Source organism: Pseudoalteromonas sp. MMG006 (genome assembly GCF_018101025.1).
Classification (GTDB): domain Bacteria; phylum Pseudomonadota; class Gammaproteobacteria; order Enterobacterales; family Alteromonadaceae; genus Pseudoalteromonas.
In genome coordinates, this window is record NZ_JAGJEJ010000011.1 from 57,672 (window position 1) to 115,342 (window position 57,671).

Sequence of the window (57,671 nt, forward strand, 5' to 3'; positions counted from 1 at the left end):
TAAACTACCCTTCATAACTATCATTTATTCAACCACCTATTTTTGCTTAAAGTCGTAAACCCTAAATTTTAAAATTGAAGCGATTAATTAAACTCTTTCAAAATGCGGTGTTCTAGTTGTATTTAAATCATATGACCCACTCATGTCCACATCATTAATCCACTTGGTTTTTTACTTACCACGTTGACCAAAACAAGAAGCTATCATTAAAGGTTTGAATTAAACCTTTTTAGAGTATTTTTGCCGAAAAGTGTATCCGTGGAGCAATGAATTGCCCCTCCGACTTCCTATTTATTGGATAACGTCTTACAAAGACTGTAATTAAGTAGATAAAAATTCACAAAAAGCATAAAAAATTGACATAAATAGTAATAACTATACTAATGAAACTACAAAAATAGAGATCTTAATCTGCAAAATTCAACTTAACTAATAAAACTATCTAAATGTTAACTGAATCAACTGTTCGGTAGTGAATATTTATTCAATCCGATATCACCTTACGTTTACGTAATGTGTAAGTGTTTCAGTCCTTGGTTTTTACAAAATATTAAACTTGACACCAGTGTCATGAAAAAATAGCGGTCAAATAAGCGCTAATTGTTAAAACTTATAAGTACAAAAGAAATCTTGCCTTGAAGTGAGAAATATTCAAGAATGTGAATATGTATTCAAAATAATATTGACTCTATTTACTATAGAGGCTAGTTTTGTGCGTCTGTTAGCAAATCGTCGAGCAGTTCATTCACGTTAACAGTGCAGCAAGGGGAGGGGTCTATGTTATACGACTCAAAATTAGAAAAAGATAATTGTGGCTTTGGCTTAATAGCCCAAGTTAATGGTCAGGCTAGTCATAGGCTTATACGTACAGCCATAACTGGGCTTGATCGCATGCAGCATCGTGGTGGTATTTCTGCCGATGGTAAAACTGGTGACGGCTGTGGTTTATTACTGCAAAAGCCTGACAGTTTTTTCCGTGCTATTGCCAGTGAACATAATTGGCACTTAGGTAAAAATTACGCCGTAGGCATGGTTTTCTTAAATTCAGATCCCGTTTTAGCACAAGCTGCAAAACAGGTTTTATGTGAAGAATTAGAACAAGAAACACTTAAAATATTAGGCTGGCGTGAAGTGCCAACCGACCCTTCAATGCTAGGTCCTATTGCTACTCAGCAGTTGCCAGGGTTTGAGCAAATTTTTGTTAGTGCGCCTGAAGGCTGGCGCTCTAAAGATTTAGAACGCCGATTATATGTAGCACGTCGTCGTGCAGAAAAGCGTTTAGCGCAAGATGAGTCATTTTATATTGCAAGTTTATCTGGGTTAGTCACTATCTATAAAGGCCTTATGATGCCTGCAGATTTGCCTAACTTTTATTTAGATTTAGCCGACATTCGCATGACCAGCGCTATTTGTGTTTTTCATCAGCGTTTTTCTACTAATACTCAGCCGCGTTGGCCTTTAGCGCAACCGTTTAGGTATTTAGCGCACAATGGTGAAATAAATACGATTGAGGGTAACCGTCAATGGGCACGAGCTCGCTCGTATAAGTTTTCATCGCCGCTTATTCCTGATTTACAAAGCGCAGCGCCGTTTGTAAACGAAACTGGCTCTGACTCATCAAGCCTAGATAACATGCTTGAGCTATTTTTAGCCGGTGGTATGGATTTATTCCGTGCTATGCGCATGCTAGTGCCGCCTGCATGGCAAAAAAACCGTGCAATGGATGATGATTTACGCGCATTTTATGACTTTAACTCTATGCACATGGAACCATGGGACGGCCCTGCGGGTATTGTTATGTCCGATGGTCGCTTTGCAGCATGTAACCTTGACCGTAATGGCCTTCGCCCAGCACGCTATGTTATTACACAAGATGGTTTTATTACGCTTGCATCAGAAGTGGGCATTTGGGATTACACCGCCGATGAAGTAGTCGAAAAAGGCCGTGTTGGTCCAGGCGAATTATTAGTAATTGATACTAAACTTGGTAAAATCTGGCATTCAGATGAAATCGACCAAGATTTAAAATCACGTCATCCTTACAAGTCATGGCTTGAAGAAAACGTTAAACGTTTAACACCATTTGAAGAACTTACTGAGCAAGATGCGGGTAATCGCTCATTTGATGATGAAACGCTTGCTAAGTACCAAAAAATGTTTGGCTACACGAATGAAGAGCTTGATAGTGTTATTCGTGTAATGGGTGAAAACGGCCAAGAAGCGACAGGCTCAATGGGTGACGACACGCCATTTGCTGTTTTAAGCGAAGGGCATCGTTCACTTTACGATTACTTCCGTCAAAAGTTTGCGCAAGTAACTAACCCGCCTATCGATCCGTTACGTGAAAACCACGTAATGTCACTTGCTACTTGTATTGGTAGTGAGCAAAATGTATTCAACGAAACAACAGGCCACGCTAAGCGTTTACAGTTCGATACGCCTATTTTAATGTACGCAGACATGCAGCAGTTACTTAATGCTGATGACGAGCACTACAGCTACTGCAAAATCGATATTACATACACAGCCGAAGAGGGCTTAGAAAAGGCAGTAGCGCGAATTTGTGATTCGGCACAAGAAAAAGCCGCAGCGGGTTGTGTCATGCTTATTTTGTCAGACCGCAACTTTAGCGAGAGCCAACTACCTATTCCTGCTGCTATGGCGGTAGGTGCAGTACAAAAGCGTCTTGTGGATACAAATCTTCGCTGCGAATCTAACATTATCATTGAAACAGGTAGCGTTCGCGATGCACACCAATTTGCCGTACTACTTGGCTTTGGCGCAACAGCGATTTACCCATACCTTGCGTACGAGTCACTTGTTGCGATGAGCGACAGTAAAGTGATTGAAAAATCGTACTGCGAAGTAACACTTTCATACCGTAAAGCCATTAATAAAGGCTTATACAAAATAATGTCTAAAATGGGCATAAGTACAGTTGCATCGTATCGTTGTTCAATGCTTTTTGAAGCGGTTGGTCTATCTGATGCAATGGTAGAGATGTGCTTTAAAGGTGTTGCAAGTCGTATTAAGGGTGCGTGTTTTAGTGATTTTGATAGTGACCAGCAAAAGCTACATAAACTGGCGTTTAGTAAGCGTAAGCTACTAAGTCATGGTGGCTTATTAAAATACGTGCACGGTGGTGAGTATCATGCTTATAACCCAGATGTAATTCAAACGCTGCAAAAAGCAGTACGCTCTGGAGATTATAAAGACTACGGTGCTTACGCAAATTTAGTTAATAATCGTCCAATAGCTACTTTGCGCGATATGTTGGCGCTTAAATTACCTGAAAAGGGCATCAACGTTGATGATGTAGAGCCAGCTGAAAACCTATATAAACGTTTTGATTCAGCAGCAATGAGTATTGGTGCACTCTCACCAGAAGCGCATGAAGCGTTAGCTATTGCGATGAACCGCTTAGGTGGTTGTTCAAACTCTGGTGAAGGCGGTGAAGATAAATTACGTTTTGGCACTGAGAAAAACTCACGAATTAAGCAAGTTGCTTCTGGACGATTTGGTGTAACGCCGCATTACCTTCGTAATGCCGACGTAATTCAAATCAAAGTGGCGCAGGGTGCTAAGCCTGGTGAAGGTGGACAACTGCCGGGTGAAAAAGTAACGCCTTATATTGCTAAACTTCGTTATTCAGTTCCGGGCGTAACACTAATATCACCACCACCGCATCACGACATTTACTCGATTGAGGATTTAGCTCAGCTAATATTCGATTTAAAACAAGTAAATCCTGAAGCGATGATTTCGGTTAAGTTAGTGTCGGAGCCTGGCGTGGGCACAATTGCTACGGGTGTAGCTAAAGCATACGCTGATTTAATTACTATTTCGGGTTACGACGGTGGCACAGGCGCAAGCCCGCTTACGTCTGTAAAATATGCAGGTAGCCCATGGGAGCTTGGCCTTGCTGAAACTCAACAAGCACTTGTTGAAAATGGCCTTCGTCATCGTATTCGTCTGCAAACAGATGGCGGCTTAAAAACAGGCTTAGACATTATTAAAGCGGCTATTTTAGGTGCAGAAAGCTTTGGTTTTGGTACCGGCCCAATGGTGGCGTTAGGGTGTAAATACCTTAGAATTTGCCACTTAAATAACTGTGCAACCGGCGTAGCAACGCAAGACGAAACGCTTCGTCAAAAGCACTACCATGGCTTACCAGAAATGGCGATGAACTACTTTAAGTTTATAGCGCAAGAAGCACGCGAAATCATGGCAAGCTTAGGTGTTGCAAACTTAACTGATTTAATTGGCCGTTTAGATTTACTTGAAGCGATTGAAGGCAAAACAGCTAAGCAAAAGAAAATAGATTTATCATCTGTGATTGCTCAGCCTAATAACCCAGCGGGCGAAACGTTATTTTGTAGCGCACCAAATAGCTCTCATTATTTAGGTGAGTTAAATGAAACGTTATTAGGTAAAGCACAGCAGGCGATTGATACTTCATCAGGTATCTCGCTCGTGAGCCGTATATGTAATACAGACCGCTCAGTTGGGGCAATGCTATCTGGCTATATTGCTTCTAAACACGGTAACCAAGGTATGGCCGCAGATCCTATTGCAATTGAGCTACATGGTACTGCAGGGCAATCATTTGGTGTTTGGAATGCGGGTGGCCTAGAAATGACGTTAATAGGCGATGCAAACGACTATGTTGGTAAAGGCATGGCTGGCGGTAAGCTTGTTATTCGCCCACCACTTGGCTCATCGTTTGAAAGTCATAAAGCGACTATTGCAGGCAATACATGTTTGTACGGCGCTACGGGCGGAAAATTATTTGCTGCAGGCTGCGCAGGTGAGCGTTTTGCTGTTCGTAACTCAGGTGTACAAGCGGTTGTAGAAGGTGTAGGCGACAATGGCTGTGAATACATGACCGGCGGCGTTGTGTGTGTACTTGGTAATATTGGCGTTAACTTTGGCGCAGGTATGACAGGTGGTTTTGCTTATATTTTAGATGAGCGAAATGACTTTGAAAAACGCATCAACCCGGAGCTTGTTGAAGTTGTAACACTTGATGATTTAAGTTCGCACCAAGAGCATTTACGCGGCTTAATTGCCGAGCATTTAGAGCTGACAGGCTCGTGCCGTGCAGAAACCATTTTAGCTAACTTTGAATTGTATTTACCTATGTTCAAGCTAGTTAAACCAAAATCAAGTGATGTAAAAAGTTTACTCGGGCATCGCGCTCGCAGTAGCGCAGAACTTCGTGTTCAAGCGCAATAAGGGGGCAGTATGAGCGAAAATGTATATCAATTTATAGACGTGCAGCGTGTAGATCCGCGCAAAAAACCAATCTCGTCGCGTAAAAAATCTTTCGTGGAAATTTACGAACCCTTTTCAGAGAACCAGGTGAACTCGCAAGCTGACCGTTGTTTAGATTGTGGTAACCCTTACTGTGAATGGAAATGCCCAGTGCATAACTACATTCCTCAGTGGTTAAAGTTAATTAGGACAGGCCGTATTTTAGAAGCCGCTGAGCTTTCTCACCGTACAAACAGTTTGCCAGAGGTATGTGGACGTGTTTGCCCACAGGACAGACTGTGCGAAGGGTCATGTACGCTTGATGAAGAGTTTGGCGCAGTAACCATTGGTAATATTGAAAAGTATATTACTGATACTGCATTTAAAATGGGCTGGAAACCAGACATGTCATACGTGACGTGGACGGATAAAAAAGTGGCTATTATTGGCGCGGGTCCGGCTGGTTTGGGCTGTGCTGACATTTTAGTGCGTAACGGTGTAAAACCAGTGGTTTTTGACCGTCACCCTGAAATTGGCGGCTTACTTACTTTTGGTATTCCTTCTTTCAAACTTGAAAAAGAAGTAATGCAAAAACGTCGTGAAATTTTCACCGAAATGGGTGTTGAATTTAAGCTAAACGTTGAAGTGGGTGTCGATATTACCATGGATGAAATTTTAGCTGACTACGACGCGGTATTTTTAGGTGTAGGTACGTATCAAAGTATGCGTGCTGGCCTTGAAAATGAAGATGCACCGGGCGTGCACGATGCACTCCCATTTTTAATCGGCAATACTAACCGTGTAATGGGTTATGACGAAAAAAATCAAGCCTGCATTGATATGGTCAATCAAAAGGTTGTAGTACTTGGTGGTGGTGACACCGCAATGGATTGCGTACGTACATCAATTCGCCAAAATGCAGCTAAAGTAACGTGTGCGTACCGTCGTGATGAAGAGAATATGCCAGGTTCTAAGCGTGAAGTTAAAAACGCTAAAGAAGAGGGCGTAAACTTTACGTTTAATGTACAGCCAACGGGTATAGTGCTTGACGATAATGGCCACGTTGCGGGTGTCAAAATGGTCAAAACACAATTAGGTGAGCCTGATGAAAATGGTCGAAGCCGTGCAGAAGTAGTACAAGGCTCAGAGCATGTACTTGAAGCTGACCAAGTGATTATGGCGTTTGGTTTTAAACCACATAAGATGGATTGGTTAGAGAAGTACGATGTAGAAATTAACCATTGGGGCGGTATTAACGCACCAGAACAAGGTGAATTTACACACCAAACAACTAACCCTAAAATATTTGCGGGTGGCGATATAGTGCGCGGTTCAGATTTAGTCGTAACGGCTATTTTTGAAGGTCGAAACGCAGCTGAAGGCATCATGGATTATTTAGAAGTTTAGTCATTCATTTTATGAGTATTAAAAGCAAGCCATCTGGCTTGCTTTTTTGTTTGTGCGATTTAGATGCAATAGACCTAGCTCGTATTGAATAATAGTGTGTCAGTGCACCTGTTACTTAGTTCAGCCTATGCCTTTAGGCTTTTACCTTCATGTAGTAGTTTTTATAACAATGCCTTTCCCGCAGTTCTTTCTTTTTTGCGAAATAGCACATCATTGAGCCCGCTTTTAACGGTCATATACATCATTTTTCACTCTTTGTAGTAACTTGAGCACATTTAGCAGAGCTTTCATAAAAAAGCCAATGATGACTTTGGATATAATTTCGTAGACTAAATACTTATGACCTAGCTAAGATATATTAAAAGTGTTCCTAAAAATGCGACAGCTTCACGCTGGGGCGGTGAAGAATTTTTAATTATTCTTCCAGATTCAAACCTTGAAAAAGGAAGAATAATCGTTGAAAAAATTCATAGCTCAGTTAAAAGCTCAAAGGTAAACATTTAAATAACAGTATGAGTTTAATGCTCAGAATTGGTGTTATTTCATCGCCCGGTGGGCGCTCAATAGACTCGGACATTAAGCATGATGATAAACTACACTACAAGGTGAAAGAGCAACGGAGGAACAGAACATGCTCTTTCATAAATCTAAGGTGTGCCTAGTCCATCGAAAATGAGTCTAATGACGGCCTGGTTTTAGCTTTTCGACGTTTTACACTCATAAAGCATATTACGTTTAAGATAATTTGCAATCCAATTAGTACCCATAAACTAGAAACGAAAGTGGTTAAACTATCAGCTTTACTGTTGGTAAAGTAAAAAGTTGTAGTTACTGTTTGAAATAATAAAACAGCATTTAAAAATTTTAATAATCGCTGCTTAAAATGAGTATGCTTATATTTGCTAAATAGCACTAAGCCTGTGCTGAATACAAACAAAACCCAGCTAATAATAATACAAAAATCAATTAAGGGATTTTGCATATTGAATCCTATAGTATGTTAATACGCTAACTCAGTAAGTAATCTTCTTAAAATAAACGCTATATTTACAACATTTTAAAGTAGGCTAGATCTTATGCAGTCGTAAAATAGAGTCTCTTAACAAAAAATAAATACCAAATTTAATTATTGTACGAGTAGAACAATGTTAAAAACCCGTACTTATCATATCCAAGCTAGCCGTGAGCCATTATTAGTTCTTTAGCATTCGCTTTAGCTGTTTTACTTATGTTGTCACCACCAAGAAGGCGTGCTATCTCATTAATACGGCCATCTTTATTTAATGGCAGCATGTGCGTAAAGGTCTCTCCTTGTGCAATTTCTTTTGCGACAAAAAACTGCTGATGCGCACTGCTTGCTACTTGAGGTAAATGGGTAACACATATAACCTGCGTTGACTTACCTAATTGGCGTAATAATTTGCCCACTGCCGATGCTGTAGGTCCCGAAATACCTACATCTACCTCATCAAAAATTAAGGTTGGAGTTGTAACCTTTTGTGCAATGATAACTTGTATAGCAAGACTTATACGAGAAAGCTCACCACCTGATGCTACTTTAGCAAGAGGTTGTAAAGGTTGGCCTGGATTGGTTGATACTAAAAACGATACATTATCAAAGCCTAAGCTATTTGGTGTGCGGTCGCTTTGCTGTGTTAGCGCTATTTCAAATACACCATTTTCCATTGATAAATTAGCCATGCTTTCACTTATTAATACATTAAGTGTGCTGGCATATTTATAACGGCTTTCGCTTAGCTGCTCTGCAGAATGTTTGTAATCAATTAAGGCACTGTCTATTTCAGATTCTAGTTGTTCTAAACGGTTTGAATTATTACTAATTGACTCTAGCTCTTGTGAAATAGATTGATGAAAATCAACGAGTTGTTGCGGTTTTATATGGTGCTTACGTGCTAAGTCCATTGCGCCACTTAAGCGTGTTTCTACTTCGATTAAACGAGCGGGATCTAAATCAGCTTGCTCGGTGTAGTTTCTTGCTTCACGACTTGCTTCTTCAACTTGTACCGCTGCTTCATCGAGTAATGCAGCGACGCTTGCTAAACTTTCATCATACTGAGCAAGTTGAGCAAACTGTTGAGCACTGTGTTGTAGCATAGAGCATGCATTTTGTTCATCACTTTCATATAAATGTTGTAGCTCACGTTGGCAAGATTCTAAGATTGTTTGGCTATTACTGAGCTTATAATGCTCAGCTTCTATTTGCTCAAACTCGCCTTCTTGCAAAGCAAATTCATCGAGTTCAGCAACTTGGTACTCTAAAAGTTGCTTTTGCGCAGCTTGTTGTTGTTGCTGTTGCTCTAGGTGTTTAAATTCTTTTTGTAGGTTAGCAAATTGCTTATAATTTAAATTTACTGCCTCAACTAAATTGTGGTGGCCAGCGTAGGCATCAAGAAGCTGTAATTGGTGCTCAGCTTTTAATAAATGCTGGTGAGCATGTTGCCCATGAATAGAAATTAAGTATTGGCCAAGCTCTTTTAATTGGGACGCAGTCACTGCGCTGCCATTTATATAGCTTTTACTGCGACCATTTTTACAAACTACACGGCGTAATAAGCATTCATTATCATCAGTACTTAATAAATGTTGCTCTAAAAATGATTGAGCAAGAGGCAATGCTGATAAATCAAACTGCGCACATACCTCTGCTTTATCAGTACCTGGGCGAACAGCAGAGGCTTCTGCGCGCTCACCTAGGCATAGTGATAAAGCATCAATAGCAATAGATTTACCAGCCCCGGTTTCGCCTGTTATGGCTGTCATACCGCTGCGCCACTCGGTGCTTAAATTACTTACAATTGCGAAATTTTTAACTTCTAAACCAATTAACATACTGTTTATCCATCCAGTCAATTAACTGTTAATTTATACAGTGTTTTGGTTTTTTGCAAATTAATTTTATTTTATTTAAGCAACACTCGCTTCTTGGACGAATCGAGGATCGGGCGTTAATGGGATTGTATTGGCCGTTTCATTTTCTATATCAGTAGGTTGTGAGAAATCTTCGGTTTTAATATTACTAATAAGTGTAGGTAACTTATTTGTATAAAATTGCTTATTATACAAGATACCTTGTTGGGGTAACTCAGACACAAAGTGCTGCACGTTATCTATTAAAGATTGAATAAAGTTTGTTTGATTTATCTTTATTAGCTCGTTAGTAAGCGTACTAATAAGTAAATCGGCTATATCCTCTAATTGTTGTAAGTTTTCGTCTGTATGGGGTTGTACTACAAAAAAGTTGCTTAAAATAGCTTGAATACGAGGGATGTACTTAGGACGAATTACTTTAGCATCGAGTAGTTCGTTTAATTTAGTTTTAAGACGTGCGTTCACTTGCGAAACACGTTCATTAAATAGCTTTTTTTTAGCTTCTATTGCTTTTTTACGGTTACTTTCAATTTTTAAGTAACTTGCTAAAAGCGTAATTAGTAGCAGTAGAGCAAAGAATACTACATAAGTCATTGCTTTATGTTTCCAAAATCGTTGATTATTATTAGACGCCGTATTTTGCTCTATAGTACTAAATTTGGCAATAAGATTAGTATAAACGACTGCCCCAATTTAATTTAGTACGTAAAACGTTGTAGTAAGAGTAGTTTTTTGGATGAATTAAGCGCAGCTGTTTATCTGCTTTTTTAATTACTACTTCGTCGCCCGGTAAAACGGCAAGCACAACATGGCTGTCGCAACTTACTTGCAGGCTATCGGTGTTTTCTAGGCTTAACTTTAAGCGCACTTCATTATCGGCATCAACTACTAAAGGCCTGCTTGATAAAGTATGTGGAAACATTGGCACTAATGAAATTGCATTTAGCTCGGGTGTTAATATGGGGCCACCACCTGAGAGAGAATAAGCTGTAGAACCTGTAGGTGTTGATACAATTAAACCGTCAGATCGCTGCGAAAATACAAAATCGTTATTAATAAATGCCTCAAACTCTATCATGTGAGCCACTTTGTCGGCATGAAGTACGGCTTCGTTTACCGCTGAATTTGCACTTTTTAATTCGTTATGACGGTAAACTTCAACTTCTAATAAAAAACGATTCTCTTCAAGGTATTCGCCACTTAGTACTTGCTCAAGGCTTGCTTCAAATCCTTCTGGATTTAAGTCAGTCAAAAAACCTAAGTTCCCTCTGTTTACGCCAATCACTGCGATATTAAAGCGAGCAAGTACGCGCGCGGCACCTAACATATTACCGTCACCCCCAACCACGATGGCTAGGTCGGCTTGTTCGCCTAAGTCGACTAATTTAACAAGATTATCGTGAGGGATATCCTCTAACTGACTCCCTGTGCGCTTTTCTACAATTACCTCAAAACCTAATGCGAGTAAAAAAGTATGTAATCGCTGTAGAGTCGCCGCTGCGCCTGGGTGATTAGGTTTGCCTATAAGGCCAATAGTTTTAAAAGGAGAGTCCATAATGTACGCACATAAAGAGTTTATATTTGTAGGGTAACCCAAAAGAGAAGTGTTTGAAAATACTGATTATAGCAATATTATAAACCTTCAATATTATTGCGATTGAGTTAATTAAGTGACTTGAATTACAACTAAACGCCCCGATATCTCTTTCATGCAACAAGATGTAGATAACATGAAACTAAACCCTAGAGATCAACAAATTTTTTCAGCTGTTATGAACATGTACTGTAATGGTGAGGGCCTTCCAGTCCCATCAACGAAGATTGCTAAACTTAAAGGTATGGCAGTGTGTTCGGCAACGGTACGTAACGCGATGGCGCGATTAGAAAAAATTGGCTTGCTTTATTCGCCGCATACTTCTGCGGGCAGAGTCCCGACAACACAAGGGTTTGATTATTGGTTTGATGAGTACTTTACACTTGCTGATATTGCAAATTATTGGCAACCAGAGCAAGCACAACTTGTTGAGCTTGCTCACGGGCTTAGTCAAAAGTATCAAGTGTGTTGCTGTGTGGGGTTGCCACAAGCAAGCTCTCAGCAAGTATTTAGAGTAGAGGTACTTGATTTTGACTCAACCGATTGGCTTATTTTATTAATAGATAGAGCAGGGCAGAGCCATAATATTTGTATTGATAAACCGCACGATTCATCAAACAGCGTACGTTATCAGTTTGCAACGTGGTTAAATACTGTATTTAGTCAACAAACGTTGATGGAAGGCCTTTATAGAATGCAAGCTATGGCAAATACTGCGCCCCATAACTGCCACGACTCATTAACCCAATGGACACGTCAGCTTAGCCAAAAGCTAGGTTCTGATAACAGTATTGTAGTCGGTGAAAATTATTTATATAAAAAAATAGACTGCGAACAAAATCTAAATATTGGTGTGTCGTTTTTAAACTTTGTTGAAGATAAGCTTGCCTTTAAAAATGGTGTATCGGTTTTAAATACTGGTAAATTGCCCTTTACTGAGTGCGATGAACTTATTGTACTTAGTGTGCCGTATTTTCAAAATCAAGAATACCAAAGCCGCTTTTGCGTAATTTGCCCTAAATCGGCGCAAATTGAAGAAATAATCCAAGAATTTAAATTATTAGAGTCATCTAACTCTTGAATCTTTTTATTCAATCCCCATAATTACCGCAGTTGTAAAGAATTGGAGCACGTATTTTATGTCTGAGCAGACAAAAAACCCTGAGCAAGAAGTAGAACTAAACGAAGAAGTAGCTCAAATGGAAGCTGATGTTGAAGCAGCAGTAGAAGCCGCAGAGCAACACGAAGCAGATCAAGAGCAAAGCCCTGAAGCGGAAATTGCAATGCTATACGCAGAGCTTGAAGCTGCCAAACAGACTATTGCTGATCAAAAAGACAGTGTAGTACGTGCTGCCGCTGACGTTGATAATATTCGTCGTCGCGCAGCGCAAGATGTAGAAAAAGCTCACAAGTTTGCACTAGAGAAATTTGCTAACGAATTACTACCAGTTATTGATAACCTAGAACGCGCTATTGAGTTTTCTGATAAAGAAAACGAAACATTAAAGCCGTTACTTGAAGGTATTGATATGACGGTTAAAAGCTTTAACGATGCCGTTGCTAAATTTGGCGTTGAAATTGTAAACCCGCAAGGTGAGCAATTTAACCCTGATTTTCATCAAGCAATGTCTATTCAGCCAAGTAACGATGTAACGCCAAATACAGTATTGGCCGTTATGCAAAAAGGTTACACATTGAATGGCCGTTTATTACGCCCAGCAATGGTTATGGTTTCAAAAGCGGCTGATGCTTAATTTAGCCCTTTAACATACTTAAAAATGCCTCAAATTGAGGCATTTTTTTTGTCTACTTTATAGTGAATTAACTGTACCAGCATAGTTAAAAGCACGGCACTAAACATCAAGCTTGAAAACGGAACAGAGCTTTTAGCGTGCATTAGCGCAAGTATTGGCCCAACCAATGCGCCACTGCCAAAACGAAGCGTGCCAATAACGGCTGTGGCAGTACCTGTGTTCTTTTCAAATTTCATTAATATTAGTGAGTCGGCGTTACTTGCGGTCACCCCTAAGCTCATCATTAATGGCGCTATGGCAGCCACTATGTAGTATAAAGAGAGGTGTAGCAAACTAAATGTTAGTAGTGCCAGCCCAGATATAAATCCGCATACAAGCCCTACGTAAAGCATTTTACGAGAGCCAAGCCTTGGTACAATTCGCGTATTTAAAAAGTTACCAAACATAAGTGCCATTACGTTAAAGGCAAATAACACACCAAATAATTGCTCAGATACCTTATATAAATCTAAATATATAAACGGTACTGAGGTTAAAAAGCAAAAAAAGCCAAACGATACAAACATAGAGCTTAAAATATCTGCGCGAGCATCTTTATTACTAAGCACGGTTTTATAACTATCAAAAAATAAAGCGAGGCCTTTTTTCTCGTTTTTATGAATAGGGATATCAATTAAGTATATTTGTACAAAAGCAAGTATCATAAAGCTGTAGGCCGCGAGCACTAAAAATATGCTAGACCAAACAGATAGCCCCAAAATAAATGAACCTACAGAAGGCGCAATTAGAGGCGCTACCATCATGATCATCGACACATACGACATTCCTTTCGCTGTGTTTTTTTGATAGATATGTCTAATAATACCTGGTACAACGACAGTTGCTGCCGCGCCAGTAAATGCTTGCACTGCTCTTAGTGCCCAAAAAGTATTTATTTCAGAGGTAAACGCCAGCGCAATAGAGCTCGTGCCAAATAAGGTTAAGCCAATTCGCGCGAGTTTACGTCGTCCAATTTGATCGGCTATAGGGCCAAAAAACAACATACCCAATGAGTAACCCGCCAAATAAATACTTAACGAAATTTGTACATTAGGCATGGTAGTTTGTAAATCATTCGCAATCACCAACATTGCGGGTAAATACATATCTATTGCCAGTGGGGTAATTGCTACAATACTAGCTAATAGAGGTAATAAAATACGGGTATTAAAAGACGAGGCTGAGGCGTCCATGAATAAACTCAACAATCACTAAAAACAAGACCTACAGTGTAACAGGGCATTAGAAGTGTATAAACTTAGTTTGCCTGCTAAGTTAATAAAAATAAACGAGTAGTAACCTAGTGTAAAGATTCTAAACTGGCACTGTGTTTGCTATTCTACAAGTAATTAAAAAAATGACTTGAGAGAAATATTATGAAAAAACTGGTACTTGCTGTATTAGCAACGGCGGTTTTAGCTGGTTGCAAAACATCGCCAACCGGACGTACGCAAATAGCACTTTACTCAGATCAACAAATGAGTGAGATGGGCACCGCTAGCTTTGCAGAAATGAAAGCATCTCAGCCTATTAATAAAGACGCAAAAACTAATTCTTACGTAAATTGTATTGCTGAAAAAGTAGTCGCTGTTTTGCCTCAAGAATATGCGTCGCAAAACTGGGAAGTCGTGGTATTTGAAGATGAATCAGCTAATGCATTTGCGCTACCGGGTGGCTATATCGGTGTTCATACGGGATTATTAAAAATAGCCACCAATCAAGATCAACTTGCCACCGTGCTTGGGCATGAAGTAGGGCATGTTATTGCTGAGCACTCAAATGAGCGTGTATCACAAAGCTCAATTTTAGACACTGGCTTGCAGTTAGGCAGTGCTGCACTTGAAATGGGCAATATTCAATACCGCAACGAAATAATGCAAGGATTAGGGTTAGGCGCACAATATGGTGTTGTTCTGCCTTTTAGTCGCTCACATGAATCTGAAGCCGATGAAATTGGGTTAGATTTGATGGCTCAAGCAGGTTTTAATCCGCAAGAGTCAGTCACGCTTTGGGAGAATATGAGCGCTGCTGGCAGTGGTACAACCCCAGAGTTTTTATCTACTCACCCTGCGCCAAGCAGTCGTATTAAAGACTTACAAGCACAAATGAGTAAAGCGCTGAGTGAACAAAGCACTGCTAAATCTCAAGGTAAAAACCCGCAGTGCACACTGTAGTTATGTGTCTTATTAGTTAAAGTAATGTGCGTTTAACAACGTACCAATAAAATAAAACCCCTGTAAGTGCATCTCCTACAGGGGTTTTATTTATTCTTACATAGTTTATTCAGCTGTGAGGGCTTGTTTAAATACCGTTTTAAAGCGTTCGAAACCTTCTATTTGTGGTAAGTGTCCTAAATTATCAAGCTCATATAATTTAGCGTTAGGGATAAGCGAAGCGGCATTTTTACCTAACTTATCATAACGGCCAAGCTCATAATCTACACCGTCTTTTTTCCAGTTTCGGCCGGGCCCAGTTCTATCTCGGGTGCCAATAATTAACTTAACAGGTACGGCAAAGTCCTTAAATTCAGTAATTACCGGTTGAGTGAAAATCATATCGTATGTTTTAGCGTTAACCCACGCCATTTGCTCTTTATCTGGACCTTGTATTTGCCCGGTTATAAAGTCTGTAAGGGCGGAATATGTGGCGTTCCACTTTCCATCATAATAGTTTTTTTGCTGATATTTTTTTACGCCCTCGGGGGTTTTGGCAAGCTCATTTTTGTAGAAAAAATTTGTATCTTTGTAATCTACATATTGTAAATAGTTTTCAAGCCCAATTGGGTTAAGCAAAATCAGTTTAGTCGTTGTACTTGGGTACATTAATGTAAACCGACTAGCCAACATACCGCCCATAGAATGACCAACGACTATTGTTTCTTTTAAATTAAGAGACTCAATTAACGCATGTGTATGATGGGCAAGTACTGCAAACGAATACTGGTAGTTAGTGGGTTTAGATGATTTACCAAAACCAATTTGATCAGGAATTAGCACCCCAAAGCCAAGGGATTGTAAGTATTGTGCTGTAGTCGTCCAGTAATCAGCATTAAAATTTTTGCCGTGCATAAGTGTCACTGTAGGCATATCTGCTTTGGTAGGCTTTAGGTGAATATACGCCATTTTAAGAGACTGCTTTTGTGACTCAATATTAAAGTAATTCACTTTAAAGTCGTATTGGTAACTACTTAAAAGCGCATCGTAAGATAGAGACTCAGTATTCACTTCACTGCTTGCTAAGGCATTGTTAGTGAAAGCTAACAATGCAGAAAAACACATAACGTTAATTGGCGACATTTTGTTACTCCTTTAAAGGACCAGCACTAGGCTTAAAAGAAGTAAGACAATAGCTAAGTATTAAAGACTGTTCAATTAAATACTTAAAATGGCATAAAAAAACGGAGCGCTTAAAAGGGCTCCGTTTAACTTATTTTGAATGAAGTGTGGTTGCTTAAAAGGTCCATTCTACATGTATTTGTGGAACCGACTCTGTGACCTCTGTGCCTAGCTTGTTGTGCCAGTATTGAAGCTCCATACCAAGTAATAAGGTATTTTCTTTCATTTCAAGGGCATGGCCCATATCCCATACTAAAATAGGCTGTGCGAGTATCCATGCTTCTACATCATTACCAAATTCGTCTTCACGTTCAGCAATATATTCAGCGTGGCCTTTAAAGCTAAATTTTTGTGAGCCAACGGTAAAAGGGTATTCAAAAGCTACATCAAACATCCAGCTATTTGTTTCAATAGGTGCACCGCCTTTGGCTACACCTTCACTGTCATCAATGTAGGCTGTTACTAACGTTTGAAAAAAGTTAAACCCGGGAACATCCCAGCTTAATTTAACGCCCGGCAAGTATTTCATCATTTTAGCATCGCCAGCTACGTTAATCCCGCCAGTAAGACCCACATCTAATAACGCGCCTGTGGCAATTTTTTCACCGCTAATGGCCGATAAGCTTACCGTTGAATACCACTCACCATAAAAATCAGCATCTTGGTAACCATCGTCAGTATCGTCTTTACTGTAATCGATAAAAAAGAAGTTATCGCCGTAATCGTAACCCGATGCATGTTGAATAGAGTAAACAGTAGTATCTGACTCTTGCTCTGTGAAAGGGTTTTTTTGGTCGCCATTATTAATATGTAATGCTGTACTGCTCCAATTAGCGGCAAAAGCAGAAGACGATAAAGCAATTGATGTAAGGGTAACGAGAGGAAGTAATGTTTTAAATTTCATATCTGTATTTAACTATAATTTTAGTGACACGCGAAGGCGCGCATTATAGCAAAAGTGATTGATATGTAGAGTGTTATTTTAACATATGTTGCAACTTACTTAGTATGCTGCAACATATTAGTACGCGTTAATTATGCTTTATTGCGGCGTAAACAAATTATAGCAATTGCCGTAAACGCTAATATAAAGCAGTAATACGACGAGGTAGACACTTCCCACGGGCTAATTTTAAACGTAGCACCTAATAGTAGCGCCTGTGCGCCATATGGCAGTGAGCCTTGAGTTACACACGCAAAAATATCAAGTAAACTTGCAGAACGCTTACCGCTTATTTCGCCGTCATCAGCAAGCTTTTTAGCAATAGGGCCGGCCACAATAATAGACACGGTATTATTAGCAATACATACATTACTTGTTAAAACTAATGCGGCGATACCAAGTTGGTCGGCCACTTTACGATGCCATTTAGCGATTATTTTAGTAATCGCTTGAATTTTTTGAGCAATATAATCAAGGCCGCCATTAATACGAATAAATTCAGATAAGCCACCAATAAACATAGAAAGTAAAAATATTTCCTGCATATCAGTAAAGCCTTTGTATATATCTTTTACAAAGCTTGCGCCTTCGTAGCTGCCAGTAAAGCCCATTAACGCAGCAAAAATAATACCACTAAACAACACTACAAATACGTTTAAACCCGCTACCGCCAACACTAAAATAAAGGCATAAGGCAGTACTAACCAAACATCGTAATCTTTAGTTTCAACAACTTGCGCAGCAGGCGTGAGATAAAATAATAAAGCAATGGTGAGTACGGCTGCAGGAACAGCTATTTTTAAGTTTTCTTTAAACTTATCTTTCATTTCACAGCCTTGCGTTCGAGTCGCTGCAATTGTAGTGTCAGAAATAATAGATAAGTTATCGCCAAACATAGCACCAGATACAATAGTACCTGCCATTAATGCTGGATCTATACCTGTTTTAATGGATACTGCATAAGCAATAGGGCCTATAGCACCAATAGTACCCATTGAGGTCCCCATCGCAGTAGAAACAACAGCCGCAATTAAAAACAAACCAGGTAATAATAGTGATGGTGGAATAAGCGATAAACCGGCATTTACTACCGCATCTACACCACCGGTTGCACTTGCTACAGCTGAAAAAGCACCTGCAAGTAAATATATTAAACACATGGTAATAATATTGTTGTGTCCGGCACCTTTAATAAAGGTCTCTACACATTGGTTTACCGTGCCTTTATTTAATATAAACGCAAGCATAATGGCGGGTAATATAGCAACAGGTGCAGGTAGTTGGTAAAAAGCGTAATCAACCCCTTGCGATTGCAAATACAAACCAGAGCCTAAAAATAGCGCTACAAAGGTAAGTAGGGGAAGTAAAGAGAGTATTGCTTTGTTTTTATTAAATGATGGCTGCATCATATTCCTCATAACCAGTAAAATTTATCACAGCCAAAACTCCTCTTTTAGCTGAATTTAGCAGTACAACTTTTAATTTAAAAAGTTGTTAGCCGCAGCGTCCGCAAGCCAAAGACCAAATCGACGCGAAAGGGAAGTTTAAATGTATAGATGGCTAAAGTAAACTGGTATTGTTATTATTATAAAATTAAAAGGTCACCTGACTATTGCATGACTTTTAGATAATATCTACAAAGCAACGCGATTTTCAGCGATTAATATTTATCCAACTGCATAAAAATACCCAGCTGCGTATTTTGCAATGTCCGGATATATGACTAATAAACAGATTCAAATTAAATTAGGTAAAAACCATGACGACAAATCGAATAGGTGTATTTGGTGCTAACGGAAGAATGGGCTTAGCCCTATTAGAAGCTGCGACAATTAAAGAGCAAACACAACTTACAGGCGCATACGTTCGTAGCAGTTCATCGTTATTAGGTATTAATGTAAACCAAGTAAATAGTGCAGCCGACAGTGCAGTAAGCTTTAGCGTTGAAAGCGAAGTAGATAATGTGGATGTGTTAATCGACTTCACTTTGCCGCAAGGTATGCGTAATCATCTAAAAACAGCCGTTGCGCAAAAGCTCCCAATGGTTATAGGTACTACAGGCCTTAGCGCCGATGATATGGCGCTTTTGAACGATGCGGCAAAGCACATTCCGATTGTATTTGCCCGCAATTACAGCGTAGGCGTAAACGTGCTCTTAAATTTAGTACAAACAGCGGCTACTAAATTTGGTGATGATTTAGATATAGAAATATTTGAAGCGCACCATCGTCATAAAATAGATGCACCATCGGGTACTGCCTTAGCTATTGGTGAATCAATTGCGGATGCAAAGGGCTGGAACCATGACGAAGTTGCTGTATACGACCGCAGCCAAGTAGAAACGGCTAAATCGCAAAATGAAATAGGTTATTCGGTATTAAGAGGCGGCGATATAGTAGGTGAACATACCGCATATTTTGCAACTATGGGCGAAAGGCTCGAATTAACCCATAAAGCAAGTTCAAGAATGACCTTTGCGCTAGGTGCTATAAGGGCTGCGTGCTGGTTGAAAAATAAACCGGTAGGACTTTATGATATGCAAGATGTGCTTGATCTTAAGTAGTTTAGTTGCCTTTTTGCGTGTTTGGGTCTAATTTTACCTAAAACTACTTATTTGTAACAATTTACCAAATAGTGTTAGACCTAAATAGCAACTTAATGTAGAATGCAGCCAATTTGCCAAAAATTACTAAATGCGTGTTTCCAATTATACCCAAGTGGCTAGTAAAACCAGGGGTTTCAGTGGGAATGAAAAGAGTTTTAGGCAAGAAAAAATGATTGAAGGTTTAGCGTTTTATATCGGCATCATTTAAGACTGCGTAAAACAATTTAAGCTCACAAAAATCTGGTTTTGACGATCCCTCTGGGTATTGGCGGGGTGTTAAGCAATTGCTTACTCCCGTTTTTTACTGTTAGGAGGTTTAACTTGACTAAATCCGCTCTGTTAGTCCTAGAAGACGGCACAGTGTTTCGCGGTACTGCAATCGGCGCTGACGGCATGTCAGTCGGTGAAGTAGTATTCAATACGTCTATGACTGGTTATCAAGAAATTTTGACTGATCCATCATACGCGGAACAAATCGTAACTTTGACGTACCCACATATCGGTAATACGGGTACCAACAGCGAAGACGAAGAAGCGAATCAAATATGGGCTAAAGGCCTAGTGATCCGTGATTTGCCACTGCTAGCAAGTAACTTTCGTAACGAGCAATCGTTAGATGATTACTTAAAAGAACGTAATATTTTAGGTATTGCGGACATCGACACCAGAAAGCTAACACGTATTTTGCGCGATAAAGGCGCACAAAACGGCTGTATTATCGCTGGTGACGAATTAGACGAAAACAAAGCGTTACAAGCCGCGCAAGCCTTTCCAGGTTTAAAAGGTATGGATTTAGCAAAAGTTGTCTCAACCAAGGAAAATTTTGAGTGGCGCGAATCAAGCTGGACATTAGGCGAAGGATTTAAAACCCTAGATACCGCTGATGAAAAGTTTCATGTTGTTGCCTATGACTTCGGTGTTAAGCGTAACATATTACGTATGCTAGTTGATCGCGGTTGTAAACTAACCGTAGTACCAGCGCAAACCTCAGCAGCCGATGTACTTGCTTTAAACCCAGATGGTATCTTCCTATCTAACGGCCCTGGCGATCCTGAGCCATGTACCTATGCTATTGATGCAATTAAAGCCTTTTTAGAAACCGACACCCCTATTTTTGGTATCTGTTTAGGTCATCAGTTATTAGCCCTTGCCTCAGGTGCTAAAACAGCAAAAATGAAATTTGGCCACCACGGTGGTAACCATCCAGTAAAAGATTTAGACCGCGACGTAGTAATGATCACCGCACAAAACCATGGTTTTGCTGCAGATGAAGCGTCATTACCAAGTAACTTACGTGCTACGCACAAATCGTTATTTGACGGCACGCTTCAAGGTATTCATCGTACAGATAAGCCAGCGTTTAGCTTTCAGGGTCATCCAGAAGCAAGCCCAGGCCCGCACGATGCAGCCCCATTATTTGACCACTTCATCGACTTGATGCAAGCGCGTAAACACTAATTTAACTGGAGTAATAATGCCAAAACGTACCGACATAAAAAGCATTCTTATCTTAGGCGCAGGCCCAATTGTAATTGGTCAAGCTTGTGAATTTGATTACTCTGGTGCTCAAGCGTGTAAAGCACTCAGAGAAGAAGGCTATAGAGTTATACTCGTTAACTCAAACCCTGCCACTATCATGACCGACCCAGAAATGGCCGATGCAACGTACATCGAACCAATTCACTGGGAAGTGGTAGAAAAAATTATTGAAAAAGAAAAGCCAGATGCAGTACTGCCAACTATGGGTGGTCAAACTGCATTAAACTGTGCCCTTGATTTAGACAAGCACGGTGTACTGGCTAAGCACGGCGTTGAGCTAATTGGTGCAACGGCTGATGCAATCGACAAAGCAGAAAACCGTGAACGCTTTGACGTAGCAATGAAAAACATTGGCCTTGAATGTCCTCGTGCTGAAATTGCTCATTCAATGGAAGAAGCTAAAGATACAATGAGCCGTATTGGCTTACCGTGTATCATTCGTCCTTCTTTCACTATGGGTGGCACCGGCGGCGGTGTTGCTTACAATATGGAAGAGTTTGAAGAAATTTGTGAGCGTGGTTTAGACTTATCACCAACAAACGAATTATTGATTGATGAATCACTGATTGGTTGGAAAGAGTACGAAACAGAAGTTGTTCGTGACAAAAAAGACAACTGTATCATTGTGTGTACTATTGAAAACTTTGACCCAATGGGCGTGCATACAGGTGACTCAATCACGGTTGCTCCAGCACAAACATTAACCGACAAAGAATACCAAATTATGCGTAACGCCTCTATGGCGGTACTGCGTGAAATTGGTGTTGAAACAGGTGGTTCTAACGTACAGTTTGGTATTAATCCAAAAGATGGCCGTATGGTTATCATTGAGATGAACCCACGTGTATCACGCTCTTCTGCACTTGCATCAAAAGCAACCGGTTTCCCAATTGCTAAAATTGCAGCAAAACTTGCAGTAGGCTACACGCTTGACGAGCTTCAAAACGATATTACTGGCGGTAAAACACCAGCATCTTTTGAGCCCTCAATCGATTACGTTGTAACTAAAATTCCTCGCTTTAACTTTGAAAAATTTGCCGGTGCTAACGATCGTTTAACAACGCAAATGAAATCGGTAGGCGAAGTAATGGCCATTGGTCGTAACCAACAAGAGTCATTACACAAAGCATTACGTGGCCTAGAAGTTGGCGCAACGGGTTTCAATCCAATTGTGGCACTTGACGATCCAAAAGCCCGTGAAAAAATCATTCGTGAATTACGCGAGCCAGGTGCTGAGCGTATTTGGTACATTGCCGATGCAATGCGCCACGGTATGAGTGTTGAAGATGTTTACGAGCTGACTAAAGTTAACCGCTGGTTCTTAGTGCAAATTGAAGACATCTTAAAAGACGAAGCTAAAATTAGTGAAGTAGGCATGGCGGGCTTAAATGCAGACTTTTTACGCAAGCTTAAGCGTAAAGGTTTTGCCGACCCGCGTATTGCTGAAATTGCCGGTGTTTCTGAAGCTGAAATTCGTAAAAAACGTCATCAATTAAACATTGTGCCGGTGTACAAACGCGTTGATACGTGTGCGGCAGAATTTAGCTCAGATACCGCTTACATGTACTCATCGTACGATGAAGAGTGTGAAGCAAACCCGTCAGACAAAGACAAAATCATGGTTATTGGCGGCGGTCCTAACCGTATCGGCCAAGGTATTGAATTTGATTACTGTTGTGTACACGCAGCGCTTGCGCTTCGCGAAGACGGCTACGAGACCATCATGGTTAACTGTAACCCTGAAACAGTTTCTACCGATTACGACACATCTGATCGTTTATACTTTGAGCCAATCACGCTTGAAGACGTACTAGAAATTGTACGTGTTGAAAAACCAAAAGGCGTTATCGTACAGTACGGCGGTCAAACACCACTTAAACTAGCGCGTGAGCTTGAAGCGAATGGCGTGCCAGTGATTGGTACTTCACCAGATGCGATTGACCGCGCAGAGGACCGTGAGCGTTTCCAACAATTAGTAGAGCGTCTTGATTTACTACAGCCTGAAAACGCAACGGTAACATCAACTGAAGAAGCATTACTTAAATCAGTTGAGATTGGTTTCCCACTCGTAGTACGCCCATCGTATGTACTAGGCGGGCGCGCGATGGAAATTGTATACGACGAGCAAGATTTACGTCGCTACATGACTGAAGCCGTATCAGCATCAAACGAGGCACCAGTATTACTTGACCGTTTCTTAGATAACGCAATTGAAGTTGACGTTGACGCTATTTGTGACGGCGAGCAAGTGATTATTGGTGGTATTATGGAGCACATTGAGCAAGCGGGTGTTCACTCTGGTGACTCAGCATGTTCGTTGCCAGCACATTCTTTATCTCAAGATGTGCAAGATGTAATGCGCAAGCAAGTAACCGATATGGCTCTTGAGCTTGGCGTTGTTGGCTTGATGAATACACAGTTTGCTGTAAAAGATGGCAAAGTGTACTTAATCGAAGTAAACCCGCGTGCAGCGCGTACAGTACCGTTTGTATCAAAAGCAACCGGTGTTGCACTTGCAAAAGTGGCAGCACGTTGTATGGCAGGTCAGTCACTGGCAAGCCAAGGCATTACTAAAGAAGTCATTCCTCCATATTACAGCGTTAAAGAAGTAGTTTTACCATTTGCTAAGTTCCAAGGTGTGGATCCTATCCGTGGCCCAGAGATGCGTTCAACGGGTGAAGTGATGGGTGTTGGCGATACTTTCGCCGAAGCGTTCGCAAAAGCACAATTAGGTGCAAGCAACACTTTACCACGCGGTGGTCGCGCGTTACTATCTGTACGTAACAGCGATAAGTCTCGTGTTGTAGAGCTTGCTAAAACCATGACAGACCTTGGTTTTGAAATTGATGCAACAGGTGGCACAGCAGAGGCTTTAAAAGAGGCCGGTATTGAAGTACGCCGTGTAAACAAAGTATATGAAGGCCGCCCGCATATTCTTGATAACATCAAGAATAAAGAGTACAGCTATATCGTAAATACCACCGAAGGTCGCCAAGCGATCGAAGATTCGAAGGTGTTGCGTCGTGGTGCATTGCAAAACAAAACCAACTATACGACAACCTTGAACGCGGCATTTGCTAACTGTACTGCTAACCAAGCAGACGACCGTAGTAAAGTGACGTCAGTTCAAGAGCTACACCAGCGATTGAACTAAGGAAATGTACCAAGGCCATTAAGGCCTTGGTGTTAAGTGAGAAAAGTATGCAATCAATTCCGATGACAGTTCGTGGCGCAGAGTTACTGCGCGAAGAGCTTAACGAATTAAAAACAGTTACCCGTCCTAAAATCGTAAATGATATTGCGATCGCACGTGAACATGGTGACTTAAAAGAAAACGCTGAATACCACGCTGCGCGTGAGCAACAGGGTTTTTGTGAAGGTCGTATTCAAGAAATTGAAGCGAAACTTTCGAATGTGCAAATTATTGATGTAACTAAAATGCCTAATACGGGTAAAGTTATTTTTGGTACTACTGTAACTATTGTAAACGTAGAAACAGATGCTGAAGTAAAATACCGTATTGTAGGTGATGATGAAGCAGATATTAAAAACAACTTAATTTCTGTTAATTCGCCTATTGCGCGCGGTTTAATTGGTAAGCAAACAGATGATGCTGTAACCATTAAAACGCCAAAAGGCGACGTTGAGTACGAAATCATTGATGTTGAGTATCTTTAATATTTAGCTCACTGCAACGTTTAAATAAAAACCGATGCAACTGCATCGGTTTTTTTATGTCTTGAATAAATCACTATACTAATACCAACACCAATAAATAGCCGCTCTATTTTACTAGCTAAAACAACCCATTTTTTGTTGTAAATTACGTAAAGGGAACAACCAATTACATCAATTTACGCCTAGAACTGGAATTGTTTTTTCGGCGTAAAATTTAGAACACGTACTTAATGGAGTTGGTATAACAAAGGTATTCATATTGTATAAAGAGTAAACATGATGATATAGGTACATAATCACTTTATACAAATCTGCTTATATATGGGGTCTATTTAACGTTAAGAAAATTACGCTAGAACTAGGCAAAAGGTTTATATCTTGTTCTAAATAAAAAACTTTTAACGACGTTATAGTGCAATTTAATTCGTTAAATTGATCAAAGATTTATGCAGGTTGGTATTATTAAAAAGGAACACTCAATGGCTAATATACTTTATCCAGCGCCTTTAAAAGTAGGCTCCAAAATTGCTATTTGCTCGCTATCTTCTGGGCTTAAAGACAAATACCACGAACGATTAGATATAGTGATAGACGGGCTAAAACACCGAGGATACGAAGTGGTTGAAGGTGAGTTTTTACGCCAGAACAAACCGCGCGAACAACTTAATGCCAAAGCCCATGCAGAGCAGTTAATGGGCTTTTTATTGGATGACGAAATAGCCGCGATTATGCCACCAATGGGCGGTGAGCTTGCAATGGAAGTGCTGCCGTTATTGGATTTTAATGCTATAAAAGCGGCAAAGCCTAAATGGCTGGTGGGTTTTTCTGATGTGAGTACTATTGCCTGTGCATTAACAGCTAAGTGCCAATGGGCCACTCTACACAGCGCAAATTTAATGCAATTACACCCTGATGAAAAAAACCCGTATAGTTTACAAATTTTTGAAACTTTGACCTACGAAGCGGGTAGTAAGTTTGAACAAGGTCCTTCATCTTTACATCAAAAAGTGAAACCCAATTATGCTCAAAACCCTGATGAGCTTTTAAACCCCAGTGAGCCTACTTATTGGCAGTGCTTAAACTCTACCGATAAACGTACAATTGAAATGTCAGGTCGCTTATTTGGCGGCTGCCTCGATACTGTAGGTTTATTGCTCGACTCACCTTTCTTAGCATTACACGAATTTAAAAAACACAGTGCAGCAGAAGGACTCATTTTATACCTCGAAAACTCAGAGCTGACGCCGACGACGGTTGCTCGATTTTTACTTTCACTCAAGCTAGCCGGAATATTTGACGATATTAATGGCCTTATTTTAGGGCGAAGTGAAATCACTCAAAGCAATTACGACGCCTTTGATTACCGCCATGCGCTTGACGTGGCTTTAGGCGGGTGTTTGTTTCCGGTAATTTTTGATGCCGATATAGGTCATGTACAGCCTAATTTAAACCTGGTAAATGGCGCTTCATGCTCGCTTATTGCGGATATTAACGAAGGCAAAGTACTTAAAGCCTCATTAAATACTGAGCTTTCTTAACTATTGTTTTTGAATAACTTATAGATACAGGCGTATAATGCGCAGGCCGTAAACGTATAAGTTTGCGGTAAATTCTCAGGGCGGGGTGAAATTCCCCACCGGCGGTATGTCTTACTCAATACTTTTTTGACTAAAACGAGCCCGCGAGCGCTTTATTTAATTTATTTTTACAATATTGAAAAAGTTAAATAAAGGTCAAGCAGATCTGGTGAGATGCCAGAGCCGACGGTTAAAGTCCGGATGAAAGAGAATATAGCTTATTACACTACGCCATAAATATCGCTTCTTGGCGTGTGTTTTTAATGCTGTTTTTTGGCTGAACATGCAAATTTATTTTGTATGGCTTTGCCATGCCTTTCAGTGTCCTGAATCTATTTATTTTTATTTGGAATATAATGATGATTCAGTCTTTACTTACTCAATTTGGCGAAAGCCACACCCGTGTAGAAAATGCCATAGCGGCACTGCAACAGGGCCAAGGCGTGCTTGTTGTTGATGACGAAAACCGCGAAAACGAAGGTGACTTTGTATTTTCTGCCGAGCACTTAACTCCCCAACAAATGGCCGAAATGATCCGCGAAGGAAGCGGTATTGTGTGCTTGTGCATGGGCGATGAGCGCATTAAACAGTTAGACCTACCACAAATGGTAACTAACAACACCAGCCAAAATAACACAGCCTACACAGTAACCATTGAAGCTAAACATGGCGTTACAACCGGTGTATCGGCAGCAGATAGAGTAACCACAATTAAAGCGGCTACCGCCGACAACGCAAAACCGAGCGATTTATCGCGCCCAGGCCATGTATTTGGTTTAAAAGCGCAAACCGGTGGTGTACTTGTACGCCGAGGCCACACCGAGGCATCTGTTGATTTAATGCAGCTGGCAGGTTTAAAACCATTTGGTGTTATTTGTGAGCTAACTAATCCTGATGGCACCATGGCGCGTTTACCACAGGTAAGTAACTATGCTAATAAGCACAGCATGACTGTGGTATCGATTGAAGACTTAGTGCAGTACATTCAAGCACGCGAACTAAAAGTAAGCTAGTTCAATGGGTTATTTTGATTTAATTATAAGGCCCAACTATAAAGTTGGGCTTTTGCTATGTGAAAATGAATTTATACTTGAGTTATAAAAGAGGTTTAAACATCTGCTAGCTAAATTAAACGAAAGGAATTACATTCATTTCAGTTTAAGTTCTGCCGTGGCTCAACGTTACTCAATCGTTTTGCTTGTCAGTTGTTTAGACTTGCTACCACCTATTTAAACTTTGTATTATTCGTGGAGTGATTTATTTATGGGGTCCACCTGGTGAGCTACTACATATTACAGAGCTTAACTAACCAGAACTTACATAACCAAAATTTAGGCTAATTAACTTGTATAATGCCACTCAGTTTAAGCTGGTGGCATTACATTATTGTTAGCTTAATTAACTGAGTTTGTTATTAAAAAACTCAACGGTACGTTGCCATGCAAGTTCGGCATTGTCTTTATCATACCGCCCAGTCGAGTCGTTATGAAACCCATGGTTTGCACCTTTGTACATATGCATAGTGTACTCAACGTTATTAGCTTTTAAATCTTGCTCATATTCAGGCCATGACGCGTTTACACGCTTATCAAGCTCACCTAATTGAATCATTAATGGTGCTTTAATATTTTTACGTAAATTTTCACTGGCAGGAGTACCATAAAAAGGCACGCCAGCGCTAAGCAAATCACTATCAACCGCCGCTAAATAATTAACAATATAGCCACCAAAACAAAAACCCACAGCCCCCAGTTTACCGTTACTATGTGAATGACCTTTTAAAAAGTGGGCAGCGGCTACAAAATCGTTTTGAATTTTAGCTCTGTCCATCGTTTTTTGCATTGCACGTCCTTCATCGTCATTACCTGGGTAGCCACCTAGAGGGAAAAGTGCATCGGGGGCAAAGGCAATAAAGCCACTTTTGGCTAAGCGACGCGCTACATCTTTTACGTAAGGGTTTAAACCACGGTTTTCATGGATAACTAATACCACTGGCAGTTTGCCCTCTACTTTACTAGGGACTGCCAAATAGCCTTTACCTTTACCATGTCCATTTGGCGAGTCAAACTCTTCGTAGGTGGCTTTTATATCGTCATCGTTAAACGATACTTGCTCTGCAAACGCGTAATTGGGCAGCAGGGCACTGGTCAGTACGCTCATTGAAAACCCAAGTGCAGCTAAACCGCCAAGTTTTTTCATAAAAGTACGTCTGTCCATCAAGCCGTGGGCGTATTCGTCGTACCAATCAAAGGCTTCTTGAGGAATGTGATCTGATTGCGAGGTATTCATGGCTGCTCCTTAACTTTATTATGTATATTTATTATTTAAATACCATAACGTATTAGGGATAAAAAACGAGCAGTTTATCTCTTTATTTATCGAACCTTTTTACTCTATAAAACTGGCTATTGAATGTGTTTTAGTTTGTATGAAAGATTAACCTACATCTACGCCTATTAAAAAGTCGAGCCCCACAAACGCGAACGATATAGCAACGGCGCCTAATAGCATTAAGTTGCAGCTATTCTTTTTGTCACTAAGTGTGATTAAAACGGAAAATGTAATAAATAAAATAAGCTGAAATATACCTATGGTCAATCCTTTAAAAGTGAGGTTAATAAATCCCCGTTTAATAAAGCTGGCCAATAGTTGCATGTTATTTTTGAGCCAAGAATAAAAAGCTCGGCAACTTGCCGAGCTTTATTGGTTGGGGGGAACTCAGTTTAGCTGTTAGTAGGCGCTGGTTGGGCATCCAATAGTGGCGGCTTGCCACGCATCTTACGTACTAATCGCTTTGCGTCTTCTAGTGCTACGTATTGGCAAGGTATAAGTATTAAAGTAATTACCGTGGCAAATAGCACACCAAAGGCCAGCGATACTGCCATAGGTATTACAATTTGTGCCTGCAAACTCGTTTCCATAATAATAGGTAATACGCCAATAAAGGTGGTCACTGAGGTCAGTAATATAGCTCTAAAGCGCTTTGCACCTGCTTGCATAACAGCTTCTTTTATAGGCACACCCTCAGCACGCGCTTTATTTACAAAATCAACCATAACGAGGGAGTCGTTGACTACAATACCGGCTACTGCAATTATGCCAAACATTGAAAGGCCGCTCATGGTCATTCCTAATACCATATGGCCGAACATTGCACCGACCACACCAAATGGAATGACCGACATAATAATTAATGGTTGTGAGTATGAGCGAAGAGGAATGGCTAATAACGCAAATATAATCATCAGCGATATGGCAAAGTCGCGTAACTGCTCATCAGCGCTGTCCATTTCTTCTTGCACGCGTCCTGCTACATTACTGGTAACACCAGGGTAATTTTGTAAAAGGGTTGGTAAATACTCGTCAGTGATTTCTTTTACAATGGCAAAAGGTTCAACTTTATCAGTATTAATGGCTGCCCATACATTGACTGTTCTGTTTGCATTTTCACGACGAATTCTGTTTACACCATCTACAATGTTGATTTGTGCAACTTCGCTCAACGGAACCTCAGCACCTGTTGGTGTAATGATTCGTGTACTGTGTATGTTACTGATAGAGTTACGTTCGTTTTCAGGGTAGCGGATCATGACTTTAATTTCTTCGCCTTCGCGTAAAATACGCTGTGCTTCTAATCCGTAGTAACTAAAGCTTACTTGCGATGCAACATCGGCAAGTGTAAGTCCCATGCTGTAGGCCAGTGGTTTTAAATCAAGCTGTACTTCGTCGGTAGCACTTTGTAGTGAGTCGTTAACATCGCCTACACCTTCCATGCTTTGTAATTTAGTTTTTAATAACGCAGCAACTTCTTTTAGTTTGTTAGTATCCTTGCCTTGAAGTCTAAAACTTACGTCGCCGTCATCTCGTCCACCGCCAAATAAGTTATCTTCAATAGTTAACGTTTTAACTCCCGGCAGTGGTGGCATTTTTTCACGCCATAATGAGCTTAATGTAAAGGTATCGATAGGGCGTTTATCAGGTTCAATGAGTACAGCCATTAACTGTGCAGTCGTACGTCCACGAAGGCTTACCGACAGGTCATGAATCATTTTTTGACCGTATTGTGCTTCAAGCTCTTCATCTACACTAAGTAGTACCGCTTCAATTTTTTTAGCTGTTTCAAGTGTTGCATGCTCAGACGATTCAAGATTCATTTCGACAACAATACGAGGAAAGTCATGTTGTATTTTAGGGTTTGGTACAAATTTTACTAAACCGCCTGCAAACATGCCTGCACTCACTATTAATATACATAAAAAACCTATAATTACGGTATAACGATAATGTATACAATGGCCTATAAAAGGCGTGTAGTAGTTTTGTACAAAGTGTTTTAAACCGCTATCAACCACATTACGTAGTTTATGTAATGGGTTTTTAGGGTTTGGTTTACGCGGGTTCATTGCAGCAATATGCGCAGGTAAAATAAGTTTTGATTCGATTAACGAGAAAATCAAACACAGGATAATAACGACACCAATCGCTTTAGATAATGCTGCGCCTGGGCCTGATGCCATAGCTTGTGGTAAAAAAGCGGCTATGGTAGTTAGTACGCCAAATGTAGCGGGCATTGCAACACGTTTAACACCACGGATTACGTTATCGAGTGAGTGACCGTGTTTTTCAATTTCGGCACTGGCCGATTCACCCACGACGATAGCATCGTCCACTACAATTCCGAGTACAATTATAAAGGCGAATAACGACACCATGTTAATGGTGATATCTAAAAAGCCTATCGGCATGAACAAAAAGGCACCCAGAAAAGACACCGGTAAACCCATCATTACCCAAAATGCCAATCTAAGAGGTAAAAATAATGCTAATACCAGCATAACTAAAACACCACCCCATACCATGTTGTCGATCATCATATCGAGACGGCCTTGCAGGTAGTAGGTTAAATCAACCATAGGTGTTAGTTTTACGCCTTGTGGTAATTTAGATTCTTTTTCGGCCATGTAATTTTTAAGTATTTTGGCAACGTCGGTAATGTCTTGATCTTTAGATGCTGCAATATCAAACATTAACGAGTTTTTACCATTGTACTTTGAATATAATAAGCCTTCTTCAAAACCATCGTTAATCGTGGCTACATCGCCTAAATATATTTGTGCGCCATCAGCAAGGGTAATTAAAGGCAACTTTTCAAACTCATTACCTTTATATGCTTGTTTTTCAACACGCATAGAAATATAACCATTATCTGAACGAATTTGCCCTGCCGACATATTAGTTGAGAAGTTTCTTACTGCATTTGACACATCTCTAAATGTTAGGCCGTATTCACGCAGTTTGTCGGGGCTAATCTCAATGCCTATTTCATAATTTAAGCCGCTAAAAAAGCTGACTAGATTAACACCCGATAAGGAAAGTAATTCATCTTCTATATCTGTACCTAGTTCTTTTAGTTGTGCATAGGTCATATCCCCATATAGCGCAATAAACATCACTTCTTGTTGAAACTTATCACGCTGAATTATTGGCCTTTCCATACCCGCAGGAAACGAGTTGATAGAATCTACTTGGGCTTTTATTTCGTCTAAAGCTTCTTGAAGGTCGTATTTTTCTTCAATTTCAACCCATGCTTGTGCATAACCTCGGTTAGAGTAGGTTATAAAGCGTTTAATGCCCTCTAATCCCTCAAGGTTTTCTTCAATTTTTATTGTAATGCCTTCTTCAACCTCTTGCGGGGCTGCGCCTGGGTATACCGCTTGAATACTTACCCAATTATTTTCAAGTTGTGGAAATGCCTGTTTACGAATTGTCAGCGCCGTTAAAAGTCCGCCAATCAGTATAAAAATCATAATTAGGTTTGCCGCAACTGGGTTACGTGCAAACCAAGCAATTAAGCCTTTTTCTGAGGTACTCATGGCGTATCCTCTTTAAGTGCTAACTGAGTTACATCGCTTTTAGGCTCAATGCCTTCTAGCTTAACAGCCATGCCTTCTGTTGGGTATTCAAGGGCAGAGATAATAAGTTGCTCGCCACTGTTTAACCCTTGGTCGGCTATTACCATGCCGTTTTGTTCACGTACAATATTAAGCGTTTTAAAGCTAAGGGTTTGATTGTCGTTTAAAATAGCAATTTTGTTATTTTTAACTAAATGGTGCGGGACAATAATCGCGTTATCCAGCGCTCGCCCTTCAATTGTGGCGTTAATGTACGAACCAAAACGAAGTGGCTTAGTGTTATCAGCATACGGAGTAGGTAACTGCGCAACTAAATAGCTCATACGGCTGGTTTGATCAACAATCCCTTCACTACGTACCACTTTGGCTTGCCACGTAGTTTGCTTACCAGCAAATTCAGCGCTGAGCGTAACCAGTGCGCCAATACCGCCATTATTTAAATATTGCAGCTCTTTATCTGCAACTGGTAAACGTACCTCTGCAACTGCTGTCGCGCTAAGCTCACCAAATTTACTGCCTGCGCTTACAACAGAGCCTAAGCTAATAGTGCGCTCGTTAATAATGGCGTCATATGGGGCTTTTATGTACGTGCGTTCTAAATTACGTTTAGTGCGTTTTACACGGGCTTGAGCAGATTTAAAATTTGCCATTTTTTCAGCAAGTTGTGGTTTACGTAAATAAAGCTCCGAGGCAATCGCATCGCTTGAGTCTGATTTAATACGTTCCCATTCAGCTTTAGCAACGTGGGCTTGTGCACGTTCTATTTCAAGTGCTGAACTTGCTTGTGCAAGGCCTGCTTGTGCTTCAATAAAGTCGGCTTCGTAATCATTTGGATCAATTCGTGCTAAAATATCGCCTTGCTTAACAAACGTGCCTTCTACAAATTGCCCGGCTACTGAAATAACTTGCCCGCTTACTTGAGCAACCAGCTCGGTACGGTCTTTAGGTTTTACAACGCCGTACGATTTTACATCAAGCGTTATAGCATCAATGTTTACGCTTTTTGCCGCAACCAGCGGGCGAGTGTCTTGCTCTGGTTTTTCTTCTGGTGGCGTTTTCATTGCTGAAAGGCCAATTGCCAGTGCAATCCCGGCAGCTAAAACCGCGACTGGTAGTAAAATTTGTTTTTTAGTAGCCACAAGGCATTCCTTCATATATTTGGTGACAAGGCAATAATACGCAATAAAGTGTTTACAAGGCGTTTGAAGATGTAACAAAGCATTACATGTGTGTATTACAAATAAACAATTGACTATGCATGGGTGAAAATACACTGCAAATTGCATAGTTTTATTAACTGAGGTTATTATGAAAACAGAGCCTATGACGTGTCGTTTAGGCTGCGGTGCGTGTTGCATTGCACCGAGTATTAGCTCCCCAATCCCTGGAATGCCAAACGGTAAAAAAGCCGGAGAGCGTTGTATTCAGCTAGATGAGCGTAATTTATGTAAATTATTTGGCGATGAAAGCCGCCCAAAAGTATGTAGCGATTTTAGCGCCACATTTGATGTGTGTGGGTCAACAAATGCAGAGGCTCTAGCGCTTATAACCGAGCTTGAGCAATTAACCTAGCTTACGAGGTTAATACACATATATTTACATTTAAGGTAACGCTAAGTACTTAATAAACTCAGATTGGAGTATTAATACTTCAATTAACTAAGGGAATATATGATCAGAGTTGATTATTCACAGTACTCATTAACTGAGCTTGAAGAAGCCATAAAGAGCATAGATAAACAAAAGTACGTTGAAAATTATCAGGCTCTAATGAATGAGTATTCAAAAAGAGAAAATAACTTAGCTGCTTATAATGAACAAACCGAATCTCAGTTAGAATCTAATGAACCAAATATAAAAACAACAAGTGAATTTGAGCGCCTGTTAGGAATATGTTTTTTTGGGCTTATTTTTGGATCTCCAATAGGAGCAGAGGTTGATCCTAATACTTTAACTGGTTCAGATATATTTATCTCTTTGTTATTAATCACTATGTTTGGTGGTTTATTAGTTCATTCATTTAACAATGGCTGGACTTTTGGAGGTAACAATAAATTTTATATTAAAGAAGACCCTATTATGTTTACCGTTGCACAGTTAATTTATGCATGGCTTTTAGGTTTATTTTCCGCTGTTTTTGTACTCGCAATCTTTTTCTAAATTAAATTTATTAGGTACCCACCTATAAGCAGGTACCGAATGAATAAATTCCTAAAGTTTTAATTACCAACTATACGTTGCGCTTAACGTATATTGTTCACCGCGTCCTGGTGTACCTGGTATTTCTTCAAACGACTCATCCCATAAGTTATCTGCCGCTAAGGTGATAAATAAATTACTCAACTGTGGCGGCGTTATTTTAAGCGTTAGCTGGGTGAATAACGCGTTGTCGTGGCCGTTTCTAAGCGCGTTTTTGTGTTGTGTACGCCATTCGTTATCTATTCTAAATTCTAAAATATCAGTTGGGTTGTACACAGCGCCGAGTGTTAAACGGTGATCAGGAAAGTTTAACGCGTAAAAACTGGCATCAATATCGGCAGCGCCATAGTTTTCTGATTTGTGTAAATAGGTATAGCTAGCAATAAGTTTTGCAGTATCAAAGTGCTTAGTCGCTAAAAATTCAACCCCTGCAGTATCAATATTAACCGGGTTTGCAAAGCGCGCAGAGGTGGAGTCAAAATTAAAGGTCCAATCGGTTAAGTTATTATCTTTTCGATAAAAAATAGCCGAGTTTAACTGCCAGCTTTGCTCTTCAAGTAATAAGCCTAGCTCTAAGTTTGAAGTCGTTTCGCGCTCAAGGTTGTAGTTACTTCTAAATAACCCGCCAGAATCGCTGCCGCCAATCGCTGTGTAGCCTGCAACTTGACTCGCTTGCGCGTATGATAAATAAATACTTTGCGCTGTGCCGTCACTGTTTTGGGTGTTTAAGGTTATATCACCAATAGCTGATACTTCAGCATCATCGCGATTTGTATCATCATACGCAGCGCCTAAACGAAAGATAAGCTGCTGATTCTCTTTTAAAGCCATTGTGTATTGGGGCAATACGCTCAGCTTGTAATACTTTCGTGAGGTAAAGTTGTTTTCAAGTGTTGTTGATTCAATCGAATCATCAATAAATTGTGCTGAGTAATTTATTGCCAGCGCATCGCTTTGTGCATGGCGACCCGAAAGTCCAAGTGATTTAACTTCACTTTTATGAAAAGCTTCAAATGCACTTGGGTTTTCGCGAGAATAAATATAGTGATCGTCATGGGTACGATAATACGCCGATACTTCAAAATGACTGTTATCAGCGTAGCTTTGCTTGTGATTAAGCATCCAAAGGCGGGTTTCTAAATCTTCAGTTTCGTTAACGCCAAAAGGGGTGTACAAGTTAGGCCAGCCAAAAAACTTATCTTGCGAGCCATAAAATAAATCGGTTTGGCTGTGCTCGCTTGCTAATTGGACGCGAGCTGAGGCGCGCGAAAAGTCATGATCGCCATTATCAATGGTTCCATCACTTTGCGAGTGAGAATACTCACCTTCAAAGCCCAGAGTATAGTTAGCTAAGCTATCAAGTTGTGTGTTTTTAGCAGCGTGAATACTTTGAAGATTAAAGTCATTTGTACCAGTACCAAGCGATATACTGCCACCTGTAATAATTGGTTTCCAACCAAACGAAACTGTACCTACAGAGCTGTTCATACCGTATAGTGCGTTATCGGCACCGGTTAAAACTGCTGGGCCGCTTAGCATTTGTGGTGCAATAGGTATTTCAGCAAAATAATGGCCAGATTGCGGGTCAAGCAGGGTAGCGCTTCCTACTCTAAAACCGGTGTTTTCAAAAATCCCACCGCGAATAGTGACATCAGCTTGTGCCTCAGCCATATTACGCGACTGCAAATCAACACGCGGGTCATATTCTAAATTAGAAATAGGCGAATCAAATGTACCCACAGGCAGTTTATTCGCAGTAGGTGAGGCCTCGACCGTTATTTGCTCAATTACTGACTCATCAGGCTGTGTATTGGCATATACAAATGGGGTAACGCTGCATAATAGTGCAGGTATTATAAGGTGTGGTGTGCGATTCATGTGTTACTCGTCGTTTATTATTTGTAGCGGCTGTTACAATTAATTTCAAAGCTTATATTTGAGCATGATAAAATAACTAAATATAACAGCAGACATTTTGTGCGCGATTGTACATTAATTTGTTAATAACTGCATTTGATAACCATTCACACTTTTCTCATTAGGTAACATTTATAATGGATACTAAAGAACAAAATACTATTTACTTTGCTGGTGGCTGCCTGTGGGGCGTACAAGAATTTTTAAAGCACTTACCAGGCGTAATAAGTACTGAAGCAGGGCGCGCGAACGGTACAAATCAAACGACAGACGGCGACTATGATGGTTATGCAGAATGTGTAAAGGTAATTTTTGACCTAAACGCCGTTAGCTTAAATAAGCTGTTTGACTACTTTTTTGAAATTATTGACCCATACAGTATTAACAAACAAGGAGATGACGTAGGCCCTAAATACCGCACTGCTATTTACAGCAAACACCAAACCCATTTAGACGCAGCAAGCAATTATATAAATAAGCGCAGTGATGCAGAAAAAGTTGTAGTAAGCGTTGAGAAGCTTACTAATTACGTACCAAGCGATGCAGAGCACCAAGACCGGTTAACTCACCACCCCGATGACTACTGCCATATACCCTTTGATTTATTGTATAAGTATAAGTTGTCATAGAGTTATACTTAGATTACAGGTTACTCAGGCCTTTCAAAGCGATACAATTTAAACGAGCCAGTTTGAAGAGTTGTACCTTTGTGGTTTGAATACATATAGCCTTTGAGTTCTCGGTTGTCTTTATGAATAATTAGCTTATTTGCGAAGGTTGAATTGCTGGTAGTGATTTTCAGTACGTTGTCTTTTTCTTTAATATCTTGTGGCATAAAAGTGGTACTGATTATGTCATTGGCTCCACTTTCAAAATAGTTGAAGTATGACTCTTTATTGGGGGGAAATTCAATACTTACGAGTTTTTGATTGCCGTCTAAATTTAATAATCCTACCCAAAAACCATATAAACCTGACTTTTCTATAGCTGCTAATTCATCTATTTTAGAGCGGTATTTATCTATAAATGTATGGACGGTAGATTGCCTTTCTTGTTTTTCCAATCGGTAAGTTTTTGACATGACCAAATCATCGTCTGCATTAGAATAAATTTCTAACACCTCAAATGAATTATCTAAATAACGGCTTAAAATTAATGTAAATTGCAGATGTTCTTTATTAGGGCTAATGAGTGTGATAGTGCAATTAAGGCGACTGCATTTAATATCGTTATTATTAAACGCAATTGATTTATTTCTATGAAATGCACTGGCGATATTTGCAATGATTAAACGGTGTTCTCCGTTTTCTTTTATTTCCAGTACATTGTATTCGAAATTATCTTTGTTAATTCCTTGCCAAAAACCTGGAGTTAATTTTAAGTTTTGCGCATGTGCGGGGAGCGAAGCAAAAAAAGCGAATAGAGTGACTGTAAAATACTTTAAAAATGCCAAGGTATGATTCCTTTGTTAACAAAGAAGCTCACATACTGTGAGCTTCTTAAAACTTACTCAACGCTAATTCTAATTTATTGCTGCTTTTGCGGCGGGAAGTTACTTAAAATATTAGCGACTGTTTCTTTAATTGACGCTTCGCGTTGCTCAGGTGTTTGCTTTTTCTTTAAACGACCTTCTTTAGCACCGCGCCATATCAGCTGGTTAGACTCGCGGTCAATAATATCAATAACTAAAGTACCCACTTCGTATTCGCGGGCAGAAACGTCACGTTGAAAACCAGTGCCCCAGTATCCCCAACGAGCGCCGTAACCTACGTTAAAGGTATCTACTTCGAGTTCTTTATCTACCGATGCATGGTAATTAACAAGTACATCCGCTTGTGCTGCGTCTACTAAGCTCATCCCCAACGTTTGGCTAAGCTCTTTATTAACAGCGGTACGCACGCGTTTTTCCATTAAGCCATTGATTTGATAATTTGTGGTGTCTTTAGTTAAGCTCGCGTTTTCTACCCAAGCAAATGTTTTAAAATTACTAAAGTTGGCTGATTTGTCGTAGTCCCAATCAGGGGTTTGTGTACAGGCTGAAAGTAGTGCTAGCGCTGCAACAATAAGTATATTTTTCATTACGTTTGCTCCAATAAAATGCGTTACGTTAAAATAACACACATCATTTAAATGTGTATTATTTTAACGTTCTATATTTTAGTTTAATAGCCGAGCCTTAATGGCCAATTAACTGTGTTCAACTTCTATCCAATCTTTTTCGTCTACCCAGTTTTGTGCGCCATCTTTTACTGAACGAATCGGCACAATGTAGTCACAACTTATTTGTGGCTTAACCGAGGCAAATATAGGCACAAAGCCAAAGCTTAGTGCGGTTTCTATAATTGCTTTTTGGTTTTGCGGGTCAATATCGGCCGCTTCATCTATATAAATAGGTATACGGTAAAGGTTTTGTTCTTGATCGCTTAATAAGTAACGAATAAACAACATGCCACATAATAACTTAATAGTAATACGTGTTCCGTTTGAGCCGGCTGAGTCTATTTTTTCAAAGTGTTCAGTTTCACCTGCGCGATTTACCACTTCAAAACGAATATCAAATAAATCAGTTAAGGTAAGGCCTGCTTTGTCTGATGCAAGTTTTATTAAGTGATCTTTCGCTTCGTTTACCGCGCTTTCGCTGTAAGGTTCCTGGCTTAGTAAATCAAGGGTGTCGCCTTGCTCAAACTGATGCGACGTGCTGATAATGGTATCAATACTATCAACCAGCATTTTGCGTGGTATTACGTTAATTTTAAACGCTTGAAGGTTAGAAATGCGATGCTGGCTTATGCCTTTATTAAAGCTATTCATCTCGCGGCGAAGGCGGTCTAAATCTTCACGCAAGCCTTTAATGGTTGCGGCTACTTCGGTTAGGGCTACGCGGCCTTGGCGCTCAACCGCATCGCGTTCGTTATCAAGGTTGTGGAATGCGCTAATTAGTTTTTGATATTTAGTAAATTCGTCGTTTTCGTTATCGAACTTAGTTATGCCCGCGTTATATACATGCAAATAGGTATTACGCACGTTTATGTCAAAGTTACGCAGCTCTTGGCAATCTTTATTAAAGTGATGTACTAAATCGCTCAAGTTATCAAAATCGACTGTTATATCAATCATGTATGGGGTTACTTTTCCGCTGTATAAATCGAGTGTGTGGTCAATTCGCTCGCTTTTAACTTGGCGTAGGCGCTCGGTTTGGCGATTAATTTGCTCTTGCTTAGATTTAATTAACGAGCGTCTGTCTGCAATTGAGCCACTATTTTTTTGAATGTCTTGCAGGTACTCGTCAACTTGTTCGCGCTCTGCTAATAATTGCTCTTTTAGCATGGCTTGCGCTTCAACCGATTGCTGCATTACCTCAAATTGCTCTAAGCGTTTTAGGGCGCTCTCTGCGCTCATTAGCTCATCGTAAAGTGCATCTTTTTCTTTTTGTTTATCGGCAACATTAGCAGCCACTTCGCGCTGTTGTTTAAACTCTTTTAACGAGTGTTCAAGTGCACTTAACTGCGCCGTTAATTGCTCTTTGTTTTCACCGCTTTGCATTTGCACAGGCGAGAGTTTTTTAAGCTTAATGCTCGCACCTGGAAGCGTTAGCACACCGCCTTTAACGTTTTCACTTAACAGCGATAAAAAGTCCCCGAAGGCATCTTCATCATCAATGGCTATATCGCCATTAGTGGTGGTTGCAAACGAGAGTAGGTCGGGATTTAAAATGCGCGATATTTCTTCTACTTCTTTAAGTGATAGGTCTTCGCGCATCCGAGTAAACAAATTAAACTCAAGGTTTTTAAGCTGCAGCTTTAAGCTTTTTATTTGTTTTTGAGTTTCGCTAATGCGGTAATCAAGCGTGTGCAGGCTTTGCCCTTGTGCGCTGGTTATTGAGTGCGAAAGCGACTCGTAATCGTGCTTGAGCTGGCCAAGGCTAGTTTTAAGCGTGGCCTTATTTACCAGCTCAAACTCGCTTTTAAGGGCGCTGTAATCTAAAAACCATTGCTCAATTTGGGTTTGTCTGCGCTCTATATCACGCGATTGCTGCACGTATAGGCTTTGCTTTTGTTCAAACTCATGTTTTTCGTGCTCTATGTCTTCAAGTGCAACACCTAGCTCATTTAGCTGCGCCTCTTGGTAGGTATCAAAGTCAATCAGGGCTTGGTCAATTTTAGGTGCATAGGCTGCTAACTTACCTTTCAGTACGGTTTGATTTTCAAGCATAGATTCAAGCGCGCTTATTGGCTCTTGCATTGATTCAAGGGCTTTTAATTCACGTTTAGCGCGGTTTACTTTATCAAATGAGCGACGCCAGACTTCGTAAAAGTCGACCTTTGAGTTTGACATATGGCGTTCAAACACGCGCAGCATAAAGCGTTTAACATCGCTTGCGCCTAATTTGTGTAAGTTAAGAATGCGTCTAAAAATTTCTTTATAAATGGCTGAGTCTTGCACATTATTTAGCGGGATCATTTTTAAGTTAATGTCACCGTCAAAGGGCGTTGCGCCACCGGTAAGTAGGGCGTTTAGTTCTTGGGCTTTTAGCTCAATAGGATTGTAATTAAGCGACTTTAAATGATTAAACAGCTTGGTAAACTTAATTATGGTATTACCTTGCGTGTACTGCTCTAAATCAAGTTTGCCCTGATAACAAAAGTACTGATGCGCGTAACCGGCTATTTTACCAAGGCCCGCTACACCAATAACAACCGAGCCATGAGGGAGGTTGGCTTCAAGTAAAATGTACGACTGATCCGATGAAAAATAAAATTTACGGGTTTCATCTAAATCGTGCCCGTCCCATTCGGTTAAGCGCAAATCATTTATAAGCGGGAATTGCAGGGCGTTAATAACCGAGCTTTTACCGGTATTATTTGGCGCACAAATAGAGCTGCTTTTATCAAGCGGGATCACACATTTTGCATAGCCTGCGGTATTAAGTAGGGCGAGTTTACTCAGTCCGTATAGGTTTTTCATTCCTCGTCCTCCGTAATGTAGGTTTCTTCGTTTACTTCCATTAGCGCATCTATGTAACGGTTAATAGGCGCTTGTAGCATAAATCCGCCTTCTACTTCTCGGGCTAAACCTAAGCGCACCATGCGCAGGTATACGTCTTTACGTAAATCTGAGCCCGAAAATATCTCAAGCTGATCAAACAAGTGTTTGTTAATTTGCACTAAGGTTTGCATCAGTTCTAAATCGTTTACTTCATCAAACAAGGCGCGCATTGGGTCTTTACCCGTATTGGCAAAATGCTCAATTAAAATGTAAATAGTGAGTGCGATAGCACGGGATATTTTACCCATATTTGGTGTGCTTTCGTCGCTGGCAAAATAGTAAAAGCCGCGGCTGTCGTGTTTTAAATCATGGCCAAGGGCGTTAAATAAAGCACTGTAGGCGTCTATGTGTTGGTCAAGCTCTTGCCACATTACGTTGTCTTGTTCGCAAATGTGGTAACCCGCAGTTAATTTTTTATTAATGGCTTGCAGGTGTGTTAGCTCGTCTAGGTTTATATGTGTCATGTGTTACTCGTCTGCCTTTGTATCTGGCTGAGGCGCTGAATTAAATGGGTATAACGAAAAGTGTTGGCCGGCTATTTTTACGCGCGCTTTTTCATCGCTTTGGCTAATGAGTACGTCGCTGTCGCTGACTAATTTTTGATACAAAAATAGCATTTCGTCGGCGTCTAGGTCGGGGTAGCTTTCATCTAAAAATTGCAGCAATGGTTGAGGTTTTTTACGTTTTTTATTAAAGCGTTTTGCAAAGCTTTTTTTAACATCGTGGTAATCAGGAATATTAGGCGTTACAAAAGCCGGTACGTCTTGTTGCTCTGGAAGCTGGTATTCTTCGTGTTCAAATTCAACCAAACTTGCCATGTAAGCCACTATATGGCGCTGCTGCCCAAGCGAATAGCGCTGCGCATCGCTTACAAAGTTTGGCTGTACCGCACTTAGCATGTTGTCTACGCCATTTTTACGCACCAGGCCGAGTACTTTTGCCGCTTGGCGGGTAATTAAGTTATTACGGCGCAGTTCTTCGCGCAGTGGCATAAGCATATCGGCGCTTTTACGTAAGCTTTCTCGGCCAACTAAATGCATTTCGAGTATACGAGTACGTAACTGCTCAAGCATGCGTTTGTCACTGTAGGCCTTACCCGAGCGCTCAATGTGCTCTATTTGCTTACTTATTTGTTGCTCAATAAGTGTAAAGCAGGCATGAAAATCGCCCCTAATATCGACCATTTCAAGCATGGGCTCTATGTATTCGTCAAAGGCTTCTATTACGGCTTTGTAGCGCTTTTGCAAAGATTGCACCGCGTGATCAGACTTAGCTTGCTCTACAATATTTAATATGGCGTTTTCGTTGTGCGCGTAGAGCTTCATTATTTTACGCACCCGATCATCCATAATGCGGCTAAAGCGGCGTAAATCATCAAAGTCTTCCATTTCGCCCGCGTTATCTAGTCGGTTTCCTAGGCGGGCTAAATCATCAACCAAAACGCTAATTTCTTGTGCTAAACCTAGGTGTTCTTCTTGTAATAAAAAGGTTGCAAAATCGGCAATGGCACGGTTAATTTCAAGCTGAGAAGATTTAGCCAATGGAATGAGTATATCTTGATTGAGCAAACGATTTGTTTCTTTATATATACGCTCGTTTGTCCATGTGGGCTGCTTTTGCTTAATGGCGTTTTGTACGTCTTTTAGGCTAAAGTCGGCCATTTTAAAACGTTTAAATAATAGCTCTAAAACACCCCAATGTTCGCTAAGGGTATTTAGCAGCTTTTTAGCTGGGATCATATGAGGTTACAACATCCTAGTATTTTATTATTGAGTTCTCAAAGTTGACTCATTATTACGTATTCTACCAGTAAATAGTATTCGTTTTTAAGACCATTTAATAATAGTTTTTGCATGAGGGCGGTGCTAAAATTCGCGCCGAAATTGGGCACGCACAAAGGAGTGATTTTTGTGTGTTCTTTAAAACTATATCAAAGGTTATTTAACTACCATGGTCCCCTCGATAATTTTAACCCTAATAGCGATTGCCTTCTTACTGATCGTTATAGAAGATATAATTCACGTAAATAAAGCTAAAACAACGTTATTTTTTGGCACACTTTGTTGGATTATACTTTTTGTAAACCCTCTTCATGGGCAAAGCCCAGCCACAATTCAGCATCTTCTTAACGAAAATATATTAGAAATAGCCTCACTGTGGCTGTTTTTAATGGCCGCCATGACCTTTGTCGCGTATTTAAACTCTAAAGGGTTTATAGAAAACATAGTGCACCGGGTAATGCCTAAACGAATTAGTGAACGACAACTTATGTTTTTAGTGGGCGGCTTTGCATTTTTGTTTTCGTCTATTTCTGACAATGTAACCGCTACGCTTATATCGCTTGCCGTGGTTATGTCGCTAAATCTTGAAGCTAAAAAGCTCATTAAATACGCCACACTTATTGTATTTGGGGTTAACTCTGGCGGTGTATCGCTAATAACCGGTGATGTAACCACTTTAATGATATTTTTGGACGGCAAGGTATCTATTGCAAACTTATTACTGCTCATAGCGCCTGCGTTTATAAGTGTAATGCTACTAGCGCTTTTACTCTCTATTGGTATGAAAGGGCAAATAGAGTTTGTAGGCTCGCAAAAAAAACGCATAGAAAAAACCGACATTACCATTGCCATTATATTTTTATCAACCGTGGTAAGTACGTTAACGCTTAGCGTAATTTATAGTGTACCGCCGCTACTCACATTTTTATTTGGTTTATCGGTTATGTTTTTAGTGGCGCAATTTTTAATGCGTAAAAAAGATATAAATAAAGACATCATCGATTTTGTACGCGACATAGAATACGACACGCTACTGTTTTTTGTGGGTGTGCTTTTACTTGTTGGCGCATTAAAAGAAATTGGTATTTTAACTAAATTTACCGATTTATATACAGTAATGGCACCTGAATATGCTAACTATTTAATGGGAATACTATCGGCAGGGGTTGATAACGTACCGCTTACCGCTGCGTTATTAAAAGCAGATATAGTAATGAGCCAGCAACATTGGTTGTCGTTTACCTATGCAACAGGTGTAGGTGGCTCAATGCTTATAATTGGTTCGGCAGCGGGTATTATTGCCATGAGCAAACTTAAAGCACTTACTTTTACGAGCTATTTTAAATTATCGCTGCAATTATTAATTTGTTATACCGTAGGTTATGCAGGCGCTTACTTTATGGGTGGTTTTGTCTAATATTTACTATAAATGCTTGACACCTAGACGTCTAAACGATAACTTTCAAAGCCCCGCTAATTAGCGGGGCTTTGTTTTATTAGCCAATGGTTAATAAAGCATTCAGAAGAGGTGCGATACTTAGGTATTTAATGGTAGGTGACGAACGCCCATAACCATTAAAGAGGGAAGTACTCGCCGAGAAAAACAATGGTACGTCGCAATTGTTTTTCGGTTTATGGGGCTGAATCCTCAAAACTGTCACCAATATAGGTGGAGAGCTTCTGGCAGCGGACACATCAAATGCATTCCTTTGCCAAGTTCTTCTTGTTTTTTAGCGGTTAAAATACCGCGAAAGGAGACTAAATGACTACCCAATCAGTGCCACAATCAGTATTAGGCGCAAAATCAGATTACATCGTTGCCAAATTTGGCGGAACCAGTGTTGCAAACTTTGAAGCGATGAGTCGCTGCAGCGAAATTATTGTTGCAGATAAAAGCGTACGTATTGTAGCTGTGAGCGCCAGTGCCGGCGTAACTAACCACTTAGTTGCACTGTGTAAATCAAGCATTACCCCAGAGCAGCGCCAAGAACACATTGATGGCGTGCTAGCCATTCAGCAAGCTATTTTAGATGAGTTATCGCTTGATGCCGATTTAGCAGTAGGCTTTAGCGAAACATTAAAAGCATTTCAAACGCTAGCGCTTGAAACACTAACAACTGATCAGCAGCATGATGAGCTACTTAGCTTTGGTGAGCGCTTATCGTCGTACTTATTTGCACAAGTACTGCGTTTAAAAGGCTTAAATGCCGACCGTTTTGATGTTCGAAAAGTACTTAAAACCGACAGCCAGTTTGGTAAAGCAACACCTAATGTTAAAGCCACAGCGCAAGCGGCTAAAGAAGTATTAATTCCGCTATTAGATGAGCAAGTAATTGTAACTCAAGGTTTTGTTGGTAGCGACGAATTTGGCCAAACAACCACGCTTGGGCGTGGTGGCTCCGATTACAGCGCTGCATTACTTGCTGAAGCGATTAACGCTAAAAGCGTACATATTTGGACCGACGTAGTGGGCATATTTAGTACAGACCCTCGTTTGTGTGCAAAAGCAACGCCTATTGCTCGTTTGAGCTTTGACGAAGCCGCAGAAATGGCCACATTTGGCGCAAAAGTATTGCACCCAGCCACTATTTTACCAGCCAGCCGTAGTCACATTAATGTATTTGTAGGCTCAAGCCGTGAGCCAGAGCGTGGTGGTACGTGGATTGAGCGTGAAAAATCGCAGCAGCCGGGTATACGCGCTGTAACGCAACGTAAAAACCAAATTTTGCTCACACTTAAAAGCCCAGAAATGTTACTGGCAAGTGGCTTTTTAGCCCGCGTGTTTACCATTTTAAGTGAGTTTAATATATCGGTAGATTTAGTGACTACCTCTGAAATAAGCGTAGCCATTACGCTTGATAACGCGCCTAATGCCTCTCGCCCAGAGCTTGAGCAAGCGTGTCTAGATAAGCTTGCTGAATTTTGCCATGTATCGGTTGAAAACAACTTAACGTTAGTGGCGCTTATAGGTTCAGAAATACAGCTTCGTCAGCACGAAATGAACTTAATGAATGTTTTAAAAGAGTTTAATATTCGTTTAATTTGCCACGGTGCAAGTAAGCACAACCTTTGCTTTTTAGTAGAGCAGGGCGAGTCAGATAACGTGGTACAAGCTATACACAGCCGCCTACTTGAGGCATAAAAAAAGCTAGAGTATAAAGTCTGTTATTAAAAAGCATCGCCAGTCGGTGCTTTTTTTATGCGCGACAGTTACATCAAAGTGGGTGTGTTCGTTATTACTTTCAACGGTAACACAGTTACTTGATGCACTCAGTGTTGCCGCATTTAACTCATTAAACACATTCGGGCTAAGCAATTTAGCAATAGGGCGGCTGGTGGCTTTAGCAAGCGACTCTTTTAATGTCCAAATTCTAAAAAAGGTATTAGCTTGGGCTTGGGTATTACTTGGCTTGGTAATTAGTGCTATTTCGTCTGCGTGATAAAAATGCTTAGCGAGCTTTTCAAACGGGCGCTTTAGGCTTATTTTTTCAATATCAAAACCAAACTCAGTTTTCGCTAAGTTAAGGGCTACGCCAACCAAACCATGAGAGTGCGAAATACAGGTATTAAAAATGTCGCCACTAACATGCAGTTGTAGTTTTGCGCTCGCTTCGTCAAATTGAGTGCTCATACTATTTAGCGTTATGTTAGCGTATTGTGGCTGCGTTATTTTAACGAGTTGTTTTAATAATGTGCGAGTAGCTAAATACTCTTGTTTTGCTTGCGCGCTTTTACGGCAATTTATAACGCTTAGCTCAAACGGGCTTAAGTAATCGGGTAAATTAAATTTACTTACATCGAGTTTTGTTGCATCAAATAATAAAATACTGTTATTAGCTAACGGTAAGTTTGTTAATTGAATAGGGGTAATACTTAAGGTGTTTTTAAAATAATGTGCGGTCATAAATGCTTAAAATGAGTGAGCCGCTGCAATTATGAGCGGTTAGCAGAGCTTATTTATACAACGAGCAATTTTATTACTCAGCTGGCATGAAATATGGTTTAATTCACAACTATCAAAATAATAACAGATTTGTAGATGTATGGCACAAGTGCGTGATGGCTTTCAAAGCCGATTTGGTTTTGTTTTAGCCGCTGCTGGCGCAGCAGTGGGTTTAGGTAATATTTGGGGTTTTCCTACACAAGCGGCCAACCATGGTGGTGGTGCATTTTTACTCGTTTACTTTATTGTCATTTTTTTATTGGCATTGCCGGCGCTTTATACTGAGCTTTACTTAGGTCACAAGGCACAAGCAAATCCAGTAAAAGCCCTTGGCGATGCATGGCAAAATACTAATAAAAAAATAGGTGCTGCGGCAGGTTATATTGGCCTTGCGGGCGCTGTGGTTATGCTTAGCTTTTATTCTATTGTAGCTGGGTGGATGCTTTCATACGCCATTGAGCCCATAACCTCGTTTTTTGGCTTTGATGCCGCAAGCGACTTTTTACATAGCGACTCTGTGCTGCGTAATTTTGTATTTACGCCACTTATGCTTATTTTAACAGCCAGCATTATTTTAAAAGGGGTTAAATCGGGTATCGAAACCTGGTCACGCCGTTTAATGCCATTACTGTTAGTTTTATTGGTTGGCTTAATTGTTTATATAGCCAGCTTAGATGGCGCAAGCGAAGGCTTTGCCGCGTATTTAATACCTGATTTTAGCCAAGTGCTCGACCCAAATTTAATTATTGCAGCAATGGGGCAGGCGTTCTTTTCGCTCTCATTAGGTGTAGGGTGTATGATGATTTACGGCTCGTACTTACAGCCAGATGCAAACCTGCCAAAACTAACCGCAAGCGTTGCATTACTCGATACAAGCGTGGCATTTTTAGCCGGTTTACTCATTGTGCCTGCAATTTATGTAGCGCAGCATAATGGCGTTGAAGTGTTTAACGGTGGTAAATTAATTGGCGAAGGGCAGCTTATTTTTGCCATTCTCCCAGAGCTATTTAGCACGATGGGCGAAATTGGTTTATTAGTCGGCTTATTGTTTTTTGTACTTATGTCGATTGCATCGGTTACATCAACTATTTCAACCACTGAGATACCGGTTGCCTTTTTAGTCGAAAACCATAATGTGAGTCGCACTAAAGCAACGTGGGCAGTCAGTTTAGTCGTACTTATATGTGCAAGCGCAATTATACTAAACTTTGATTGGTTATTTGGTTTGGTAATTATGCTGTTTACCCAATACCAATTACCGCTTATGGGATTATTTTACTTTATTACTGTAGGTTGGATGTGGCAGCGAGGGAATAAATTACATGAGGCAACAACAGGGATTCACTATTGGTTTGCTCAGTACATTCGTTTTGTGTGCCCAATATTAATGACCCTGGTATTTGCTAACGTAGCCTTTGGATGATTATGGCTAAGCCATAGAGCTAGCATTAAAAATAGATTAATAAAGCGAAGTGAACTTATAAATTCACTTCGCTTTTTTGTGCCTATTTTAAATAACTTATAAAACTTCATTAGTTAGAGGCTTACTTTCACAAACTTCCAGCGCGTTTTTTATGGTTGTATTTGCAATCTCGGTAAGTGCTTCTTGGGTAAAAAATCCCTGATGACCTGTTACTAATACATTTTTAAAACTGACTAAGCGCGAGAATATATCGTCTTGATTTATTTCGTCACTGTGGTTTTTAAAAAATAGCTCAGACTCTTGCTCGTACACGTCGAGCCCTAAATACCCCAGCTTTTTAGTTTTAAGTGCGTTTATACACGCTTTACTATAAAGCAGCGCACCACGCGAGGTATTAATAAGCATAACGCCGGGTTTCATTTTATTAAATGCGTCATCATTTATTAAGTGGTGAGTTTGATCTGTTAGTGGGCAGTGCAGTGAAATTATATCGCTTTGAGTTAGCAGCGCATCTAAATCGGTAATGGTGTAATTACCTGGTTGTGCGTAAGGGTCGCACACTAAAACGTTTGCACCAAAGCCATTTAATATATTACAAAGCGCAAGGCCAATTTTACCACAGCCTATAATTCCAACTGTTTTACTGTGCAGGTTAAAGCCTAATAAACCGTTTAAATCAAAGTTGTCTTCGCGTACGCGGTTATAGGCCTTATGCGTTTTACGGCTAAGTGTAAGCATAAGTGCTATACAGTGCTCTGCTACTGCTTCAGGGCTGTAAGCAGGTACGCGTAATACGTTCATGCCATTTGCTTTTGCTGCAGGTAAATCTACGTTATTAAACCCCGCACAGCGTAGTAAAATTGTTTTTATCCCAAAGCTTGCAAGTTGCTTTATTACAGCGCTATCTACAGTGTCGTTTACAAATACACATATAGCATCAAAGTCTTTAGCTAAAATGGCGGTGTTTTGATTAAGAGATTGCTCAAAATAAGTAATCGATACACTACTTTGGCCTGTAATGCTTTGCTCAAAAAAAGGCTGCTCGTACTTTTGAGTGCTAAAAAAAGCAATGTTCATGTTATTGGCTCCAACGCTTATATGCTCATCTATATAACATTAAACTACTTTTAGGTAATGCGCTTTACTAAGCGCCACTTTATTGATTTGAAATAACTAAGCGCCTTTTAAAGCGTTAAAGTTAGGGGTTAACTTAGTGCTTTTATAGTTACTTTTTTGTGGCGAGCTTTGTAAATTAGCCTCTATTACTTGTTTAAGCGTTTCGGGCTTGGTACGTGGTGCGTAACGCGCAACTAGTTGCCCTTCGGTATTAATTAAAAACTTTGTAAAGTTCCACTTTATTGCACGGTTTTGAGAAATACCACGCGTATGCGATTTTAAATAATTAAACAGTGGATGGGCTTCAGGGCCGTTTACCATTACTTTTCCAAATACCTCAAACGATACGTTAAATTGCGCTTGGTAAAAGTCTTTAATGGCTAAATTATCAAGAGGCTCATTTTGCCCAAATTGATTACACGGAAACGCCAATATTGTAAATCCGCTGCTTTTGTATTCTTGATACAGCTTTTCTAGGGCGCTTAATTGCACCGAAAAGTTACATTTACTGGCTGTATTAACAATAAGTATGGTTTTGCCCTTTAACTGGCTAAGAGGAAAACTTTCACTGTTATAAAGTGGTGCGTTAAATTGATAAATGCTATCCATAGGTTACCTACTTAATTTCCTAATAGTGGAAATTTTATAAAGACTTTCATTCGCTTTTTCGCCACCCGATTGACATAATCGAGGCCTAGTTTCTAAGTTATCAGTTTAATAGGTCATTTTTATGTCAATGAAAGTCGCATTTATAGGTTTAGGCGTAATGGGTTACCCAATGGCGGGTCATTTAGCAAAAGCAGGGCACAGTGTATGTGTTTATAACCGTACTATAGCTAAGGCTCAAACGTGGACAGAACAATACTCTGGTTGCTTTGCGCCCACTCCACGCGAAGCCGTAAGTAATGCCGATATAGTGTTTATGTGTGTTGGGAACGATGATGATTTACGCTCTGTAGTATATGGCGACGATGGTGTTTTAGCTGGCATGCTGCCACATACAATATTAGTTGATCATACAACAACCTCTGCTGAAGTTGCCCGTGAAGTAGCCGCAAAGGCAGCCCTGCAAAATATCGACTTTATAGATGCGCCAGTGTCTGGCGGCCAAGCGGGCGCTGAAAATGGCGTGTTAACGGTAATGGCCGGTGGCAATGAAGCTGTATTTGCAAAAGCACAGCCTGTAATGGCGGCATTTAGCCGTTTTAGCCAGTTGTTAGGTGAAGTTGGATCAGGCCAATTATGTAAAATGGTTAATCAAATATGTATAGCAGGTGTTGTACAAGGCTTAGCAGAAGGCCTACATTTTGCTAAGCAAGCAGGCCTTGATGGCGAAAAAGTAATTGAAACCATATCAAAAGGTGCTGCTGGCTCGTGGCAAATGGAAAACCGCTACAAAACAATGTGGGCAGGTGAGTACGAGTTTGGCTTTGCGGTAGATTGGATGCGTAAAGATTTAGGTATCGCACTTGATGAAGCTAAAAACAACGGCGCAACACTTCCAATGACGGCAACGGTCGATCAATACTACGCCGATGTACAAGCCCTTGGTGGCGGCCGATACGACACCTCAAGCTTACTTGCACGAATAGAAGCGCTACATAAAAAATAACGTTTCACATTTTAAAGATTAAAAGCTTCGCTTTTCAAGTGCGCAAGCTCTGCGCCTACCGCTAAAGTGTAAATATGGGGCTTACTTGTAGACGCGAAGCTTGCTTGCGTGATGGGCGAAGCCCGTAATAATTTAAACAAAAACGCGACGCTTTAATTACTATAGCGTCGCGTTTTTATATGCGTTATACAGACTTAAAACAAATTACATGCTCTGCGCGTAGTTATAAAGCGCCTTTAAAATGGTTAGGTTCTTTTCGCTGTCGTCGTGCTCATGGGCCAAGTTTTCAAGGGTGATCATAAAATCTTGTGCGCTGATTGATGGTTGATCTTCCCCGTGCATTAACTTGTTTTGACAATACTGGCGCCATTGATCAAGCTCTTGCTGGTTTAGCGTTTCAGGCCAGTTACGTGCGCGGTATCTGAACAGTAATGTATTAAACTTTTTATCTTCAAAATCTAAATTTAAGCCCGCGAGCTCATCTGGCTTAGCATCGCGAATAATCGCAAATTTAGCTTTATCGGCATGGCTTGTAAAACCATCGTAAAGTAAGTAATCAACATTAGTCGTTGCGCTGTAATCGCCTTTTTCGTTAAACACTTCAGTTACTTTATCGCGAAGCTCGGTATTGGCTTTTAAAATAGCTAAATTAGCGAGGCACTGCTCGCGGTCAATTCCTAAACGGGCTGCGTTTTCAGGCAATAACGTTTTAGCAGGTGCTAAAATAGGGCACTTGTTTAAATGCACCAGCTTTAAACCAACAGGTAAATCGCCCTCGGCTAAATCAACGCGTTTGGTGTATAAACGTTTACGAAGCTCTTCTACGTTTAAATCAATTAACACTTGCGGGCTTTGGGTTAAATCAAAACAAATAACCGCGTTTTTATTTACCGGATGAAAGCTCATGGGCGCAACCCAGCTTGTGCAACCCTGCATTGCAGGAATACGCGATGAGGTATGTACCAGCGGCGTCATGTTAAATACATCAACTAAATCACCGAGCGCTTTTTTATTACGCAGTCCAAAAAAGAAGTTATACAGCTTTGGTTGTTTTTCTTTTATTAGTTTAGCCAGTGCAATAGTGGCGGTTACATCGCTTAGCGCATCGTGCGCAGCGGCGTGCTCAATACCATTAGCTACCGTTAAATGCTCAAGCTTAAAGCTTGGGCTGCCATCTTCTTTTAACGGCCATTCAATACCTTCAGGGCGAAGTGCATAGCAAGCGCGTACTAAATCAATAATATCCCAGCGGCTATTATTGTTTTTATATTCACGCTCGTACGGGTCGTAAAAGTTACGATAAAAGCTATAACGACTCACTTCGTCATCAAACCGAATACTGTTATAACCAGCCACACAGGTGTTTGGCGCACTAAATTCGGCATGAATTTTTGCTATAAACTCAGCTTCTACCAAGCCTTTTTTCATCGCCACTTGTGGCGTAATACCCGTAATTAAACACGCCTCAGGGTGAGGTAAGTAATCCGCCTGCGGCTTACAATATTCAATAAGCGGCTCGCCAATTATATTTAAATCAAGATCGGTACGAATACCCGCAAACTGGCTCGGCTTATCTTTTTGAGGGCTCGCCCCCCACGTCTCGTAGTCGTGCCAATAGATTGTTGCTTGATTCTCTAGGTAGCTTTCATTATTCATTCTATGTCTTAGCCCTTTATATTTACGGGTTGTTAGCGTTACTCAGTTTCTTTTTGTATTTTTGAGTTTCTTGTAATTGATGCATGGTGTGTATAGTATTGTGTATAAATTTTTTGCTAACTGTGTATAAAAAATTAAATGGCGATTAGTGACACCAAATTAAGAAAGCTGCTAGGTAAAAATCAAACACCGTGTATATTATCGCATAGAGATAGTTTAAGTGTAAGGGTATCAGCTAAGGGGACTATCACTTGGCAATACCGCTGCCGTGTTGATACTAAGCAGGTAATTATCACGCTAGGGCGTTATCCAGGGCTTAGCATCAAAGAAGCACAAAACTATATACCGCTGTTCCAAAATTGGTTAAGCCAAGATAAAGATCCACGCCTAGAACTTAAGCTCATGCGTAACAATGCCAAGGGCTTGCCCACAATGGCAGAAGTTGCTGCAACGTGGCTAGATAAAAAAGTACCCGACCTAAAAGAAAAAACACAAATTTTATACACAAACCAAGTCAGCAAATGGATTGTACCAATACTTAATGATAAAAATATGCCACTTGATTTAATGACCATTAAAGATTGGATAACTTACTTTGATGAAGTGAAAGCACAAGGTAGTGCTAAAACAGCCGGTACTATACTAGTACGTATTAAGTCGATTATTGGTTGGGCTGAAAAGCGAGGGGAAGTAAAACCATTTAACCCTGTGCTCACATTAAATGTAAATGATATCGGTGAACAAGCATCGGTTGGCCAACGAGTAATGCGCTTTGACGAAATCGCAAAGCTATGGATACAAATAGAAAGCTCAAAAGCCACACCAGCAACTAAAGCATGCCTTCAGCTAATTTATATAACAGGGGCAAGGCAATCAGAGGTTCGTTTAGCTAAGTGGGAGCATTTCGACTTTGAGAACAATATTTGGACCGTACCACCAGAAAACTCAAAAACAAATAAAGCTATCCGTAGGCCAATTTCAGCCAAGATGAAAAGCATACTAGATACGCTTGCCATGGTGTATGGCCGTAAAGGGTGTTTAATACCTGGCAGTAAACCAAACAAACCAATGACCACCCACAGTATTAATCGCTATTGCTGTCGGATGTGGGATCACTTGTTTGAAAAATATAAAATGCCCAAGTTTCTACCGCATGATGCCCGCCGCTCACTTTCAACACTATTAAGCGAAAATGGCGTAGCACCACACGTAACAGAAAAAATGTTAGGCCATACAATGCGAGGAGTAATGGCTGTATACAACAAACATGATTGGATAAAAGAACAGGCCGAAGGTTACGAGCTCTATTGCCAGCTTATTGAAGATGCTATTTTAGAATCACTCAATAATAAAGGATAAAATTAGAATGGAAGAAAGCAAAGAAATCATTAAATTTGTTTTTGATTGGAGCACATTTATTGCGTGCTTAGCGTTTTTTGTTGCTGTACATCAAGCTTGGATTAGCCGTAAGCATAATAAGTTGTCCGTTCAACCATTAATTTATGACTTTATGGAGGAGGGTGATAAATGCTTCACATACTCAATCAGAAATAAAGGTCATGGTGTGGCTAAAATTGAGTCTTTTAAATACTACTGGGCAGGTCAAGAAATAACTGACGAAGAGCTAAGAAATAAAGTAAATCCATATATTAAGCATAAAGATCATCTTAAAATAATTAACCTTGGCAGTGATTTCGGCATGTCAAATGACGAAATATTTAAATTGATAGATTTAACAGTAGTTTCAGACGTATCAAGCGACATACCAACAGATAGGTTTAAAAAGATAATTAATCTAATTGTTACTAATTGCAGGGTCAAAATTGAATATAAATCGTTATATAACGAAGAGTTTTCATTTGAGACCAGTACATCAGCTATTGATTTAAATTTATATAAAGAAGAATAAAATCAGCTGTGTAAATACATTGGTCATCAAATATTGAATGGAATCATAAACTGACCTTTGATATCTACAGTTATCTACAGTTATCACAGTTATCACAGTTGTCTCTTATAGTCTCCTAGTGTCTCTTGCTGTTTTGAGAGCCAATATGCTACTATTTGGTTGTGGGTACAGTTAATGACACTCAGAGGTTTGGTTGTGGGTACAGTTAATGGGCTCCCAACAATGTAATTAATAGGCTTTTTATTAAACTAAAATGGCTTTTATTTATAGCTAAGAATGGAGCTGTAATGAAAAATCAAGTTATCCAATTAAGCGAAGTAAAAAAAGAGAATGTAGCAACAGAGCAGTTCTTAAACTTGCTCGATGCTGACATTAAAGCAGGAAATGTAAAAAAAATTCCTGATTCTGTATTTGATCGTATCGCAGCAATCAAGCACAAAGCACTTGTTGCACGTCAAAATAACGAATTAATAGAGATGTAAATGTACTGGGAAAAGTATTGGCATACTGTATTTGAGAATAGATACACGGAAGTATTGGATCAGGTCGAACGCGAAGCCAAAAAAGACCCAGAACACTTTTACGAATCTGCAATCTACAAATTATTTGAATGTGTTACAGATTGCATAGAAAATCGCATATTTATAGATCCTCAAGCACCAGCTTTTATACTGGGCAATACATTAGGTAAAAGTAACCGTGATTGGCGAAGAGCCAAAAAGGGTATGCCTAATCGATATCGTTTGTTTTTTAAGTTTTCGAGTACAAATAAAGCTATAGTTCTTGCTTGGTTTAACGACCAGTCAACACTTCGTAAAGATGGTAGTAAAACAGATGTTTATGAAGTTTTTAAAAAAATGCTATTAAAAGGGGTAATACCCAGTAGCATTGAAGAGCTGATAGAGCAATCAACAGAATTTAATAAACAAGCCCGCTAATAGCGGGTTTTTTGTTACTTCGTTGCTTATCTATTATTTATAAAATAAATATTGTTCAGATGGAAGAAGAATAAAGATGCTTAAATCTGTTTTACACATAAATATAGGCTTTTTAATGGGGGTTGCTGTTACATCTTTGTTTTATGTAGGTATGCCAATAATTTTAAATGAAAAGTTTTATCCTTTTGCATCAGCAATTGCTGTAGTTTTTTCTGCGGTGCTTGCTTTTACTTCAGCATTTTATACGTTACGAATTAATAGCAATAAAGCAATAGAAAAAAATACTATAGAGGCTATTGAAAATGGTAAAGGTAAAATAGGTGCTGAATTTCTATTTATTACAAGTTATTTGAAAAAGCATCAATTATGCGAACATGAGGCTTTAAGTGAATTGGCCCAACGTTATACTCAATATGAAGAAATAGCTGGAATAACAAAGACTTTAAATGAACTTGAAAGTATATGTAGTAATGCATTATCTGGATATTATGATTGGAATATAATTGTAAAAAATAGGGGCGCAACAATTATAAACGTCTGGGAAAAACTAAAGCCTTACTTAGAGGAGCGTAGAAGAATACAGAAAGCATTAATTTCAAAAGATTACCCCACATTAAAACACGACAAATTTTTACCATTTCACTCTATAGAAAAAGCATATGATCATTTGAGAAAAGATCCATATAATAATCGAAAAGAAGCCAAACTTTTAGCTTTAGCGTCTTTATGCTTACTTATACCTTGTTCACCAGCTCTAATAGCTATTTATTTTAATTTATTTTTGTAGATGTTTATTAACAGTAATTTACATAATATACCTCTCATAAAACAAGTTACTAAACTATCTAAGAAATTAAAAAACTAGAATTGTATTGTATGTATTAATAGGTAAGTAAATATTGGGACATAAAGCCCCAATGTTCTCTATTGTTTATATTATATTATGTTAAGTATCGATAAAATTTCACAAGATATTTTTATATAAAAATAAAATAGCGCTGCTTGTAAATTTAAGATTTCTAGTTGTAGTTTATAGTTCATTTTATAGCTTCTCCTTTGTTGGTTAAACGGTGAAGCTATTTTGACACTATACCGAAAAGCAGTTAATTTGATTAAACGCAAATATTTAAGGAAAAGCACTGTGAATCACAAACCTTTATCGCAGAGCCGGTTATTTTGGTTGACTTTCATTTTGGGAGTCTTGGCAGCAACTGCGACTATAATTGCTATTACTAGTAACAATAACTTTATGCTTTGCACTGATGTTAAATGTTTCTCTAATTTCTTAGAATATTATGCAATCCCAATAAAAATAATATCTGCAACTTTTTTTGTGGCAGGCTTTGTTGCAGTAATTCACCGAAGTAACCAAACACACCATCAAATTGAGCTTACTCACGAACAAAACACATTCTCTAATTTTTATGAGCATAAAAAGCAATTTGTAGATATGCTAGTTCAGTTTAGTGAAGAACATGAAGTCCGTATTACTGGTAAACACAAACTTTATAGTCAGTTATTTCCTTTAAATAACATTGGCGAATTGAGCTTCACCTCAAAAAGTACAAAAGGTAATAGGTCAGAGCTTTATTTTCATATTCAAACA

Annotated in this window: 44 protein-coding genes and 2 riboswitches (1 of these 46 only partly in view); of the genes, 24 read left to right on the forward strand and 20 right to left on the reverse strand. The window is 39.8% G+C overall.

The window, feature by feature from the left end; genetic code table 11:
• Window positions 1-777: 777 nt before the first annotated feature.
• Both gltB and J8L73_RS11955 read left to right on the forward strand, forming a co-directional pair.
• The gene (gene gltB / locus J8L73_RS11950; protein WP_211017307.1) at window positions 778-5,235 is read left to right on the forward strand and encodes a glutamate synthase large subunit; all 4,458 of its coding nucleotides are present in this window, start codon (window positions 778-780) and stop codon (window positions 5,233-5,235) included.
• 9 nt (window positions 5,236-5,244) lie between these two features.
• Complete coding sequence (locus J8L73_RS11955; RefSeq protein ID WP_211017309.1) at window positions 5,245-6,660, forward strand: FAD-dependent oxidoreductase; 1,416 nt, start codon at window positions 5,245-5,247, stop codon at window positions 6,658-6,660.
• A 1,176-nt stretch (window positions 6,661-7,836) separates the two neighbouring features.
• Here the strand turns inward: J8L73_RS11955 and recN are convergent.
• The 3 genes from recN to nadK form a co-directional block, all read right to left on the reverse strand.
• Entirely contained in the window at window positions 7,837-9,510 is a 1,674-nt protein-coding gene (gene recN / locus J8L73_RS11965; protein ID WP_211017311.1) for a DNA repair protein RecN, read from the reverse strand.
• 75 nt (window positions 9,511-9,585) lie between these two features.
• A complete protein-coding gene (locus J8L73_RS11970; RefSeq protein WP_210999610.1) occupies window positions 9,586-10,143 on the reverse strand; it encodes a hypothetical protein in 558 nt (185 codons plus the stop codon).
• Between the two features lie 76 nt (window positions 10,144-10,219).
• The gene (gene nadK / locus J8L73_RS11975; protein WP_210999609.1) at window positions 10,220-11,104 is read right to left on the reverse strand and encodes an NAD(+) kinase; all 885 of its coding nucleotides are present in this window, start codon (window positions 11,102-11,104) and stop codon (window positions 10,220-10,222) included.
• A 154-nt stretch (window positions 11,105-11,258) separates the two neighbouring features.
• Between nadK and J8L73_RS11980 the strand changes: the two genes are divergently transcribed.
• Together J8L73_RS11980 and grpE are read left to right on the forward strand one after the other, a co-directional pair.
• Complete coding sequence (locus J8L73_RS11980) at window positions 11,259-12,224, forward strand: HrcA family transcriptional regulator (RefSeq protein WP_210999608.1); 966 nt, start codon at window positions 11,259-11,261, stop codon at window positions 12,222-12,224.
• A 58-nt stretch (window positions 12,225-12,282) separates the two neighbouring features.
• Complete coding sequence (gene grpE, locus J8L73_RS11985; protein ID WP_104642409.1) at window positions 12,283-12,897, forward strand: nucleotide exchange factor GrpE; 615 nt, start codon at window positions 12,283-12,285, stop codon at window positions 12,895-12,897.
• A 29-nt stretch (window positions 12,898-12,926) separates the two neighbouring features.
• On the opposite strand, the gene J8L73_RS11990 is transcribed toward grpE, so the two are convergent.
• Window positions 12,927-14,129 carry a Bcr/CflA family efflux MFS transporter gene (locus tag J8L73_RS11990; RefSeq protein ID WP_211017313.1) on the reverse strand — a complete coding sequence of 401 codons (1,203 nt, stop codon included), beginning with the start codon at window positions 14,127-14,129 and terminating at the stop codon, window positions 12,927-12,929.
• Between the two features lie 183 nt (window positions 14,130-14,312).
• Between J8L73_RS11990 and J8L73_RS11995 the strand changes: the two genes are divergently transcribed.
• Window positions 14,313-15,110 carry a M48 family metallopeptidase gene (locus J8L73_RS11995; RefSeq protein ID WP_210999606.1) on the forward strand — a complete coding sequence of 266 codons (798 nt, stop codon included), beginning with the start codon at window positions 14,313-14,315 and terminating at the stop codon, window positions 15,108-15,110.
• Between the two features lie 105 nt (window positions 15,111-15,215).
• Here J8L73_RS11995 and J8L73_RS12000 read toward each other — a convergent pair whose 3' ends face one another.
• From J8L73_RS12000 to J8L73_RS12010, 3 genes are all read right to left on the reverse strand, one after another.
• Window positions 15,216-16,232 (reverse strand): alpha/beta hydrolase, encoded by a 1,017-nt coding sequence (locus J8L73_RS12000; protein ID WP_211017315.1) that lies wholly within the window; start codon window positions 16,230-16,232, stop codon window positions 15,216-15,218.
• A 154-nt stretch (window positions 16,233-16,386) separates the two neighbouring features.
• Complete coding sequence (locus J8L73_RS12005; RefSeq protein ID WP_211017317.1) at window positions 16,387-17,175, reverse strand: nucleoside-binding protein; 789 nt, start codon at window positions 17,173-17,175, stop codon at window positions 16,387-16,389.
• A 131-nt stretch (window positions 17,176-17,306) separates the two neighbouring features.
• Window positions 17,307-18,620, reverse strand: a complete 1,314-nt coding sequence (locus J8L73_RS12010) for a Na+/H+ antiporter NhaC family protein (RefSeq protein ID WP_210999663.1) — start codon at window positions 18,618-18,620, stop codon at window positions 17,307-17,309.
• 353 nt (window positions 18,621-18,973) lie between these two features.
• Between J8L73_RS12010 and dapB the strand changes: the two genes are divergently transcribed.
• The 6 genes from dapB (at window position 18,974) to ribB (ending at window position 27,626) form a co-directional block, all read left to right on the forward strand.
• Window positions 18,974-19,777: a 4-hydroxy-tetrahydrodipicolinate reductase gene (gene dapB, locus J8L73_RS12015; protein ID WP_210999603.1), complete on the forward strand. Its 804-nt coding sequence runs from the start codon at window positions 18,974-18,976 to the stop codon at window positions 19,775-19,777.
• A 363-nt stretch (window positions 19,778-20,140) separates the two neighbouring features.
• Window positions 20,141-21,277: a glutamine-hydrolyzing carbamoyl-phosphate synthase small subunit gene (gene carA, locus J8L73_RS12020; protein ID WP_210999602.1), complete on the forward strand. Its 1,137-nt coding sequence runs from the start codon at window positions 20,141-20,143 to the stop codon at window positions 21,275-21,277.
• Between the two features lie 16 nt (window positions 21,278-21,293).
• Complete coding sequence (gene carB / locus J8L73_RS12025) at window positions 21,294-24,512, forward strand: carbamoyl-phosphate synthase large subunit (protein WP_210999601.1); 3,219 nt, start codon at window positions 21,294-21,296, stop codon at window positions 24,510-24,512.
• Between the two features lie 47 nt (window positions 24,513-24,559).
• Window positions 24,560-25,036 (forward strand): transcription elongation factor GreA, encoded by a 477-nt coding sequence (greA, locus tag J8L73_RS12030; RefSeq protein WP_210999600.1) that lies wholly within the window; start codon window positions 24,560-24,562, stop codon window positions 25,034-25,036.
• A gap of 479 nt (window positions 25,037-25,515) precedes the next feature.
• Window positions 25,516-26,574, forward strand: coding sequence for a S66 peptidase family protein (locus J8L73_RS12035; protein ID WP_211017319.1), 1,059 nt, complete (start codon window positions 25,516-25,518; stop codon window positions 26,572-26,574).
• 67 nt (window positions 26,575-26,641) lie between these two features.
• Window positions 26,642-26,830: riboswitch (FMN riboswitch) on the forward strand.
• Window positions 26,831-26,972: 142 nt separating this feature from the next.
• Window positions 26,973-27,626 (forward strand): 3,4-dihydroxy-2-butanone-4-phosphate synthase, encoded by a 654-nt coding sequence (gene ribB, locus J8L73_RS12040; RefSeq protein WP_211017397.1) that lies wholly within the window; start codon window positions 26,973-26,975, stop codon window positions 27,624-27,626.
• Window positions 27,627-28,011: 385 nt separating this feature from the next.
• On the opposite strand, the gene J8L73_RS12045 is transcribed toward ribB, so the two are convergent.
• From J8L73_RS12045 to J8L73_RS12055, 3 genes are all read right to left on the reverse strand, one after another.
• Window positions 28,012-28,902, reverse strand: a complete 891-nt coding sequence (locus tag J8L73_RS12045) for a dienelactone hydrolase family protein (protein ID WP_210999598.1) — start codon at window positions 28,900-28,902, stop codon at window positions 28,012-28,014.
• Between the two features lie 434 nt (window positions 28,903-29,336).
• Entirely contained in the window at window positions 29,337-32,486 is a 3,150-nt protein-coding gene (locus J8L73_RS12050; RefSeq protein WP_211017321.1) for an efflux RND transporter permease subunit, read from the reverse strand.
• Window positions 32,483-33,664 (reverse strand): efflux RND transporter periplasmic adaptor subunit, encoded by a 1,182-nt coding sequence (locus tag J8L73_RS12055; protein WP_211017323.1) that lies wholly within the window; start codon window positions 33,662-33,664, stop codon window positions 32,483-32,485. The genes J8L73_RS12050 and J8L73_RS12055 overlap by 4 nt, the downstream gene beginning before the upstream one ends.
• 169 nt (window positions 33,665-33,833) lie before the next feature.
• Between J8L73_RS12055 and J8L73_RS12060 the strand changes: the two genes are divergently transcribed.
• On the forward strand, window positions 33,834-34,097 hold the full coding sequence (locus J8L73_RS12060) for a YkgJ family cysteine cluster protein (RefSeq protein ID WP_058548899.1): 264 nt from the start codon (window positions 33,834-33,836) through the stop codon (window positions 34,095-34,097).
• Between the two features lie 99 nt (window positions 34,098-34,196).
• Window positions 34,197-34,685 carry a hypothetical protein gene (locus J8L73_RS12065; RefSeq protein WP_211017325.1) on the forward strand — a complete coding sequence of 163 codons (489 nt, stop codon included), beginning with the start codon at window positions 34,197-34,199 and terminating at the stop codon, window positions 34,683-34,685.
• 63 nt (window positions 34,686-34,748) lie between these two features.
• Here the strand turns inward: J8L73_RS12065 and J8L73_RS12070 are convergent, their stop codons facing one another.
• Window positions 34,749-36,602, reverse strand: coding sequence for a TonB-dependent receptor (locus J8L73_RS12070; protein WP_211017327.1), 1,854 nt, complete (start codon window positions 36,600-36,602; stop codon window positions 34,749-34,751).
• Window positions 36,603-36,778: 176 nt separating this feature from the next.
• Between J8L73_RS12070 and J8L73_RS12075 the strand changes: the two genes are divergently transcribed.
• The gene (locus J8L73_RS12075) at window positions 36,779-37,270 is read left to right on the forward strand and encodes a peptide-methionine (S)-S-oxide reductase (RefSeq protein ID WP_211017329.1); all 492 of its coding nucleotides are present in this window, start codon (window positions 36,779-36,781) and stop codon (window positions 37,268-37,270) included.
• A gap of 20 nt (window positions 37,271-37,290) precedes the next feature.
• Here J8L73_RS12075 and J8L73_RS12080 read toward each other — a convergent pair whose 3' ends face one another.
• The 5 genes from J8L73_RS12080 to J8L73_RS12100 form a co-directional block, all read right to left on the reverse strand.
• On the reverse strand, window positions 37,291-38,094 hold the full coding sequence (locus J8L73_RS12080; RefSeq protein ID WP_211017331.1) for a methionine sulfoxide reductase: 804 nt from the start codon (window positions 38,092-38,094) through the stop codon (window positions 37,291-37,293).
• A 74-nt stretch (window positions 38,095-38,168) separates the two neighbouring features.
• On the reverse strand, window positions 38,169-38,720 hold the full coding sequence (locus J8L73_RS12085; RefSeq protein ID WP_211017333.1) for a DUF4136 domain-containing protein: 552 nt from the start codon (window positions 38,718-38,720) through the stop codon (window positions 38,169-38,171).
• Between the two features lie 108 nt (window positions 38,721-38,828).
• The gene (locus tag J8L73_RS12090) at window positions 38,829-41,606 is read right to left on the reverse strand and encodes an ATPase (protein WP_211017334.1); all 2,778 of its coding nucleotides are present in this window, start codon (window positions 41,604-41,606) and stop codon (window positions 38,829-38,831) included.
• Entirely contained in the window at window positions 41,603-42,151 is a 549-nt protein-coding gene (locus tag J8L73_RS12095) for a hypothetical protein (RefSeq protein WP_211017336.1), read from the reverse strand. Before J8L73_RS12095 ends, J8L73_RS12090 begins: the two co-directional genes overlap by 4 nt.
• Window positions 42,152-42,154: 3 nt before the next feature.
• Entirely contained in the window at window positions 42,155-43,426 is a 1,272-nt protein-coding gene (locus J8L73_RS12100) for a hypothetical protein (RefSeq protein ID WP_211017338.1), read from the reverse strand.
• A gap of 211 nt (window positions 43,427-43,637) precedes the next feature.
• On the opposite strand from J8L73_RS12100, the gene nhaD reads away from it, so the two are divergent.
• Window positions 43,638-44,885 carry a sodium:proton antiporter NhaD gene (nhaD, locus tag J8L73_RS12105; RefSeq protein WP_211017340.1) on the forward strand — a complete coding sequence of 416 codons (1,248 nt, stop codon included), beginning with the start codon at window positions 43,638-43,640 and terminating at the stop codon, window positions 44,883-44,885.
• Window positions 44,886-44,983: 98 nt separating this feature from the next.
• Window positions 44,984-45,156: riboswitch (Lysine riboswitch) on the forward strand.
• A 74-nt stretch (window positions 45,157-45,230) separates the two neighbouring features.
• Complete coding sequence (lysC, locus tag J8L73_RS12110) at window positions 45,231-46,610, forward strand: lysine-sensitive aspartokinase 3 (RefSeq protein ID WP_211017342.1); 1,380 nt, start codon at window positions 45,231-45,233, stop codon at window positions 46,608-46,610.
• Between the two features lie 6 nt (window positions 46,611-46,616).
• Here the strand turns inward: lysC and J8L73_RS12115 are convergent, their stop codons facing one another.
• The gene (locus tag J8L73_RS12115; RefSeq protein ID WP_211017344.1) at window positions 46,617-47,372 is read right to left on the reverse strand and encodes a 4'-phosphopantetheinyl transferase superfamily protein; all 756 of its coding nucleotides are present in this window, start codon (window positions 47,370-47,372) and stop codon (window positions 46,617-46,619) included.
• A 139-nt stretch (window positions 47,373-47,511) separates the two neighbouring features.
• Here J8L73_RS12115 and J8L73_RS12120 point away from each other — a divergent pair, with 139 nt between their 5' ends.
• The gene (locus J8L73_RS12120) at window positions 47,512-48,834 is read left to right on the forward strand and encodes a sodium-dependent transporter (protein WP_138683132.1); all 1,323 of its coding nucleotides are present in this window, start codon (window positions 47,512-47,514) and stop codon (window positions 48,832-48,834) included.
• Between the two features lie 96 nt (window positions 48,835-48,930).
• Here the strand turns inward: J8L73_RS12120 and J8L73_RS12125 are convergent, their stop codons facing one another.
• The gene (locus J8L73_RS12125; RefSeq protein ID WP_211017346.1) at window positions 48,931-49,911 is read right to left on the reverse strand and encodes a 2-hydroxyacid dehydrogenase; all 981 of its coding nucleotides are present in this window, start codon (window positions 49,909-49,911) and stop codon (window positions 48,931-48,933) included.
• A gap of 96 nt (window positions 49,912-50,007) precedes the next feature.
• Window positions 50,008-50,559: a glutathione peroxidase gene (locus tag J8L73_RS12130; RefSeq protein WP_211017348.1), complete on the reverse strand. Its 552-nt coding sequence runs from the start codon at window positions 50,557-50,559 to the stop codon at window positions 50,008-50,010.
• Window positions 50,560-50,680: 121 nt separating this feature from the next.
• On the opposite strand from J8L73_RS12130, the gene J8L73_RS12135 reads away from it, so the two are divergent.
• Window positions 50,681-51,562, forward strand: coding sequence for an NAD(P)-dependent oxidoreductase (locus J8L73_RS12135; protein ID WP_211017351.1), 882 nt, complete (start codon window positions 50,681-50,683; stop codon window positions 51,560-51,562).
• A gap of 204 nt (window positions 51,563-51,766) precedes the next feature.
• Here the strand turns inward: J8L73_RS12135 and sbcB are convergent, their stop codons facing one another.
• Complete coding sequence (sbcB, locus tag J8L73_RS12140; protein ID WP_211017353.1) at window positions 51,767-53,218, reverse strand: exodeoxyribonuclease I; 1,452 nt, start codon at window positions 53,216-53,218, stop codon at window positions 51,767-51,769.
• Window positions 53,219-53,356: 138 nt separating this feature from the next.
• On the opposite strand from sbcB, the gene J8L73_RS12145 reads away from it, so the two are divergent.
• From J8L73_RS12145 to J8L73_RS12170, 6 genes are all read left to right on the forward strand, one after another.
• Complete coding sequence (locus tag J8L73_RS12145; RefSeq protein ID WP_211017354.1) at window positions 53,357-54,577, forward strand: site-specific integrase; 1,221 nt, start codon at window positions 53,357-53,359, stop codon at window positions 54,575-54,577.
• Between the two features lie 7 nt (window positions 54,578-54,584).
• Window positions 54,585-55,127, forward strand: a complete 543-nt coding sequence (locus J8L73_RS12150) for a hypothetical protein (protein WP_149592036.1) — start codon at window positions 54,585-54,587, stop codon at window positions 55,125-55,127.
• A 287-nt stretch (window positions 55,128-55,414) separates the two neighbouring features.
• A complete protein-coding gene (locus J8L73_RS12155; RefSeq protein ID WP_149592037.1) occupies window positions 55,415-55,609 on the forward strand; it encodes a hypothetical protein in 195 nt (64 codons plus the stop codon).
• On the forward strand, window positions 55,610-56,065 hold the full coding sequence (locus J8L73_RS12160; RefSeq protein WP_182701059.1) for a type II toxin-antitoxin system YhaV family toxin: 456 nt from the start codon (window positions 55,610-55,612) through the stop codon (window positions 56,063-56,065).
• A 76-nt stretch (window positions 56,066-56,141) separates the two neighbouring features.
• Window positions 56,142-56,852 carry a DUF4760 domain-containing protein gene (locus tag J8L73_RS12165; RefSeq protein WP_211017356.1) on the forward strand — a complete coding sequence of 237 codons (711 nt, stop codon included), beginning with the start codon at window positions 56,142-56,144 and terminating at the stop codon, window positions 56,850-56,852.
• Window positions 56,853-57,206: 354 nt separating this feature from the next.
• Window positions 57,207-57,671, forward strand: partial view of a hypothetical protein gene (locus J8L73_RS12170; RefSeq protein WP_211017358.1) — the 5' portion only. Its footprint extends 369 nt past the window's final position; 465 of the gene's 834 nt are visible here — the first part of the coding sequence; the start codon lies at window positions 57,207-57,209; the stop codon falls past the right edge of the window.

Excerpts from the sequence above, each read along its gene's own strand:
- J8L73_RS12065 (WP_211017325.1), top strand. The coding sequence starts at position 34,197 with ATGATCAGAGTTGATTATTCACAGTACTCATTAACTGAGCTTGAAGAA.
- nadK (WP_210999609.1), bottom strand. The coding sequence starts at position 11,104 with ATGGACTCTCCTTTTAAAACTATTGGCCTTATAGGCAAACCTAATCAC.
- J8L73_RS11970 (WP_210999610.1), bottom strand. The coding sequence starts at position 10,143 with ATGACTTATGTAGTATTCTTTGCTCTACTGCTACTAATTACGCTTTTA.
- recN (WP_211017311.1), bottom strand. The coding sequence starts at position 9,510 with ATGTTAATTGGTTTAGAAGTTAAAAATTTCGCAATTGTAAGTAATTTA.
- J8L73_RS12115 (WP_211017344.1), bottom strand. The coding sequence starts at position 47,372 with ATGACCGCACATTATTTTAAAAACACCTTAAGTATTACCCCTATTCAA.
- J8L73_RS12150 (WP_149592036.1), top strand. The coding sequence starts at position 54,585 with ATGGAAGAAAGCAAAGAAATCATTAAATTTGTTTTTGATTGGAGCACA.
- J8L73_RS12155 (WP_149592037.1), top strand. The coding sequence starts at position 55,415 with ATGAAAAATCAAGTTATCCAATTAAGCGAAGTAAAAAAAGAGAATGTA.
- J8L73_RS12050 (WP_211017321.1), bottom strand. The coding sequence starts at position 32,486 with ATGAGTACCTCAGAAAAAGGCTTAATTGCTTGGTTTGCACGTAACCCA.
- J8L73_RS12085 (WP_211017333.1), bottom strand. The coding sequence starts at position 38,720 with ATGAAAAATATACTTATTGTTGCAGCGCTAGCACTACTTTCAGCCTGT.
- lysC (WP_211017342.1), top strand. The coding sequence starts at position 45,231 with ATGACTACCCAATCAGTGCCACAATCAGTATTAGGCGCAAAATCAGAT.
- J8L73_RS12060 (WP_058548899.1), top strand. The coding sequence starts at position 33,834 with ATGAAAACAGAGCCTATGACGTGTCGTTTAGGCTGCGGTGCGTGTTGC.
- gltB (WP_211017307.1), top strand. The coding sequence starts at position 778 with ATGTTATACGACTCAAAATTAGAAAAAGATAATTGTGGCTTTGGCTTA.
- J8L73_RS12005 (WP_211017317.1), bottom strand. The coding sequence starts at position 17,175 with ATGAAATTTAAAACATTACTTCCTCTCGTTACCCTTACATCAATTGCT.
- J8L73_RS11955 (WP_211017309.1), top strand. The coding sequence starts at position 5,245 with ATGAGCGAAAATGTATATCAATTTATAGACGTGCAGCGTGTAGATCCG.
- J8L73_RS12165 (WP_211017356.1), top strand. The coding sequence starts at position 56,142 with ATGCTTAAATCTGTTTTACACATAAATATAGGCTTTTTAATGGGGGTT.
- J8L73_RS11995 (WP_210999606.1), top strand. The coding sequence starts at position 14,313 with ATGAAAAAACTGGTACTTGCTGTATTAGCAACGGCGGTTTTAGCTGGT.
- J8L73_RS12160 (WP_182701059.1), top strand. The coding sequence starts at position 55,610 with ATGTACTGGGAAAAGTATTGGCATACTGTATTTGAGAATAGATACACG.
- J8L73_RS12120 (WP_138683132.1), top strand. The coding sequence starts at position 47,512 with ATGGCACAAGTGCGTGATGGCTTTCAAAGCCGATTTGGTTTTGTTTTA.
- J8L73_RS12130 (WP_211017348.1), bottom strand. The coding sequence starts at position 50,559 with ATGGATAGCATTTATCAATTTAACGCACCACTTTATAACAGTGAAAGT.
- J8L73_RS12100 (WP_211017338.1), bottom strand. The coding sequence starts at position 43,426 with ATGATCCCAGCTAAAAAGCTGCTAAATACCCTTAGCGAACATTGGGGT.
- nhaD (WP_211017340.1), top strand. The coding sequence starts at position 43,638 with ATGGTCCCCTCGATAATTTTAACCCTAATAGCGATTGCCTTCTTACTG.
- J8L73_RS12090 (WP_211017334.1), bottom strand. The coding sequence starts at position 41,606 with ATGAAAAACCTATACGGACTGAGTAAACTCGCCCTACTTAATACCGCA.
- dapB (WP_210999603.1), top strand. The coding sequence starts at position 18,974 with ATGACGACAAATCGAATAGGTGTATTTGGTGCTAACGGAAGAATGGGC.
- grpE (WP_104642409.1), top strand. The coding sequence starts at position 12,283 with ATGTCTGAGCAGACAAAAAACCCTGAGCAAGAAGTAGAACTAAACGAA.
- ribB (WP_211017397.1), top strand. The coding sequence starts at position 26,973 with ATGATTCAGTCTTTACTTACTCAATTTGGCGAAAGCCACACCCGTGTA.
- J8L73_RS12070 (WP_211017327.1), bottom strand. The coding sequence starts at position 36,602 with ATGAATCGCACACCACACCTTATAATACCTGCACTATTATGCAGCGTT.
- J8L73_RS12135 (WP_211017351.1), top strand. The coding sequence starts at position 50,681 with ATGTCAATGAAAGTCGCATTTATAGGTTTAGGCGTAATGGGTTACCCA.
- J8L73_RS12035 (WP_211017319.1), top strand. The coding sequence starts at position 25,516 with ATGGCTAATATACTTTATCCAGCGCCTTTAAAAGTAGGCTCCAAAATT.
- J8L73_RS12125 (WP_211017346.1), bottom strand. The coding sequence starts at position 49,911 with ATGAACATTGCTTTTTTTAGCACTCAAAAGTACGAGCAGCCTTTTTTT.
- J8L73_RS12095 (WP_211017336.1), bottom strand. The coding sequence starts at position 42,151 with ATGACACATATAAACCTAGACGAGCTAACACACCTGCAAGCCATTAAT.
- sbcB (WP_211017353.1), bottom strand. The coding sequence starts at position 53,218 with ATGAATAATGAAAGCTACCTAGAGAATCAAGCAACAATCTATTGGCAC.
- J8L73_RS12010 (WP_210999663.1), bottom strand. The coding sequence starts at position 18,620 with ATGCAGCCATCATTTAATAAAAACAAAGCAATACTCTCTTTACTTCCC.
- J8L73_RS12075 (WP_211017329.1), top strand. The coding sequence starts at position 36,779 with ATGGATACTAAAGAACAAAATACTATTTACTTTGCTGGTGGCTGCCTG.
- J8L73_RS11990 (WP_211017313.1), bottom strand. The coding sequence starts at position 14,129 with ATGGACGCCTCAGCCTCGTCTTTTAATACCCGTATTTTATTACCTCTA.
- J8L73_RS11980 (WP_210999608.1), top strand. The coding sequence starts at position 11,259 with ATGCAACAAGATGTAGATAACATGAAACTAAACCCTAGAGATCAACAA.
- greA (WP_210999600.1), top strand. The coding sequence starts at position 24,560 with ATGCAATCAATTCCGATGACAGTTCGTGGCGCAGAGTTACTGCGCGAA.
- carB (WP_210999601.1), top strand. The coding sequence starts at position 21,294 with ATGCCAAAACGTACCGACATAAAAAGCATTCTTATCTTAGGCGCAGGC.
- J8L73_RS12045 (WP_210999598.1), bottom strand. The coding sequence starts at position 28,902 with ATGAATACCTCGCAATCAGATCACATTCCTCAAGAAGCCTTTGATTGG.
- J8L73_RS12000 (WP_211017315.1), bottom strand. The coding sequence starts at position 16,232 with ATGTCGCCAATTAACGTTATGTGTTTTTCTGCATTGTTAGCTTTCACT.
- J8L73_RS12145 (WP_211017354.1), top strand. The coding sequence starts at position 53,357 with ATGGCGATTAGTGACACCAAATTAAGAAAGCTGCTAGGTAAAAATCAA.